Source organism: Vibrio sp. G-C-1 (assembly GCF_021728015.1).
In the GTDB taxonomy this organism is placed as follows: Bacteria; Pseudomonadota; Gammaproteobacteria; order Enterobacterales; family Vibrionaceae; genus Vibrio; species Vibrio splendidus.
Genome location: NZ_JAKKCR010000005.1, coordinates 1 through 56,667, shown reverse-complemented (window position 1 = coordinate 56,667; position 56,667 = coordinate 1). Strand labels below are relative to the sequence as shown.

Below are 56,667 nucleotides of genomic sequence, written 5' to 3'. Positions count from 1 at the left end.
ATGCGTGTAAAGCGTTTTGCTGCTTTTAACTGCTCTTTAGTGATAAACCTACGTTCACTAATTGCGATAAGTTCATCGCCCATAAATGTCAGGTTATCTCGACGTACAGAAGCGATGAAACCTTTCTGCTCTCGATAGCGATAAGTCATACTTGGATCGATCGCTTCACCTGTACCAGCACAATGCAAAAAGTCGACGCCATACCCCAAAGCAGAAAGTAGAGCCAATTCAAAACGACGTAGCGCTGGCTCAGGGTTCTCATTATGAGCGAGTTCTGTTAAAGCATGAAGATAGTCGTGAAAAAATGCGGGCATGGCTACTTCGGCCATCAACACACGGCCAACTAGCTCATTGACATACATAGCGGAATACAGATTAATACCGGCAAGAGGAAGCCCCAAGCTGATGGGTTCAGCTTGGCGTAACGTTTTCATTGAACCATTGCCAGACCACTTAAGCAGCAGAGGCGTAAAAGGTTGCAATGCACCTTTCAAATTAGAACGCTTACTCCTTGCACCTTTAGACATCAACGTCACCCTTCCGTACTCTTCACTGAAGACGTCCAGAATTAGGCTCGACTCACTGTATGGTCGACGGTGCAACACAAAGCATCGCTGTAACCCTTCGCTCAATCACTTACCCTTCTTACAGATACAAAAAGAGAGAGTTCGCACTCTCTCTTGAAATTATATTCAGTTCAACTTTCTTAATCTCAGAAAGTGACGTTCAATATATTATAAATCGTCGATGTAGCCTAACGAGCGAAGTGCACGCTCATCATCAGCCCAACCAGACTTAACTTTAACCCAAGTCTCTAGGTAAACCTTACGACCGAACAGTTCTTCCATGTCGATACGAGCTTCACGACCAATCGTTTTGATCTTCTCGCCCGCTTTACCAATCACCATCTTCTTCTGACCAGTACGTTCAACAAGAATCAAAGCATTGATGTGGAAGCCATCGTTATCAGGGTTGTAATCGAAACGCTCGATTTCAACCGTTACTGAATAAGGTAGCTCTTCGCCTGTGAATCGCATCAGTTTTTCACGGATGATTTCAGAGGCCATAAAGCGCTGTGAACGATCCGTTACGTACTCTTCAGGGAAGTGATGCGTCGCTTTAGGTAAAGAGTTACGAACGTGCTTACGCAGTACATCGATATTCTTACCTTGCTTTGCCGAGATTGGTACAACATCAAGGAAGTCCATCTTCTTAGACACTTCCATCATATGTTGCATCACGTCTGTACGGTCTTGAACGTTGTCTACTTTGTTAATACAAAGGACGACTGGGAAATCTGTTTTTCTCAGCTTGTTCAGTACCATTTCATCGTCGTCAGTCCAGTGAGTACCGTCAACAAGGAAGAATACTAGGTTCACATCGCTCAGTGAGCTGTTCGCCGCACGGTTCATCAAACGGTTGATTGCACGCTTTTCTTCGATGTGAAGTCCAGGAGTATCAACGTAGATCGCTTGGTAATCACCTTCAGTTTCTACGCCCATAATACGGTGGCGTGTCGTCTGAGGTTTACGTGATGTGATCGAGATTTTCTGACCCAAAATATGGTTCAGAAGCGTCGATTTACCTACGTTTGGTCGACCCACGATAGCGATGAAGCCACAATGTTGGTTTTCCGGTAGGCCCGTTTTTTTGCTATCAGATGAAAAGAATGCATCGATATCGAAATCTTGATTGTTATCAGACATTGCTTAGTTGCTCTAATGCTGTTTCAGCAGCCGCTTGTTCTGCCTTGCGGCGGCTAGTGCCTTTACCGATAACAGGTTTATCCACACCTGCCACTTCACACTCAACCGTAAACTCTTGGTTGTGTGCTTCACCTTTAATATTAGTCACTGTGTAGACAGGTAGGGGATTTCTTCGACCTTGTAAAAACTCTTGTAAGCGAGTTTTCGGATCTTTTTGAGATACACCAGGCTGAATAGACTCTAGGCGAGATTGGTACCAGCTTAAAATAATGCGGCGAACAACCTCGGTATCACTATCTAAATAGACAGCACCGATGATCGCTTCTACTGCATCCGCTAGAATAGAATCACGACGGAAACCGCCACTCTTCAACTCACCTGGACCTAATTTTAAGTAATCTCCTAGTTCGAATTCACGACCTAGTTCTGCCAATGTATGACCACGTACTAATGTTGCGCGCATGCGGCTCATATCACCTTCGTTTACCTTAGGGAAACGGTGGTAAAGATCATCAGCGATAACAAAACTTAAAATTGAATCGCCCAGAAACTCAAGACGTTCGTTGTGTTTACCTGCGGCGCTACGGTGAGTCAGCGCCAAATGGATAAGATCGGCATCATTAAACTGATAGCCAATCTTTCTCTCTAGTTTATCAATTGGAGAATTCATGCTCTCTCGATGTGTTATGTGATCGATTAGTGAATCCCACCGATGCGATTAAAACGCACACCAGTAGGAATCCATGTTGGAAGTACACTGTCTGAACCGCGTTCGAATTCGAAGCTGATCCAAATAGCAACGGCCTTACCAACAAGGTTTGCTTCAGGGACAAAGCCCCAGTAACGGCTGTCAGCACTGTTGTCACGGTTATCACCCATCACAAAGTATTGGCCTTCTGGAACGATCCACTCGTTAACACCATTGCGAGGTTGATATGCTTGCACACGATCACGGCGTAATGGGTTAACTAAAATTTGGTGCTCCACATCACCCAGCTGTTCATTCAGCTGAATCAGAGGCACACCATCTTGAATAAATTGGCTTTCTTCAACGTTACTTAACTTCACTGGTTTACAGCTACTGCCACCCTTCGCTTGAATGCAGACTTCTTTATTGCTGCTGTAGCGAATGGTATCACCCGGCATACCAACAACACGCTTAATGTAGTCGATATTCGGCTGAGGTGGGTATTTGAATACGATTGAATCACCACGTTCTGGTTTGCCCGTTTCGACTAGTTGAGTGCGCCATACCGGGTCTTTTAGACCGTACGCGTACTTCTCTACTAAGATGAAATCACCAACCAAAAGGGTTGGCATCATCGAACCAGATGGGATTTGAAACGGTTCATAAATAAATGAACGCAAAACCAAAACAAATGCAATTACAGGGAAAATGGACACACTGTTCTCAACCCACCAAGGCTGAGCCGTAACTTTTGCGCTGGTTGCAGCGTCTAGGCCATTCGATTGTGCTTCAACGTCAGCCAGTTTTTGTTGGCGTTTCTTCGCCCACACAAACTTTTCCAACGCCCATACAATGCCGGTCACTAGAGTTACGATCACTAAAATAAGCGAAAATGTATTAGCCATTGATATCCCTTAAATTTCATTTCTTTAAAAATAACGAAAGTGAAAGAGTATAACCCTTTCACTCTGCTTAATATTTCTAATCTGTATCAATCATGCTGACTAAATGCTGGGGAGATTACGCAGGAAAAATCGTTGAGTTCGAGGCGCAAAGTGCAGTGACTAGTGGGCCTAATTGCAATCTTTGCAACAAAGAAATAAACGATTTTAACCAGTAATGTTCAGCAGATAGTTAGTGCGATTGATACCTAGTCTTTACCAACATGAAGAATCGCTAAGAATGCTTCTTGAGGCAGTTCAACGTTACCGATCTGCTTCATACGCTTCTTACCTTCTTTTTGTTTCTTAAGAAGTTTCTTCTTACGACTGATATCACCACCGTAACATTTTGCGATTACGTTCTTACGCAGTTGTTTCACTGTAGAACGAGCAATGATGTGGTTACCAATCGCTGCTTGAATCGCGATATCAAACATTTGACGAGGGATGAATTCTTTCATCTTCTCAACCAGTAGACGACCGCGAGACTGTGCAATGTCTTTGTGCGTAATGATTGCTAGTGCATCAACCGTTTCGCCATTAAGCAATACGTCTACACGAACCATGTTCGACATTTCAAAACGTTGGAAGTTGTAATCCAGTGACGCATAGCCACGAGATGTTGATTTCAAACGGTCGAAGAAATCTAGAACCACTTCAGCCATTGGCAAGTCGTACGTCACAGCAACTTGCTTACCGTGATAAACCATATCCACTTGAACACCACGTTTTTCTACACATAAGGTAATTACGTTACCTAGGTAGTCTGACGGTACAAGGATATTACAACGAGCGATAGGCTCACGAATTTCTTCTACATCATTAGTCGCAGGCAATTTAGCCGGGCTATCAACGTAAAGAATGCTGCCATCCGTTTTTACAACTTCGTACACTACGGTTGGTGCCGTTGTGATTAGGTCTAGGTCGTATTCACGCTCTAAACGCTCTTGAATGATCTCCATGTGAAGCATTCCTAAGAAGCCACAACGGAAACCAAAGCCAAGTGCTGCTGAACTTTCTGGTTCGTAGAACAGTGATGCATCGTTCAGGCTTAATTTGCCTAGTGCGTCACGGAAGTTTTCGTAGTCATCAGACGATACTGGGAATAGACCTGCGTATACCTGAGGCTTCACTTTTTGGAAACCAGGTAGACGTTCTGTGCTACCGCCTTTTGCAAGCGTCAACGTATCACCAACAGGTGCGCCAAGGATGTCTTTAATACCACAAACAACCCAACCAACTTCGCCAGTATTTAGCTCTGTTGTGTCGATTTGCTTAGGTGTGAAGATACCTAGACGGTCAACACCCCAAACTTGGTCTGTCGACATTACTTTAATCTTGTCGTTCTTCTTCAGCTTACCGTTCTTGATACGAACCAAAGAAACAACGCCTAAATAGTTATCGAACCAAGAGTCAATGATCAACGCTTGTAGTGGCGCGTCTGGATCACCTTCCGGTGGTGGGATAGCTGTTACGATGTTTTCAAGAACGTCATCAACACCGATACCGGTTTTTGCAGAACAACGAGTCGCTTCCATCGCATCGATACCAACGATCTCTTCGATTTCTTCAGCAACACGCTCAGGTTCAGCAGCAGGTAAGTCAATCTTGTTCAAGATTGGCACTACTTCCAGTTCCATTTCGATCGCGGTGTAACAGTTTGCTAGAGTTTGCGCTTCAACACCTTGGCCAGCATCCACTACAAGAAGCGCGCCTTCACAAGCGGCTAGAGAGCGAGATACTTCGTAAGAGAAATCTACGTGTCCAGGGGTATCGATAAAGTTTAGTTGGTAAGTTTCACCATCTTTCGCTGTATAATCTAAAGTCACACTTTGCGCTTTAATTGTAATACCACGCTCGCGTTCTATATCCATAGAATCGAGGACTTGAGCTGCCATCTCACGTTCACTTAACCCTCCACAAACTTGGATTAAGCGGTCAGAAAGGGTCGACTTACCGTGGTCGATGTGGGCGATAATCGAAAAATTACGAATGTGCTTCATAGGCTTGGTGTGACTAAACTCTTTGAATAGGGATAATAAGAAAGCCGCGACGCGTCCAATCTACAGTCAGCATTGGTGGCGGCATTTCAATCAAGTTGGCAGATTCTACCCAATTTAAGGGCAAGAAGCATCATAAATTAGACGAGAGGCTCACCTAGGATTCGAATCAAGACGACTTCTTGCTTGGATTTGTCTTCCATTGGTTTGGCTAACCGCTTCGCTAAGGCAATACCACCAGCAGTAAACAGCGCTGCACTTAAGATAACAATGCCCTCGCCCCCTTGGAGCAAGGGTTGCAACAAGAGTTGTCCAAAACCAGCACCAATCATCAACATGAAAAGTGGAATGAGGTAAACAATAGCCGCAGACTGCAGTAAGCTTTTTTCTGGAAAGCCAATTTCCACGACCTGTCCGGCTTTAACTAAACTTTTGGTTTTAAGCTGCCAAAACAAGGATTTATTGCCAACGGCCTTGGTAACAATACCCGTTCCGCAGCTTTTTTGAGAAGAACAACTGCTGCAACTGGTTTGTTGTTCGCAGCTCAGTTGAACAAAGTATTGTTGACCGCTTTGCTCAACCGAGCTAACGGTTGCCAGCGCCGTCATCATTGCGCTGGTACCGGTTTATTGAACGTAACTGATTGCGCAATACGTTTGGCGGTTGCTGGCGGAATATCACCCACCACAGAGATCTCTTTGTCACCAATCACTAAGCTGTGTAATGTTCTGCGTCCTTGGCGTACCAACTGCCCTTTCAATGAATGTTCGTCTTTATCGGCGATATAAACTGAAAAGCTAAACAACCCATCACTGAAAAGTTGGCTTTCAACCATTTTATCGGTCGCAGCCATTGGATAACGACTAAGCTCTTTTGACTTAAATCCTTCAGGAATCCAAGAGGCTTGCCAGTTAGTTTCACTCACTAAGCCTTCCGGCAGCGATAAGACTTTCGGCAGTTGAGCGCTATTCAAGCCCCCCATTGCCTCAGCAATCTTATCGTTCACCACGTAAGAGATAGTGCGATACTGTTCAAGCACTTCGCCGTCACGATCCAACAGATCGGCACGCAAAGGAAGACTCGTTTTTTCATCTACCCAAACGACGTAAGAGTAACGAAGGCCATCTTTCGGCACCACGCGCAATACTTGCGTAGTACTTCCAGCTTCACGAGCACGACCAACTTTAACGAAATCGTAATAGTCGTTGAGCGCGTCAATATCTCGATTAATCATCGGAATAACAGGGGCAACCATACTGCCAGATTGAATGGTAAACGGCTCTGTGCCCGGTTCAATATAACTGACTTCATCACCACGTCGAATAACTTCACGGATAGGCCCGCTCAAGTAAACAAGGTGTGCAAGTTGTTGGTCGTCGTTAACCGCATGGCGATAAACAAGAGGTTCAATACTGCTCTTCTTGATCAAAATGTAGGAGAGTTCGTAATTTAGATGCTGACTGGCCTCGTTCATTTGATGTAACAACGCCTTTGCAGTGGGCTCCTCTGCAAAGGCTGTTGGAGACATCAAGCTGAACAGTGTCAGTGCACTGACCAGGATTTTCTTCATTCAATGTCCGATTCTAGATGTGCATCTTGCATTGGCGATGCATCACTGTTTAATCTTAGCTGCAGCTCATAATCTTCTAGCATTGCATGAACGCGTTTGCGCTGCTCTTGCAAGTTAGCTTCAGATGCTGGCTTCTCAACAGAGTCACGCGTTAAGCTTACTGGTTCCGCAGAACCCGCAAATGGAATCGTCTGGAGTACAGGCAACTGCTCTGGCGCAGCAGGGTCGCTGCCACCATATTGTTGAACACCTAGTACAACGACTAGTGAGACACACGCTGCCACGGCAACTTGTCCAAACTGTTGTAACCACGCCGGAAGCTGACGCTTCGCTTGTTGAGGTTTAGGCTGCTCTTCAATTGGAGCAACAGTTGGTTCAACATGCACTTGGTGCAGGTTCGGCATTGCACTATGTGCAGGCTCATTATCAAGCGCTGCCGCAACACTGTTAGCAATGTTCCACTCTGGAGTTTCTGGCGCATCCCCACGCATAACATCACCAATTAGATGGTAACTCTGCCAGGTATCCATGCTTTCTTGATCAGATTCGAGATCTACAATGAGAGCTTTATCGATCGTTTCACCATCCATGAGTGCCGAAAGCTTTTCTTTATCAGCCATTATTTTCACCATAATTATTACAAGTTCTAGCGTTGCAAAAGAGGCTTAATTTTCTTTTCCACCGCTTCACGAGCTCGGAAAATACGCGAACGTACGGTTCCTACAGGGCAATCCATTACTTCTGCAATCTCTTCGTAGCTCAAACCTTCGAGCTCACGCAACGTCATTGCAGTTTTTAAGTCTTCTGGTAGCGCTTCAATCGCTCCAAAAACAACTTGTTTCAATTCGTTTGACAGCGTTAAGTTCTCAGGGTTCGATATTTCTTTTAACGCGCTGCCTGTTTCGTAATATTCTGCATCTTCTGCATCTACATCTGTTGCTGGCGGCCTACGGCTCTGGGCAACGATATGATTTTTAGCGGTGTTCACGGCAATTCGGTACAACCATGTATAGAAGGCACTCTCGCCACGAAAGTTAGGTATCGCGCGGTAAGCTTTAATAAAAGCTTCTTGTGCTACATCAGGTACATCACCGGAATTATTCACGTATCGAGAGATAAGATTACAAACTTTATTTTGGTACTTAACCACTAGTAAGTTAAAAGCCTGCTTATCTCCACTCTGAACTCGCTCAATCAACACTTGATCGGTTAGCTGCTCGTTCATTCGAGCGGGTACTCCTATTGTTATAACCCTTACCTTCACAGATATGGGTACTAATTATGCGAAATGTAGTATTGACACCACCGTCTACAAGAGCACTATTGTGACTAAGCCAAATACCGAAAGTTCCAACTTTCTTAAAATTATTTGCCATTATTGTTTCACAATGTGATGTAATAAAAATAGCTATCCCTATCAATTTGGGGAAACTTGAGCAAAAGCAATGGTATTGAGCAATTAAATATTTCTAGATAGCTGTCTGTACATTGATTTTGTGTAGCGTTTTAGGATGACTCTGGAGAGATTATAACAGTCTTAGCCAAACTCCTAAAACAAGACAACGTCAATTGAGAGTGGACAACTCGACTATAGCCCGGGATTTAATAAGTTTTATGAACGCAAACCGTGAACATCAGTGTGATGTATTAGTGGTAGGAAGTGGTGCGGCAGGCTTGTCATTAGCCTTACGTGTAGCAGAACATGCAAAAGTAATTGTATTAAGCAAAGGACCACGCAGCGAAGGATCGACGTATTACGCACAAGGTGGTATCGCCGCGGTGTTCGATGAGTCGGACAGTATTGAGTCTCATGTAGAAGATACTCAAATTGCTGGGGCTGGGTTATGCGAAGAAGATACAGTTCAATTCATTGCTGAAAATGCTAAAGAGTGTGTGCAATGGCTGATTGATGGTGGTGTTCCATTTGATAAAGATGAGAACAGCACGGAAGGCCAACCAAAATATCACCTCACTCGTGAGGGTGGCCACAGCCACCGCCGAATTCTGCACGCTGCCGATGCAACTGGCATGGCAATGCAAACCTCACTGCAAGATAACGTCAACAATCACCCAAACATCGAGATCTTCGAGCGCCACAACGCACTAGATTTGATCACAGAAGATAAGGTCGGTGGTTCGAAAGACAAAGTTATCGGTGCCTACATTTGGAACCGTAACCAAGAACACGTTGAAACCGTGCGCGCTAAATTTGTTGTGTTAGCAACAGGCGGCGCTTCCAAGGTTTACCAATACACCTCTAACCCAGATGTCTCTTCAGGTGATGGTATTGCTATCGCTTGGCGTGCGGGTTGCCGTGTAGCCAACCTTGAGTTCAACCAGTTCCACCCGACTTGCTTATTCCATCCAGAAGCGCGTAACTTCCTACTGACGGAAGCACTACGTGGTGAAGGTGCCTACCTGCGTCGTCCTGACGGTTCTCGCTTCATGAAGGACTTCGATGAGCGCGGTGAATTGGCTCCACGAGATGTGGTTGCTCGTGCGATTGACTTCGAAATGAAGCGCCTAGGTGCCGACTGCATGTATGTTGATATCAGTCACAAGCCTGAAGAATTCATCACAACGCATTTCCCAATGATCCACACGCGTTTGATGGATTTAGGGATTGATATGACCAAAGAGCCTATCCCGATAGTACCTGCAGCGCACTACACCTGCGGTGGTGTCATGGTGAATAAGCAAGGTCAAACCGACTTAACTAACTTATATGCGATTGGTGAAGTGAGTTACACCGGCTTACACGGTGCAAACCGTATGGCGTCAAACTCACTGCTTGAATGTGTTGTTTATGCTTGGGCAGCAGCAAAAGATATCGTTGAAAACATCGACCAATCTCAACTGTGCGCTGAACTGCCTGCGTGGGACGAAAGCCAAGTCACCAACAGTGATGAAGAAGTGATCATTCAGCACAACTGGCACGAGCTAAGACTGTTCATGTGGGATTACATGGGTATTGTTCGAACGGATAAACGTCTAGAACGTGCAATGCGCCGTATTCAGATGCTGCAGCAAGAAACTCATGAGTACTACAGCTACTTTAAGGTTTCGAACAACCTATTAGAACTGCGTAACTTGCTACAAGTAGCTGAGCTAATGGTTCGCTGTGCGATGCAACGTAAAGAGAGCCGCGGCTTACACTACACGTTGGATTACCCAGAACTTGCAAAAGACAGTGGCCCAACGATTCTGACGCCAGAGAGAAACCAGTCGTAATCATTATTTGAAAGCTATTAGCTAATCAACTAAACGCAATCAAACGAAAAGGAGCCTAGTGCTCCTTTTTCTTTTATCTCGCGTTCTCATTTGCCTCGTGCGATCGTTGTAAGTTCACCAGAAAGTGGCGATATTCACGCTCACGACAACTATCACGCCAAAGCATTACCGAATGCCCACATTCGAATTTTAGTTTGACGAAAAACTGTGCCCAGATCTTATCAACAGACTTAAGTGTGTAGGATTGGTCATTGAGTCGAATCTCGCCATCTTCTTTATAATCAAAGCATCCATGTGCTGTATTCAAGATTACCTGATTGGCTTTAAACAAACTGAACATTAAAGCTAAACAATAGAGGGCAACAACGAGCGGGATAGAAGAAAAGACGATGAAAAACAAAAGGCACCCAGAAACAGTGCCTTTTGCAAATAATGCGGAATATGAAGGTTTAAGCTGAAGCTTAACGAACCTTGCTGAGGTTATGCGCGACAATTTTATCAACCATTGAAGCATGGCCTAGATTTTCACTGCGCCCATGTCCCATAACCCAAGTAAACAAATCTGGGTCATCACACTCAAGTAGAGAAACAAACTCACGCTGTTCCTGCTCTTGCAATGAATCAAAACACTCTTCAAAAAATGGCATGATGACTACATCAAGTTCTAACATGCCACGACGGCAACCCCATTTAATTCGTGCTTTCTGCTCTGCAGTGTACATTGGCTATCCTCACCTATAATTTTTCTTTCTCGGAGTGTAACAAGTCATACGCTCTGCAACTACTATGTGAGTCACAGTCCCTATCTAAGCTCACAAAAAAACCTAGGCTGACAAAAAAACAGAACCGGATTAACATAGAGCCAAATAAAATTCTTAGGAAAGATAAAATGGATTGGAAAAACACATTTCAGCCGCTCGCTCATACGCAAAATGAATCGCTTCCAGAACTGATGATCACACACGTGTCAGACTGGAGCGCAATCACCATGATAGGCGATGACAAAAAGTCGTACCTACAAGGTCAAGTAACGTGCGATGTCGTCACTCTTCCTAATGATGAATCTACATTAGGCGCGCATTGTGATGCGAAAGGAAAGGTTTGGAGTATCTTTCGTTTGTTCCACCACAATGGTGGTTACGCACTTATGCAGCCGAAATCGGCAATTGAAGTCGAGTTAGTTGAAATCAAGAAATACGCCGTGTTCTCTAAAATTGATATCGAGCAGACGTCTGACGTTGTTATCGGAATCATGGGCACTTCAGCGAACCAATACGTTGATTCGATTGCAGAGGGTCAAGGTAAAGTGCGTACTATCTCTGGTGGTACAGCCGTTCAAGTCTCAGACAATCGTTGGGCCCTACTTGTTACTCAAAAAGCAGCCGAAGCCCTGGTATCAGGCAGCTCAGCTGAAAAAGTATCGGAAGCGCTTTGGCAGTATCATGAAATTCTTGATGCTCAGCCTAACCTATCAAAAGCAGAACAAAACGAGCACATCCCTCAAGCTCTTAACCTACAAGCCATTGGCGGTATCAGCTTTTCAAAGGGCTGCTACACAGGTCAAGAAACGGTTGCTCGTGCTAAGTACCGTGGCATGAACAAGCGTGAGATGCGCATTGTTTCTGGAACAACTTCAGACGTGCTGTCTCTAGAGAATACGATTGAACTTGAACGTAGCGTGGGTGAGAACTGGCGTGGTGCAGGCCGACTATTAAACGTCTATCAATTTGCTAATAACCAAGCGATGGGTTTGATGGTACTGCCAAACAACCTTGATGACGATGTTCAGCTTCGACTGACCGCGCAGCCTGATCAAACATGGAATATCCTGCCACTGCCTTACAGCCTTGACGACGAGTAACCACGTGGAAACACTGATTACACAATGGCTGGATCAACAGCAGGTGAACTATCGCCTGCTGATGCAAAGTAAACCAACCACCAGCATCGAAGAAACAGCTCAAGAGCGAGGCATCGACGCCTCTCAAATGGTGAAGTGTATTTTGCTCAAGGATATGGGCAACCAATATGCGTTGGCCTGTACTGCTGGTGATCGCTCTGTCGACCCCAAGAAAGTACGCTCGGTACTGAATTGCCGTCGAATGACCTGTGTATCACTCGCTGATGTTGAAACGATCACAGGCTTTAAGGCTGGATGTGTTGGCCCTCTTGCTCTAAAGAGATACATGCCGATCATTTTTGATCCTTCAATTCAAAAAAACTCGACGGTTACTATTAGCTCGGGTGATCGAATGGCTGGTGTTGCGCTGGATCCCAATGATCTTATGGCCCTTTGCGCACCAATCGTTGCTGACATCAGTCGATGATCTTTTCGATCGCGTCATCGTTCGCAAATTTCAGTACAACTTTTCATTGAATACATTTTTAGTGTGAAGTTCGTCATAAGAAGAATACGCCAATAATAAATAGTTACTCAAAATAAAAGCATAAGTAGTCACAAAGGCAAATTTACGTTATTGTGAATTTACTGACTAGCTTTTAAGCAAATCAGTACAAGTGAATCCACTGAGTAACATCAGTATCCACTTTTGTGTAATGCATCTGTGACTATTCGCCCGTTTTAGACGGGCTTTTTTTTGTCAAAAATTTACAATTTGATTACACAAACAAAAAAATCCCGCCTATTCTTATACTTGTAACATTATCACTGCTTAATACCGGACAGGAAAGTTCACAGCAGTTCACTACTCAGTATTATTTTGGGGAGGAGCTCACGTAAAAATAGATATTTACTGAAGAAAGTGCTTAGAACAGCACAAATATCTAATTCACGTCAACTCTACTGCATATTACTCCATGCTTATCACAATTATTATCTCGGAGTTTTTCTATAATATGCAGGCTAGGTAAATATAAGGATAATTAAAATGAGACTGTTTAAGCGCTATACACCGAGTATGATTGCTAAACATGTAAGTCGACTTTTCAAAGGACGAATCTACATTTACGGCGTAGGAAAATTTGAGTTTGATAACGGTAAACTCGTGCTGCCAGACCGAGCAGAAAGGCGTCACTTTCAAACGGTAAAAGAAATAAATAGTGAAATCATGAAACTGCGCTGCGCATACGCATGACCTGATTATCTACAGAATTAAAAACAAAAAGGGTTGGCATAATGCCAACCCTTTTTTCGTGTTCAGATTGAGTCAATGGCAATCAGCTCCAGCTGCTGACCATCAACAACGCCTCACCCGTGCGCGACTATTGATTTGCGATTGTTGATTCACGATTATTGGTGCGTAACTGGACGCTTGGCTAGATCAGGAAGATTGCCTGACAAACCCAGAGCTCGCTTCATGATCTCATCTTTCGCACCCGGTAATTGACCTGCGAGCTTCATACCGATACCACGAATCAGCTTCTTGGCTGGGTTATCGCCTTCAAACAGATCTTTAAAACCCTGCATTGAAGCAATCATCTTCGCCGCCTCAGCTTTTCTCCAGCGTTCATAGCCACGAAGGTTACGTTTAGTACCAATGTCCTCGCCAGCAGCCCATAGCGTTAACAGCTCTTGCGCTAAGCTTGCTGCGTCTAATAGGCCAAGGTTCACGCCTTGCCCTGCTAACGGATGAATCGTATGAGCAGCATCACCAACCAAAGCGACACGCTCTACAACAAAGTCACGTGCATAGCGCATACGTAATGGGAAGGCAAAACGCTCACCAACCACTTCACATAAACCAAGTTTTGAGTCGAACTCTGCCGTTAGCTGCTTATTAAAATCAGCATCCGACATGGATACAAGCTTCTCGGCACGATTAGGCTCCGTAGACCAAACTATCGAACTCATGTGGCTTGGCTGCATTGGTAGGAATGCCAATGGCCCTTGTGGTGTGAATATCTGACGAGCAACGCTGTGATGCGGCTCTGTGGTCTTGATATTCGCGACAATCGCGCTGTGTCCGTAATCCCAATGTGTTAATGGGATATCTTGTTGTTTGCGAACCCAAGAGTTTGCGCCGTCCGCTCCAACAACCAACTTAGCGGTCAGTGCTTGGCCATTATCTAGCGTTAGCCATGCTTCGCTTTCACCAATCGCCATCGTTTTGCACGTCGCGGGCATGTACAGGCTGACATTATCTTGCTTCTTCACCTGATCAAGCAGTGCGAGTTGAATCACACGGTTCTCAACAATATGACCGAGATTCGGCTGAGCCAAACGTGTCGAGTCAAATTCAATACGAGCAAAGCTATCTTGTTCCCACACCTCCATCGCTTGGTAAGGTGCAGCACGTCTTTGTTCAATGCCTTGCCATGCGCCTAGGTTACGAAGAATCACTTCACTAGAGCGGCTCAATGCCGACACACGCACATCAGGCAATTCGCTAAGCCCTTCACTGGGTGCCCTGCCTTCAATGACGGCGATTCTTAGGTCACTGTCTTTCAACGCAGCAGCAAGCGCTAGGCCAACCATGCCTCCACCAACAATCGCGATATCAACACTTTGCATCATTATTTTTCTACCTTATCTTTCTACTAGGCCAAGCGTATGACGCAAAAGTGGACCTTTAAGTGGTGGAAGGTTATCAATTACGGCTAACCCAAGATTACGCCCAATGCGAGCAGTCAAAAAATCGTTTGAGAATAAATGGACTAGGCTTGATGTCAGCGTAATCGTCGTGTCTCTATCTTGTTCTCTACGCTTTCTAAAGTTAACAAGACCATTGTAACGCCCAACATCATCGAGTTGGGTACACAACTCTTCCGCCAAGGAAGCCACATCACGAATGCCAAGATTAAAGCCTTGTCCCGCAATGGGGTGAAGCGTTTGAGCGGCATTACCAATAATCGCAAATCGATGAGAGATATTTTGCTGACGATGACGAAGAATCAGTGGGTAACTGGCACGCTTGCCTACCTTCTCGAGTCGGCCAAGTCGCCAACCAAAGTCATTCTGCAACTGCTCAAGAAATTCATTGTCGTTTAGGGTCATCACTTTTTGCGCTTGCTCCGGTGACAAACACCAAACTAGCGACAAACGGTTGTCACTCATCGGTAATAGAGCGACAGGCCCATGATGAGTAAAACGCTCAAATGCGCGACCTTGGTGAGGTTCGCTAGCCACGATATTGGCAATCACAGCAACTTGTTCAAAGTCATGCTCATTCAATGAGATATTGAGTTGCTGACAACAGATTGAGATAGCACCGTCAGCTGCAACCAGTAACTTAGTCGTTATGGTTTGCCCACTTGTCAGCTCAATCGTCGTTAGCGAGTCTTCACGTTCGACTTTACTGACAGACTCAGGGCAAAGCATCGTAATTGCAGCTTCGGACTCAAGCTTCTGCTGATAGATTCGCCCCACACCCGCCAACTCCACCACATAGCCAAGCGCATCAACAGCAAGCTCTTCACTGTAGATGTCCGTCATTCCGGCATGCCCTCGATCCGAAACATGGATATCTTTAATTGGGGTCGCTACCGGAGCGATAGATTGCCAAAGGTGCAAAGAATCGAGGATCTGCACCGTGCCATAGGACAAAGCGATCGAACGAGAATCAAAACCAGGGTGAGCTTGATGATCAACCTGATAAGGCTCTACTACCGCGATCGACAGTGAACCTTGACTGAGGTGATTCAGAGCAATGGCTAAGGTCGCCCCTGCCATTGCGCCACCAGCAATTACAACATCATACTGAGCCATTATAACCTCAAACCGACAAACGGATTAATGAATGGTTGGAGCCGCATCTTCAGATGGGCGAGCACCGAATTCAGCATGAATCGTTAGCGCACACGCTTTTACGTGTTCAATAACGTGCTCTAGAAGCTGCGCCTGCTCTTCCATATCATCTTCTTCATCGATACCCAGCTTTGCCATCTCTTCAAGATCAGCCAAAGCTTCTTTGGTACCGTCAGACGCTTTATTCAATTGAGCGCCAACCAAGCCTAAGCCAGAAATGAAGTGGTTAATCCAATCAGACACACCGTCCGCAAGATCAAACAGGCTTGCGCTTGCGTCTTCGTCCGGCAACAACATAGACAGCTCCATACCTGAACCTGTGATTTCGCTGGTCGTTACTTTTAGCGTTGCTTCCGCAAGCGTTAATGCGCGATCTGGCCAGCCCATACCTTCATTGGTGTAATCAAAGATCAGTGGTTGCCAGCTTTTATCTGCCAGGTTTAAGCCTCCGCTCAACATACCCGTTAATAAACCATGCATCTCAGCAGGGTTTACGGCTAGGCTTGCCGATTGAAGTTCAGTCGCAACCGTTAGGTAGTCAGGTAAAGTAGTTTCGCTCATCAGATAGCTCGCTCAGTTATTCTTTATATCGATAGTATAATCGTACCACTTCACCCCAATTCTGATAAGCATCGATCCTGAGCAATTGAAGGATGACTGACTACCAATTGTTCAATTTGCTGAATTACTGTGTGCTCAAGCTCTCATTTACAAACAGTCACTCTGAAAAGCTTGAATCTTAATAGCGGTTTACCTATAGTTTCTCCCTCAGAGGAGATTGCTTCCTCATCGGTACTTGCACTTTTTCTTTGTAAAAATATGATAAAGGGCAACAGCCTTAAATAGTGCGTTAAAGAGTTCATCCATCATGAGTAATCAAGCGGTAGACGTTGAAATATTAGGAAAACTGACTCGAGTGAATTGTCCCCCAGGGCAAGAAGAGTCATTGATTGCAGCGGCGGCCGATCTTGATAATCGATTGAAAGAGATGGCTGAACGTACTAAGGTAACCAATGAAGTGAAGCTGCTAACGATCGCAGCTCTGAACATTTGCTATGAATTACAAACGAAGAAGTTTGAAGCAAATGATGAACAAAACGCACTGACCGAGCGAATGGAACAGCTCACGACATCACTTTCAGATGTCCTCAGTAAAGTTAAGCACGGACAGCAATAGCGTACACAAAATTTACCCTGGAGTGTTTGTCAGAGGATTCACGTCCCCGAGCCGATAAGCAATCCCTAAGGGTTAGTACTTGAGTGCTATTGAGCATGCTCGGTCCGCCGAGAAGCCTACGGTAATCATTGCTGATCCGCCTTGAACTCGCTGGTTCAAGGGCCATCTATTCTCAACGGCACTTTGGGGTATCCCTTCTTATGAAGACGCTCACACGCAGCGAATTTCGCAAACAGATCCGTATCAAACGTAATGCCTTATCTGGCGACCAACAAACTCAATCCGGTATAGACTTAGTTAAGCAGTGTTCTCAGCTTGATGAGATTCAGTCTGCTCAACATATTGCCCTCTATATTTCTATTGATGGCGAACTCGATACCCAGCCTTTAATTGAATGGTTATGGGCGCAGGGTAAGCAAACTTATTTACCAGTATTGCACCCCTTCTCTGCCGGACACCTGTTATTTCTTCATTATTCTCCAGACACACCGACCGTCCTTAATAAATACGGTATCGTTGAACCTCAGCTGAATCAATTGCTCGTCAAACCATGCCAACAACTCGATCTTATTCTCACACCATTGGTGGGCTTTGACTCTCAGGGGCATCGCTTAGGCATGGGCGGTGGATATTACGATCGTACCTTGGCTCGATGGTTTGAGACTGGCGAAGGCGCAACGCCAATTGGTTTGGCGCATGATTGCCAACATGTCGATCGCTTACCTATTGAAGATTGGGACATTCCGTTACCTAAAATCGTGACTCCGAGTAAAACTTGGCAATGGGAAAACAGCCATTAAAGCGCTATAATCGCGCCGCAAACGTTAACCTCGATATCCAAACGTTAACCCAATACCCAAACGTTAACTTCAATACGCGAACGATTAATTCACAGCGCAAGACCTTATTCAGGAGAATGGCATGACTCAAGATGAAATGAAAAAAGCAGCCGGCTGGGCAGCACTTCAATATGTTGAAGAAGGCAGCATTGTAGGTGTAGGTACTGGCTCTACAGTAAATCACTTCATCGACGCACTAGGCACAATGAAAGAAAAAATCAAAGGTGCGGTTTCAAGCTCTGTAGCCTCTACTGAAAAACTAGAAGCGCTAGAAATCAAAGTATTTGAGTGTAATGACGTATTCAAGTTAGACATCTATGTTGATGGCGCAGATGAGATCAACGGTTCACGCGACATGATCAAAGGCGGCGGTGCAGCTTTGACTCGTGAAAAAATCGTAGCGGCTATCTCTGATAAGTTTATTTGCATTGTTGACGGTACTAAAGCCGTTGATGTGTTGGGTAAATTCCCACTGCCTGTTGAAGTTATCCCAATGGCACGTTCATATGTTGCACGTGAACTAGTAAAGCTTGGTGGTGACCCAGTTTACCGCGAAGGTTGCACAACCGATAATGGCAACATGATCCTAGATGTATACGGCATGGCGATCGAAAACCCGAAACAATTAGAAGATATCATCAACGGTATCGCTGGTGTGGTTACGGTTGGTCTATTTGCTCACCGTGGTGCTGATGTGGTTATCACAGGCACACCTGAAGGTGCAAAAATTGAAGAATAAATAATAGAAGATTGAGTTTTTCTGTTACTTCATTACATACGGTGCCCAAGGGCGCCGTTTTTTTTGCTTTTCGGCTGTAAAATTATGTCTTATTCCGTAATTTTCTTACCCAAAACATTTTTTTTTTGTTACTTTATTGTTCAGAAGACGCACAGGGAAAACGTTTGTCTCCTGACAAAATGGTGAATAAGTTCCTCTTTTAGCCGTTTTGTAGCACGTGCGCCGCATTTGCCCAACCTTTCCATTTTAAGGACGAGAACAATGGCCAAAGTTTCACTGGAAAAAGAAAAAATTAAAATTCTACTTCTAGAGGGTCTTCACCCTTCTTCTGTAGAAGTACTGCAAGCCGCTGGTTACACAAACATTGAGTACCATAAAGGCTCACTACCTGAAGATGAACTTCTTGAAGCAGTGAAAGATGCTCATTTCATTGGTATCCGTTCTCGCACCAACATCTCCCAAGAAGTTATTGATGCAGCTGAAAAGCTAGTTGCAGTCGGTTGTTTCTGTATTGGTACTAACCAAGTTAACCTTCAAGCGGCAGCAAAACGCGGTATCCCTGTTTTCAATGCACCGTTCTCAAATACTCGAAGCGTTGCTGAGTTAGTTCTTGGTCAAGTTCTATTGCTACTACGCGGTATCCCAGAGAAGAATGCTCTTGCTCACCGTGGTATCTGGAAAAAGAGTGCTGACAACTCTTACGAGGCTCGTGGTAAGCGTTTAGGTATTATTGGCTACGGTCACATTGGTACTCAGCTAGGTATTATTGCTGAAAACCTTGGTATGCGTGTTTACTTTTACGATATCGAAAACAAGCTGTCTTTGGGTAACGCAACTCAAGTTCATACTATGACTGACTTGCTGAACAAGTGTGACGTGATCTCTTTGCACGTACCTGAAACCAATGAAACGAAGAACATGATGGGTAAAGAAGAGTTCGAGCGCATGAAGCCTGGTTCTATCTTTATCAATGCAGCACGTGGCACGGTAGTAGATATCCCAGCTCTGTGCGGCGCCCTAGATTCAGGTCACCTTTCAGGTGCAGCAATCGATGTATTCCCAACGGAACCAAAAACCAATGCTGACCCATTTGAGTCACCATTGATGCAGTTCGATAACGTGATCCTAACGCCTCACGTGGGTGGTTCAACTCAAGAAGCACAAGAGAACATCGGTGTTGAAGTAGCAGGTAAGCTTGCAAAATACTCTGATAATGGCTCAACGCTATCAAGCGTTAACTTCCCTGAAGTATCATTACCACTGCATACAGGTGCTTCTCGCCTGCTGCACATTCACGAAAACCGTCCGGGTATCCTAACTCAAATTAACACCATCTTCGCAGAGGAAGGGATTAACATCGCAGGTCAGTACTTACAAACTGCAGCAGATATGGGTTATGTGGTTATCGACGTGGAAGCGAATCGTTCAGAAGAAGCTCTGCTTAAACTGAAAGAGATCGAAGGCACAATTCGTGCTCGTCTACTTCACTAATCATCGAATTAGATCATAAGTAAAAATAGAAAAGGCTCTCGTAATGAGAGCCTTTTTAGTATTTGGCCTACTGTAGGTAAATAGATCATGATGATCTAATCCCTCCCTGAGGTATGTTCACTACTCTTCTAGTTGGTAGATCACATTCACTCGATCACGAATGGTGATCGTCGAATCTTCATAAGAATTCGACTCGGTTCTCGCATCCATCGCCATTGAACGCATCAATACAGGCTGAGAAGATTGTGCGTTGTAATCTACGCGCCATACATCACCTAGCTCGCGCTCAAAACCACTCGCCAATGATTTAGCTTTTGATGTCGCATCTTTAATGGCCTCCAAGCGCGCTTGCTCCTGATACTTAGCTTGGTCACGAACCTGAAGTTGGATATTATCGATCTGGTTAATACCCTGCCCGATGGCAATATCCATGTAGTCATTTAAGTTGGCTAGCTCATTCACTTGAACAGTCACATTACGTGATGCACGGTAACCAACCAGTTCAGGTTTACCATTTTTCGGGTAATGATATTGAGGAGATAAATACAGGTTAGAGCTGTGTACATTCGCCTCATCAACACCCGCTTGATGTAGCTTATTTAGAAAGCCAGTCACCACTTTATCAACTGTGTTTTTAGCCTGCTCAGCAGTCATCGTCGATTCCACGACTCTAACAGAAAATGTCGCCATATCTGGTGTCGCGATCACTTCACCATAGCCTGTCGTTGAAATATGCGGAAAAGATGGCGAGTCAGCCAATGATGGAAAACTCACAGCACTCAATGCTGCAGTAAGAGTAAGAGACGTTGCTAACATCTTTGGTACAAACTTCATTAGGTAGACCTATGCTGAACAAATGTTCTTTTATCATAGAGCAATTTGTCACATAACCAATCCCGCGACAGGACTTCTAACACAACTTTGACGCTGCAAAAACCAACAGCTTACTGAGGTAAGTGGTTGTGGGCATAATTTAATATCGCTTGAGATATCTCTTTTAATACCCCGCTCTCTAATTGCCAATGGTGCCAATAGATTCGATAAGACAACAAAAAGCCGGGCGTAATATCAATCAAAGCACCAGACTCTAGCTCCTCGATAATCTGCAATCGAGGAATCAAACAATAGGCAACGCCCGACAATGCCAAGCGTACAAATGCTTCTGAGCTGCCGACAGTATGATTGATCACACTATCTCTCGGGACGTTAAAATGATCATGCAAAAACTTCTTATGCAGATCATCGTATTGGTCGTACGAAACCGCTGGGGCTTTGGTTAGTGTCGAATAGTTCACTCCATCAGAGAAGTAACGTTGATGGAAGCTAGGGTTCGCCACACACACATAATCCATTCTTCCAAGATAGTCCGCACTGCAACCCGGAATAGGTTGAGGTTCGAGGCTGATTGCCCCGGCAACCTCACCACTTTTAATCTTCTCAATGGTTCTTGATTCACCATGAATCGCGAGGTTCAACTCAACTTGACGTGAATTCATCACATCAGATAACGCAGGAAGTAACCATGTCGCCAAGCTATCAGCATTGGTCGCAATAGACAGAGAAAGAGGCTGAGTTCCCTCTTCGTTCATCAACTCTGGGACAAGCTCGTGCTCTAACAAGCGAACACGACGATACAAACCCAACAGTTTTTTTCCTGCTGGTGTTGGCCTTGGTGGGCTCTCTCTTACCAGAGCAGGCTGTGCTAACCATTTTTCCAGTTGTTTGATGCGTTGAGACACCGCAGACTGGGAGATATATAACTGCTCGGCTGCCCTTTCAAAACTGCGTTGTTTCACCACAGCATCCAGTGCTTCTATCCATTTATAATCCAATCCACGCATCAACTTGCTTCCTTTTTGACCTGATCACCGCTCACATTAGCAACTCTTATAATAGATTAAAATCATTAATTATACTTATTTAAGGGGTCGGAGTATCTTCGCCATATAGCACGTAAATATCGTTAATTAAGTGGAGGTTAAAATGAATTTTTGGGTTTTATTACAAGGTTTTGGTCTAGGGGCAAGCATGATCATCCCTATTGGCGCTCAGAATGCGTACGTCTTAAATCAAGGGATAAAACGCAATCACCACCTAACCACAGCGACGATTTGTAGCCTACTCGATACCTTGTTCATTTCATTGGGTATCTTTGGTGGCGGAGCGATCCTGTCGCAAAATGAATTACTGCTCACCTCAGTGACACTGGGTGGTATCGCATTCCTAACCGTTTATGGTTTATTGTCATTGCGCAGTGCGTTCAGAACACGTACTAGTGATGAATCAAAGGGTGAGATACTGGCTCGTGGCAAGCGCACCGTTGTTTTAGGTGCATTGGCAGTAACCGTATTAAACCCGCATCTTTATTTAGACACTGTAGTGATTCTTGGATCCATAGGCGGGCAGTTTGAAGGCAACGATAGAATAGCTTTTGCTATGGGGACTATCTTAGCTTCATTCGTGTGGTTTTACTCTTTGTCATTAGGCGCTGCAAAGCTAGGCCCAACGCTATCGAAACCCAAAGTTAAGAAAGGCATCGATATCGCGGTAGCAACCATGATGTTCGCTATTGCCCTTGTGCTCGCCAATGGACTCATTGAGCAGTACGGCTAAATCCGTTCATATTGAGTCATCCACAAACTTAACCCATCAAAAAAAAGGCGGATAACCTAAGTTATCCGCCTTTCCTTATAAAAGCTTATAGCTAGAAAAACTAACTAGAAATTAAGCTTCTACTTTATTCATGTGTACATCCACTTGCGGGAATGGGATTTCGATACCTTCATTATCCAAGCCTTCTTTGATTGCTTGCATCAGGTCGAAGTAAACATTCCAGTACTCTGCAGTGCTAACCCATGGACGAACGACAAAGTTAACTGAAGAATCCGCTAGTGTGTGAACACCAACTTGAACGCCAGGCTCTTTCAGTACACGCTCATCAGATTCACAGATCTTAGTCAGTAGCGCTTTTGTCTTTTGAAGATCGGCGTTGTAAGAAACACCAATCATTAGATCAATACGGCGCGTATCATGACGAGAGTAGTTAGTAATTGGGCTACCGATAACACTACCGTTAGGTACTACAACCATTTTGTTATCTGGTGTTGTTAGAACGGTTTGGAAGATCTGAATTGAATCAACTGAACCTGCTACACCACCAATTTCCACGTAGTCACCAGACTTGAATGGACGGAATGCAACGATAAGTACACCCGCAGCGAAGTTAGATAGTGAGCCTTGTAGTGCAAGACCAACAGCCAAACCAGCCGCACCAATAACAGCGACTACAGATGCAGTTTGAACGCCTAAACGACCAAGTGCAGCAATTAAAACAATAACAAACAACAAGTAACGAACTAAACCATGGACGAATTCCACAACTGCTCGGTCCATTTTCTTCTTCTGAAGAACCTTAGACACGCTATTCGCTACTGCTTTAACAATAAGATTACCAATAAATAGAATTATCAGTGCTGAGATAATGTTTACACCGTATTGAATAAACAGATCTGAGTTATTTGTTAACCACTGCTCTGCGTGAGACAAACCATCCACAATTGGAGTCTCAAGCGCTGTCGAACTATCAGCCATAATGTGCATCCTCTATATAATATGCTATGAGCTAAACTGTCTTAAGCCAAAATTACTTAACAATAAGAAACAGTTCAAATCCTGTTAAGTCATTGTGTTAAAAGTAAATTAAAGCTAAGTCCTTTTTATAAACTGAACCAAGTCCAATTTTTCGGCACGATATCCTATCTTTGACAGATTGCAAAGTCATATTTATGTAAGCTTTTGAATTAATAAAACTTACTAATAAACACAAATACCGATAACTAAAAGACTACGAAATTTATTCACCGCACGCTAGGTTTTTCACATATTTAGTACAAGTTTTTATCAGACATAAAAAAAACCGCTCAATGAGCGGTTTTTTAAAACTTAAAGAGTACTTAATTCAAAGAATTACAGTACGTCTACAGCGTTAAGGTCAGCGAATGCTTTCTCAAGACGAGTAACCATTGAAGACTGACCAGCACGTAGCCATACGCGTGGATCGTAGAACTTCTTGTTTGGAGCAGCTTCGCCAGTTGGGTTACCGATTTGACCTTGTAGGAAATCACGGTTCTCAGCTTCGTAAGTACGAACGCCATCCCATGAAGCCCACTGAGTATCAGTATCGATGTTCATTTTGATAACGCCGTAACCGATAGACTCTTGGATTTCTGCTTCAGAAGAACCAGAACCACCGTGGAATACGAAGTTAAGAGCGTCAGCTGCAATGCCAAACTTCTCAGCACAGTATGCTTGAGAGTCACGCAGGATAGTTGGAGTAAGTACAACGTTACCAGCTTGGTAAACACCGTGTACGTTACCGAAAGAAGCTGCGATAGTGAAACGTGGGCTAACTGCGTTTAGTTTCTCGTATGCGTATGCAACATCTTCAGGAGAAGTGTAAAGCTCAGATGCGTCCATATCAGAGTTATCAACGCCGTCTTCTTCACCACCAGTACAACCAAGTTCGATCTCGATTGTCATGTTTAGTTTAGCCATGCGAGCTAAGTAAGCTGCACATGTTTCGATGTTCTCTTCTAGAGACTCTTCAGAAAGGTCTAGCATGTGAGAAGAGAATAGTGGCTTACCAGTTTGTGCGAAGAACTCTTCACCAGCGTCTAGTAGACCGTCGATCCATGGAAGAAGTTTCTTAGCAGCGTGGTCAGTATGAAGAATAACTGGAACACCGTAAGATTCTGCTACTGCGTGAACGTATTTTGCACCAGCTACAGCGCCAAGAATTTGTGCGCCTTGACCTTCAAGTTTAACGCCTTTACCAGCGAAGAAACCAGCACCGCCGTTAGAGAACTGAACAACAACTGGAGCTTTTGCTTTAGCAGCAGCTTCAAGAACAGCGTTGATAGTATCAGTGTTGATTACGTTTACTGCAGGAAGAGCAAATTTGTTTGCTTTTGCTACTTCAAATACTTTCTGTACGTCATCGCCAGAAATCACACCAGGTTTTACAAAATCGAAGATCTTAGACATGGAAATAGTCCTATTTATTCTATCGTTTTAAGATTAAAAAACTTAAGTTTAAAAATTTGCAATCGTTTGCTCACAACTTATGCCATTCTAGCAAAAAAGTGTGATATGCAGCAAACGTTAAAAGGCGAGATTCACATCTCGCCTTTCTAAATCAATTACGCTTTAGCACGCTCTTCAAGCATTGCTACTGCAGGAAGTACTTTACCTTCAACAAACTCAAGGAAAGCGCCGCCGCCAGTAGAGATGTAAGAAACATCTGCTTTGATACCGAACTTGTCGATAGCTGCTAGTGTGTCACCACCGCCTGCTACTGAGAAACCTTCAGAGTCAGCGATTGCTTTAGAAATACCCGCAGTACCCGCTTCGAAGTTTTTGAACTCGAATACGCCTACAGGGCCGTTCCAAAGGATAGTTTTTGCGTTACCGATGATTTCAGCTAGAGCTGCAGTTGAATCTGGGCCAAGGTCGAAGATCATGTCGTCGTCTTGAACTTCAGAAACGTGCTTGATTTCAGCTTCTGCGTTTTCGTCGAATGCTTTAGCACATGCAACGTCAGTCGCTACTGGGATAGCACACTCTTTCATTAGCTTCTTAGCTGTTTCCACTAGATCAGCTTCGTATAGAGACTTACCTACGTTGTGGCCTTCAGCAGCAATGAACGTGTTCGCGATACCACCACCAACAACAAGTTGGTCAGCGATTTTAGAAAGAGATTCTAGAACGGTTAGTTTAGTAGAAACTTTAGAACCACCAACGATAGCCACTAGTGGGCGAGCTGGGTTGTCCATTGCTTTACCAAGAGCTTCAAGCTCAGCAGCTAGAAGAGGACCAGCACATGCTACAGGAGCGTAAGTACCAACGCCGTGTGTAGAAGCTTGAGCACGGTGAGCTGTACCGAATGCGTCCATCACGAAGATGTCACATAGTGCAGCGTACTGCTTAGAAAGTGCTTCTTCGTTCTTCTTCTCGCCTTTGTTAAAGCGAACGTTTTCAAGAACAGTTAGCTCACCAGCGTTTAGCTCAAGACCATTTACGTAATCTTTCGCTAGTTTAACGTCGCAGTCTAGTGCGTCGTTTAGGTAGTTAACTACAGGAGCTAGAGAGAACTCTTCGTTGTATTCGCCTTCAGTAGGACGACCAAGGTGAGAAGTAACCATAACTTTTGCGCCAGCTTCTAGGCAAAGTTTGATAGTTGGTAGAGATGCAAGGATACGTGCATCTGAAGTTACTTTACCGTCTTTTACTGGTACGTTTAGGTCAGCACGGATGAATACGCGTTTACCTGCAAGTTCCAGGTCAGTCATCTTGATCACAGACATGATTTGTCCTCTCAAATTTAAATAAAAATAAAGTTTTGGAAACTCAGCAACCCTGCTAAGCCTATAAATTATTCAACTGGTAATTCTTTAACTACTCATAATATGTGGACACTTAGTATTTATTTCAAGCTAAAAAATAAATAATCCACACATTTGCTTCTAGGTCTTACTTCTTGCCTTCAGAAGCTTGCATTGCAAGAACCGTATCCAGCATCCGGTTCGCAAAGCCCCATTCGTTGTCACACCACACAAGCATTTTTACTAAGTGGCCGTTGCTCACTCGAGTTTGTGAACCATCAACAATTGCGCTATGGGGATCGTGATTAAAGTCGATGGAAACGAGCGGCGCTTCAGTATAGTCAACTATATTGTGTAATGTACACTGGGATGCATTAACAATGGTTTGATTTACGTCATTAACTTTCACATTTGCATTAATTGTGACACTTAAATCCATCGCAGTGACGTTTACCGTCGGCACACGCACAGATATAGCTTCAAATTTGTTAGAAAATTTCGGGAAGATTCTTTCAATACCTTTATGCAGTTTGGTATCGACAGGAATGATAGATTGGCTTGCAGCTCGAGTACGACGCAAATCGCTGTGGTATGCATCAATAACTTGTTGATCATTCATTGAAGAGTGAATGGTCGTGATGGTACCAGACTCAATACCAAAGGCATCATCAAGCACCTTAATGATAGGGACAATACAGTTGGTGGTACATGAACCATTGGAAACGATTCGATGATCGGCTTCGATAGTCTCGTGATTCACACCATAGATAATGGTGTTATCAAGGTCATTAGCACCAGGATGCGAGAACAGCACCTTTTTCGCCCCAGCAGCGATGTGTGCTAGGCCGTCATCTCGGCAACCGTAAACGCCGGTACAATCGAGAACAATATCGACTTCAAGGTCACGCCAAGGCAACAACTCAATATCAGCAAGATGTAAGATACGAATCGTATCGAACTCTCCTTTATCTTCAGCACCAATACCATGATGAACATAGATGTGCTCTTGATCGTTTGAGATTTTCTTGCCGAAGCGGCCGTGACTGGTGTCGTACTGCAATAGGTGAGCCATAGCGTCAGGCTGAGCAAGCTCATTGACCGCTACTACTTTGATTTGTTGGCTTTTGCCACTTTCATAGACAGCGCGCAATACATTGCGCCCTATTCGTCCAAATCCATTTATCGCGACTTTTAGCATAGTTCCGTACATCTAACCAAAATTTCGTGCAACAGATGATAACTGAATCCTACCTAAAAGGCATTACTTGAATAACTCAGCTTACTTATGACAGATTGATCTATTGCTTGTAAGCCTTAGTCTAAGTGATAACAAACCCCAGATACAAAAAAACCGAGCTTAAAGCTCGGTTTTTTCATTCATTTCATTGTTCACACAAGGCTAGTAATCAATGATTAAGCAAGAAGTTCTTTCGCTGTGTTTACTACGTTTTCAGTAGTGAAACCGAACATCTTGAATAGCTCGCCTGCTGGTGCAGATTCGCCGAACGTTGTCATACCGATGATCTTGCCACCGAAACCAACGTACTTGTACCAGAAGTCAGCGATGCCAGCTTCTACAGCAATACGTACTGTTACGTCAGCTGGAAGTACAGACTCACGGTATTCCGCGTTTTGCTTATCAAACGCATCAGTTGCAGGCATAGAGACTACGCGTACCGCTTTACCTTCAGCGGTTAGTTCAGCAGCAGCGCTAACCGCTAGCTCAACTTCAGAACCCGTTGCAATGATGATTAGCTCTGGCTTGCCAGCACAATCTTTCAGGATGTAACCACCCTTCGCGATGTTTGCTACTTGCTCAGCGTCACGATCTTGTTGTGCAAGGTTTTGACGAGAGAAGATAAGTGCAGAAGGACCATCTTTACGCTCGATTGCCAGTTTCCAAGCAACAGCAGACTCAACTTGGTCACATGGGCGCCATGTGCTCATGTTTGGAGTCAGACGTAGAGATGCGATCTGCTCAACCGGTTGGTGAGTAGGACCATCTTCGCCTAGGCCGATAGAATCGTGCGTGTAAACTTGAATGTTCTGAATTTTCATCAGAGCCGCCATACGCATTGCGTTACGCGCGTATTCCATGAACATTAGGAACGTTGCGCCGTATGGTACGAAACCACCGTGCAGAGCGATACCGTTCATAATAGCCGTCATACCGAATTCACGTACACCGTAGTGGATGTAGTTACCTGAGAAATCGTTAGCTTCAAGAGACTTAGAACCAGACCACATAGTCAGGTTAGAAGGCGCAAGGTCAGCAGAGCCGCCCATGAATTCAGGTAGCATAGCACCAAACGCTTCTAGTGCATTTTGAGATGCTTTACGTGATGCGATGTTTGCTGGGTTAGCTTGAAGGTCAGCGATGATTGCTGATGCTTTCTCTTCCCATTCAGCTGGAAGCTCGCCGTTAGTACGACGTTTGAATTCTGCTGCTAGCTCTGGGTGAGCGGCTGCGTATGCGTCAAACTTAGCATTCCAAGCCGCTTCTTTCGCTGCGCCCGCTTCTTTCGCATTCCACTCAGCTGCGATATCAGCCGGGATTTCGAAAGGACCGTGTTCCCAACCAAGCGCCGCTTTAGTTGCTGTGATTTCATCAGCACCTAGTGGAGCACCGTGACAGTCGTGCGTACCCGCTTTGTTTGGAGAACCAAAACCGATGATAGTTTTAGTACAGATAAGCGTTGGACGAGGATCCGCTTTAGCCGCTTCAATAGCCGCGTTGATAGCGTCAGCATCGTGACCATCAACGGCTGGGATTACGTGCCAGCCGTAAGCTTCAAAACGCTTAGGTGTATCGTCAGAGAACCAACCTTCAACTTCGCCATCAATAGAAATACCGTTGTCATCCCAGAAAGCAACCAACTTACCAAGACCTAACGTACCTGCTAGAGAACATGCTTCGTGAGAAATACCTTCCATCAGACAGCCATCACCCATGAACGCATAAGTGAAGTGATCGACGATGTCGTGACCTTCTTTGTTGAACTGTGCAGCCAATGATTTTTCAGCCATCGCCATACCAACAGCGTTGGTGATGCCTTGACCTAGAGGACCCGTCGTTGTTTCGATACCAGGAGCGTAACCGTACTCTGGGTGACCTGGAGTCTTAGAGTGCAGTTGACGGAAGTTTTTCAGGTCTTCAATTGAAAGCTCGTAACCTGCAAGATGAAGCAGAGAGTAAATCAACATTGAACCATGGCCGTTAGACAGAATAAAACGGTCTCGGTCAGCCCACTCTGGGTTTGCTGGGTTGTGGTTCAAGTGACCACGCCAAAGAACTTCAGCGATGTCAGCCATACCCATAGGTGCGCCAGGGTGGCCTGAATTTGCTTGTTGAACGCCATCCATGCTAAGTGCGCGAATTGCATTGGCTAGATCTTTACGAGAAGGCATGTCTGCTCCTGAGTACATAAGCGATTTAAAAAAGAGATTGATGCTAAAATTTTCATTTTTATTAGCGCGGGTATTCTCTCAAACGACTTTAGCGACTGCAAACGTTTTACTGGCATTTTAACGGTCATTTTTCGCAATTTTCGAACATTTACATCACTTAGCAATGCCTTATCTCGACCGATACGCAAACGTTTAGTTATGACATATCATAAAAAAGAGCTTGTAATTCGACCGCTGGAATTTAGAATAGCCGTCTAGATGTAGAAACACCTACAAAATATACTGTATTTAATGGCGGCGCTTCCTAGCTTGCGACGCCTGAAATTATTTGCATTTAACTATTTGCAACTAAAAACTAAACTAAAAGTGGAGCTCTCATGGCTAAGCACCTATTCACTTCTGAATCTGTTTCAGAAGGCCATCCAGATAAAATTGCAGACCAAATCTCTGATGCTGTTCTTGATGCCATCTTGGAACAAGATCCAAAAGCACGTGTTGCTTGTGAGACTTACGTAAAAACCGGCATGGTTATGGTTGGCGGTGAAGTAACAACGTCTGCATGGGTTGATATCGAAGAAATCACTCGTGAAACAGTTCGTGAAATTGGTTACGTTCATTCTGATATGGGCTTTGACGCTGACTCTTGTGCAGTACTAAACACAATTGGTAAGCAGTCTCCAGACATCAACCAAGGTGTTGATAAAGCCGACCCTAAAGATCAAGGCGCAGGCGACCAAGGTATCATGTTTGGTTACGCGACTAACGAAACACCAATCCTAATGCCAGCTCCAATTACTTACTCTCACCTTCTTGTTAAGAAGCAAGCTGAAGTACGTAAGAGCGGCAAGCTTGATTTCCTTCGCCCAGATGCGAAATCTCAAGTTACGTTCCAATACGACCAAGGTAAGATTGTTGGTATCGACGCAGTTGTTCTTTCAACTCAACACTGTGATTCAGTAACAACACCTGACCTACGTGAAGCGGTAATGGAAGAGATCATCAAGCCAGTACTTCCTGCTGAATGGATCAACAAAGACACTAACTTCTTCATCAACCCAACAGGCCGTTTCGTAATCGGTGGCCCAATGGGTGACTGTGGTCTAACAGGTCGTAAGATCATCGTTGATACGTACGGCGGTGCAGCTCGTCACGGTGGCGGTGCATTCTCTGGTAAAGATCCATCAAAAGTTGACCGTTCTGCAGCTTACGCAGCGCGTTACGTTGCGAAAAACATCGTTGCTGCTGGCATGGCTGACCGTTGTGAGATTCAACTGTCTTACGCTATCGGTGTTGCAGATCCAACATCTATCATGGTTGAAACGTTTGGTACTGAGAAAGTAGCTCACGAGATCATCATTGAAGCTGTTCGTCAAAACTTCGACCTACGTCCATACGGTCTTCAAGAAATGCTGAACCTTCTTCAGCCTATCTACAAAAAGACGGCTGCATACGGTCACTTCGGTCGCGAAGAGTTCCCTTGGGAAGCGACGGACAAATCAGCAATCCTTGCGGACTTCGCTGGCCTAAAATAATTTAGCCACTGCGATTTGTTTCTTTAAAGCCCTTACTTCTTAGTAAGGGCTTTATTTTTATGTACTTACCAAACCTTTCCCTACTAGAACACCCTGTCCAAGTCTTCTTTACCGTTAACCACTTAGTATAAAAATCCGCTGATAATTTGTGTTTTCTAACACTACTGACAATAGTTAAGGTAACTCCTAGGCGATCAAGCTCACATTTAACTTAAATTAATTCAGTCTGATAACGCTCGTTAAATGTACGCAAGAACAATAACTGGGATGACAAAGAGCAGTTTAGCTCAACACCATAACGCTCTCGTAAGCGACACCTCAGAGCCTTGTGGAATTATAACTAGGACGTTATTCAACTAGGGGGATCTATGCCTCGTACCGTGCACCCATCCGAACTAAACGATAAGAAACACAAGGTCAGCGATCAGGATTACGCTCGCACCATTCCTTGTAACCAAGTAAGCATATCAGCCCCATTCCACTGGTTATCGCTTGCACTGCATGACTTAGTGAAGATGCCAATAATCAGCGCATTTTACGGATTGTGTTTCATGGCTGCGGCCATCGCCATCGTGCAATTAGTCCAATGGCAAGGAACACACCTAGTCGTCATGCCAAGCTTGATAGTCTATATGTTGATAGGACCCTTTCTTGCTCTAGGCCTATATGACGCAAGCTGGGAAAGAGAGAAAGGACATTCACCAAGTTTGTTCCACTCAATGAAAGCAATTACTCGCAACTCCACCCACCAATGGGCCTTTGCGATTGTGTTAATGGTTGCAATGATCTTTTGGATGCGGATTGCTGCGTTATTGCATGCGCTCTACCCTTCCGTACAAGGAGCACCATTAAGCGAGTTTGCACCATTCCTGATTACGGGTTCGGTGATTGGATTGGTTATCGCTAGCATGATATTTAGCATCTCAGCATTTTCGATTCCATTGATGATGGAAAGACGTGTAGATGTAATGAGTGCCATTTTTACTAGCTTCAACGCTGTTAAATCAAACATCCCTGCGATGGTCGTTTGGGCTGGTATCATTGGTACAGGTATCTTAGTCGGCTTCGCGACCTACGGTGTCGGTATGATTGTAACGATGCCATTGCTCGGTTACGGAACATGGCATGCTTACCACGAAATCATCAAAAAGAAACATCACGTTTAAATCGTTTCACGATCGATGAGCAATGTTATGATGAGGCCTTAGCTTAAACGCTAAGGCTTTTTTTGGAGTTAACAACGCTTGTCTTACACCCCGCAACAACATCGAGTAAATAAAAAACTGGGCGAATGCCTAGCTATCGCTAATCAACATTTTTCTCGTGAATTTCCATGCCCAACCGTCACTTACAAGTTAAGAGGAAAGGCAGCGGGAAAAGCCTACCTCCAGTTAAACGAGATAAAACTCAACCAAGTGCTATTCAGCGAAAATGAAGATGCCTTTATTAACGAAGTCGTGCCTCATGAACTCGCACATCTGATCACACATCAGGTCTTCGGACGAGTTAGGCCTCACGGCAATGAGTGGAAATACGTGATGGAAAAGGTATTCAATGTACCGGCCAGAACCACCCACAGCTTAGAGATAACCTCAGTTCAGGGAAAAACCTTTGAGTACCGCTGTGATTGCACTACTTATCCCCTGTCGATTAGAAGACACAACAAAGTCATCCGTAACCAATCAACTTATCGTTGCCAACAATGTCAGCAAACCTTAGCTTTTACCGGCCTTCAATTGAGCTAAGTCTTAATCTCACAAGTTAACGCGAATAAATGTAATAGAGAGAACTAACATTTGAGTGCTAGACTGTTGTTTATCATACTTTCATCAGTCTTTTTCCATGCAAAAAACCACTCAAAAAGCATTTGGCCTATCGGTGTCTTTCTACCTATCAATAGTATTTGGCCTACTAGTAACCCAAAGCGTTTTCGCCGCTCCACCAAGCTCATTCTCTAAAGCAAAAAAAGAAGCAGTGAAGATTTATCTCGATCACCCGACTTCATTTTATTGTGGTTGTGACATCACTTGGAAAGACAAAAAGAAAGGTATCCCCGACCTCGACGGCTGTGGTTATCAAGTGAGAAAACAGCAAAAACGCGCTTCCCGTATTGAGTGGGAACACGTGGTACCAGCTTGGCAATTTGGCCACCAGCGTCAGTGCTGGCAAGATGGCGGACGTAAGAACTGCACTCGCAATGACAGAGTATTTAAATCGATGGAAGCCGACCTTCATAACCTGACTCCGGCAATTGGCGAGGTTAACGGTGATCGCTCCAATTACAATTTCAGTCAATGGAATGGAATGGATGGTGTGAGTTACGGTCAGTGTGAAATGCAGGTCAACTTCAAACAGCGTAAAGTTATGCCACCAGACAGAGCAAAAGGTTCTATCGCGCGTACTTATCTTTACATGAGCCAAGAGTATGGTTTCAAACTCTCTAAGCAGCAAACTAACCTGATGATGGCGTGGAACAAGCAATTCCCTGTCGATAAGTGGGAATGTACCCGTGATGAGCGAATCCATACCATCCAGGGGAATCACAACCCATTTGTATTTGAAAGCTGTAAATAATAGCCAGCAAGATAAAAAGGCCCTTGTTACACAGGGCCACAATCACTTTTATTGCTCTATTATTAAGTTTAGTTTTCTAAGTCTTCTAGATAACGAGTATTTTCACTAAAACCTGTCATTGAAGCCGCCGAAATAACGGAGCGCGCCTCCGGGTTTACATCCATAAATTTCTGACTTGAACACCAACCTTGCCCAACACTTAACACTTCAGGAGCGGCAGGAAGAGAAGACAATTCAGCTCTAATCGTCAACTCTGACTTACCCAATATACCACTAGCAACAAACACGGCTCGATCTTGAACATCGTTATCAGATAAACGAGAACGTTGACCCCACTGCACTTTCCAGTCGTTACATGAATAATCTTCTATTTGTGGAATACTAAGAAAAGCGACATCAGACAAAGCGCGGTACTTTTTGTACATCATGTAAGCTTCAAAGAGCATAGCCACATCTTCAGCAGGACTTGAGTAAGAGTAGAATGCAGCTGCTTTATCGGCTTCAAATGCATCCCCGGCAACCTCTCCTGTAAGTCGTCTAATTTCGTTTGTCATTGATTCACCTTGAAAGGCAATTTGAGCCGCTTTATTAAGCAGGTTTGAAGTTAAAGGATCCCTTTCAATAAGCTCGTGATTTAATTTTTTTAACGGATGAATATAGTTAGTGATATACCCATAAGAAGGGATTTGAGTCAGGTCGTGCTCTTGCAAGAAATCATTCGCGTGTGCAAGTTCATGAGAAAGGAGCCTAAATAAACCAGGAGCAATATGATTCGCTTCTCTCGATTCATTCCTTAATGGGGTATAGGTATTTGAATAAGAGATATAGTCATTTGTTGCTTCATGAACATAGCGCTGAGCTTTATCGAATTTAAACTCTGTTTGAAAACCGTTTCGATAATCTTCCTGCTTATGAATGGAATCCCACTCGCTTTTATTGCGCCATACATACTTAGGGTCTATATACATAGATGCTGTAGACGTTGTGTAAAATGATGGGCGGATATCATAACTGATCACAATGCTGTTTAATGGCTTGAAAAGATTCAGTAAATCTTGGTCATTAATTTCTTTTAATGCTTCGATAAAACTGTCGGCCATCCACTGATGGGACACTACTAACCTTTCTTGAATCTGCTCAATTGTCACATTTACTTGGTTAACCCCAAGAGGCTTTATTACCGATAAATCACAAGAGCTATTCACTAAAAATGCTTTTGAACACTCTTCAATATCCTTCGACATACTCGAAGTTTGGTAAGTCGAAACAGACGCTAAACTTGGCGTTCCGTTCACATTAGGTGACACGATACTAGCAGGAACATCGGAAGATGAATCCGATCCACCACCACAACCCGCCAAAAGTAAGCTACTGACTGTACACGTTAAAATAGAACGTCTTTTCATACAAAACATAGATAAAGCCTTTATTAATTATATTTATATTCAATCGGTTGAATTGTATTTATTGGCTTTATAAATTTCAAACTCTAAATCATAAGGATAAGATCTCTCGCCTATTTTTGTTCGCTACTTGTTTTTTCTTTACTTAGCATCCATGTTAGGCAGAGACAAAATACCCAAATGACACTATTTATAGGTTTACCAGCATGAGAATCCCTCGTATCCATCACCCAGAACGCATTCATCAGTTAGGTTCACTCGCTTTAGGCGAAGATGCCGCGGGTCATGTTGGTCGAGTCCTTCGTATGAAAGAAGGTCAAGATGTTCTTCTATTTGATGGCAGTGGCGCTGAATTCCCTGCGACAATTGCTGAAGTATCAAAAAAGAACGTCACAGTTAATGTTACTGAACGTATCGAGCGCAGCAGCGAATCTCCGTTAGACTTACATTTAGGCCAAGTGATTTCACGTGGCGACAAAATGGAATTCACGATACAGAAATCGGTTGAGCTTGGTGTGAACACCATTACCCCGCTGATTTCAGAGCGCTGTGGCGTTAAGCTTGATACTAAACGCTTCGAGAAAAAGCTCGCGCAGTGGCAAAAGATTGCTATCGCAGCATGTGAACAATCTGGCCGTAATACGGTTCCAGTTATTCGCCCAATAATGCAACTTGAAGAGTGGTGCAGCGAACCGAGCGAAGCATTAAAACTAAACCTGCATCCTCGTGCAAAATACTCAATCAATACCCTTCCAGAACCCATTAGTAAGGTGCGCCTATTGATCGGTCCCGAAGGCGGACTGTCAGCTGAAGAAATCGGCATGACAGAACAATACAAATTTGAAGAGACGCTACTCGGCCCACGTGTACTTCGTACCGAGACAGCAGCTCTAACCGCAATTACTGCCTTACAAGTCCGTTTTGGCGATCTAGGCTAGGAGAAAAAAATGATCAAACTTGGCATCGTAATGGATCCAATTTCATCCATTAACATCAAAAAAGACTCTAGCTTTGCCATGATGCTTGAAGCTCAGCGTCGTGGTTACGAAATCCATTACATGGAAATGGATGATCTACATTTAGATCAAGGCGTAGCCATTGCTGACACTAAGGTTGTTGAACTAAAAGAAGATCCAAACGGTTGGTACAAATTCAAATCAGAACAGACTATCGCGCTATCCGATTTAGATGCGGTACTGATGCGTAAAGATCCTCCGTTTGATACTGAGTACATCTACGCAACTTACATTCTTGAGCGTGCTGAAGAGAACGGCGCACTGATCGTCAACAAACCACAAAGCCTACGTGACTGTAACGAGAAGTTGTTCACGGCATGGTTCCCTGAACTGACACCGACCACCATCGTGACTCGTAAAGCTGAAAAAATTAAAGCGTTCCGAGAAGAACACGGTGACGTGATTCTAAAACCACTTGATGGCATGGGCGGCGCGTCTATCTTCCGTGTGAAAGAAGGCGATCCAAACGTATCAGTTATTATTGAAACCTTGACCAACCACGGTCAGAACTACGCAATGGCACAAACTTTTGTTCCAGACATCAGCAATGGTGATAAGCGTATTCTTGTGGTTGACGGTGAGCCAATGCCTTACTGTCTAGCGCGTATTCCTGCAAAAGGGGAAACTCGAGGTAACCTTGCTGCTGGCGGTACAGGTGAAGCTCGTCCTCTAAGTGAAACAGACTGGGCTATCGCAAGAGCAGTTGCTCCTGCACTGAAAGAGAAAGGCTTAATCTTTGTTGGGCTTGATGTTATCGGTGACAAGCTGACTGAAATTAACGTGACTAGCCCTACTTGTATCCGTGAAATTGAAGCCGCTTTTGATATTTCAGTTACAGGTAAATTAATGGATGCAATTGAGCGTCGCGTTAACGCTAAATAGCCTAAACTAAAGAAAGCCTTAGCTATTCGAAAACACAGAAATATCTAGGCAAAGAACAATGAGCGGCTTTACGCCGCTCTTTTTCCTTTACTGGGAACACACTGGCAGGAGGCTCTATGAATTTAACGAACCACTTTCTGGTTGCTATGCCCGGAATGAAAGACCCATACTTTCAAAATTCGGTGATTTACCTTTGTGAGCACAATGACGAAGGCGCAATGGGTTTGATGATCAACGCCCCTATCGATGTCACTGTCGGTAGCATGCTTAAGCAAGTTGAGGTTGATTCTGACCAGCCAAAATCCAACCAAGCAAGTCTTGATAAGCCTGTATTGAATGGTGGGCCGGTCGCAGAAGACCGTGGGTTTATTTTGCACAAACCTAAAGGTAGCTATCAATCCAGTATCAGCATGACGGATCAAATCTCGGTGACAACCTCAAAAGATATCTTGATGGTGTTAGGTACAGAAGATGAACCGATGAATTATCTAGTCGCACTTGGTTATGCAGGGTGGGAACCCGGGCAACTGGAAACCGAACTGACCGAGAACTCATGGTTAACTGTAGAAGCTGATCCAAAGGTCATCTTCGATACACCGATTTCTGACCGCTGGAAAGTCGCCGTGCAGATGTTAGGCATTAATGCGGCTCAGCTTTCAGCAGACGCTGGTCACGCCTAACTCAGACTCAGACTCAGACTCAGACTCAGTATATAAACTCTCAAACACAGATTAATTTGGAAACCCCATGTCACGAACAATTATGGCATTTGACTACGGTACAAAAAGTATCGGCAGTGCGATAGGACAAGAGATCACAGGTACAGCTAGCCCTTTAAAAGCCTTTAAGGCGAAAGATGGCATCCCGAACTGGGATGACATCGAAAAGCAAATCAAGGAGTGGCAGCCGAATCTTATCGTGGTTGGTCTTCCTACCGACCTTCATGGTAAAGATCTAGCCGCGATTACACCAAGGGCGAAGAAGTTTGCCAATCGCCTAAAAGGGCGCTTTGGTGTCGATGTTGAACTGCATGATGAAAGACTTTCTACGACAGAAGCAAGGGCCGACCTTTTTGAAATGGGCGGCTATAAAGCACTAAGCAAAGGTAATGTCGATAACCAATCCGCAGTTGTGATTCTAGAAAGTTGGTTTGAAGCACAATATTCTTAGTTAAAACTAAGTGATTAACATTTGAGCTAATTTATGATCCCACACGAATTTCACGCCGTAGTGTCAGTGCAATTCATAATAAGGACGTGGGAGTTCATATGAAAATTTTTCTAGTCATCTTCGCTTCTCTAGCAATCACAGCATGTAGCTCTATGAGCGGAGGCTCAGCAGGTTATACCGGTGAACAATATCCGACAAAAATCAAATTAGAGAAGGAACGAGGATATTCTGGTAACAACAATAGTTACGGCAACCACTAATATATCCAGACCAAAAAAAACCGCCTTCACAGCGGTTTTTTTAGCATTCAGCATCAATCTAACCCATATCAATCTTCACGCCAGCCAAAGCACCGGTTCCGTAGTCATCATCACCACGTCTGGTTTTTAGCATTAAGCGTAAGTCATTCGCGGAATCGGCACTGTGGAATGCGTCTTCTTCACTGATCTTGCCTGCAAGCACCAAGTCATACAACGCTTGGTCAAAGGTCTGCATACCAATCTCTTTCGATTTAGCCATAGTCGCTTTTAGTTCATGCAACTCACCACGACGAATCAAATCAGACACTCGCGGGCTGTTAAGTAGAATCTCAAACACGCCATGGCGACCGCTGCCATTCTTATCTCGGATTAATTGCTGAGCGACCACACCACGCAGGTTCATCGACAGATCAAACAAGAACTGCTCTTTCTGTTCTTTCGGCACCAAGTGAAGAATACGTTCTAACGCTTGGTTGGCATTATTCGCGTGCAGTGTTGCCATACACAAGTGGCCCGTTTCAGCAAAGGTCATCGCGTATTCCATGGTTTCACGGCTACGGATTTCGCCAATCAAGATCATATCCGGTGCTTGGCGTAAAGAGTTCTTAAGCGCAACTTCATAGCTCTCGGTGTCTAGCCCAACCTCACGTTGAGTTACGATACATTTTTTATGTTCGTGAACGAATTCAATTGGATCTTCAACCGTCAAAATATGCCCTGAACGATTGGTATTACGATAGCCCGTCATCGCAGCCATTGAGGTTGATTTACCAGAGCCCGTAGCACCAACCACCAGCACCAATCCACGCTTTGCGATTGACAGGTCTTGCAGTACATCAGGAAGCTTTAATTGCTCAAAGGTTGGGATGTTAGTTTCGATACGTCGAATGACCGCTCCTGGTAGCTCTCGCTGAAAAAACGCACTCACACGAAAACGACCAAAATCACGCACGATGGCAAAATTAGCCTCACGCGTTTGCTGATATTCATCGCGTCGGTCTTGATCCATCATCGCATCAAGTAACTGAGCAACCTGAGCCGAATTCAATTTCTCGCCTTGAGGTCGCAGTTCACCATCGACACGAAACAGAATTGGCGCATCGACCGTGATGTAAAGATCCGACGCTTTTTGAGATAGCATCCCCTCAAGAATTTGATTCAGTTCCATTTTGTTCACCTTGATTAAAACATTGAGGTTTCAATTTCGATCTTTTTCTCGACCTCTTCTGAATCAACCAAGCCTTGAGCCATCAGCTGCTTCGCATTTTGCTCCATGGTCTGCATACCATGTGCCGCCCCCGTTTGAATGATCGAATACATCTGCGCGACCTTGTCTTCACGGATCAAGTTTCTAATCGCAGGTGTCGCCATCATGATTTCATGACAAGCCACACGACCGCCACCAACACGCTTTAACAGCTTCTGGGCAATCACCGAACGTAACGATTCAGACAACATTGAACGCACCATGTCTTTGTCGCTACCCGGGAATACATCGATAATACGATCTATGGTTTTTGCCGCAGAGCTAGTATGCAAGGTACCAAAAACTAAGTGACCCGTTTCTGCTGCGGTTAGCGCTAAGCTGATCGTCTCTTGGTCACGAAGTTCGCCGACAAGGATTACGTCTGGATCTTCACGCAACGCACTGCGCAATGCCGCTTTGAAGCTGTGAGTATCGCGATGCACTTCTCGTTGGTTGATTAGGCATTTGTTGTTGGTATGAACAAATTCGATCGGGTCTTCAATCGTCAATATATGCTTATTATGGTTACGGTTAACGTAATCCACCATCGCTGCCAAAGTTGTCGACTTACCTGAACCCGTCGGCCCAGTGACCAATACTAGCCCTTTTTCGTAATTAGATATTCTTTCAAAGATCTCAGGAGCCCCTAGCTGTTCAAGGGTGGGAATCTCTACTGGAATGGTACGGAACACAGCAGAGCAGCCACGAGATTGGTTAAAAGCATTAACACGGAAACGACCAACGTTGGGTAATTCAAAAGAGAAGTCGACTTCCAGTTTTTCTTCAAATTCACCGCGTTGTGAATCACTCATGATCTCAAAAACCAAACGATGCACATCAGCATGACTCAAAGCTGGTATTCCAAGCTTCCTTACTTCACCATCTATACGTACCATTGGAGATACACCCGCAGAAAGATGTAGATCTGACGCGTTATGCTTTACACTAAAATCTAGTAACTCAGTGATATCCATTTATTTTCCCTTAAGTAAAGTCAGCTATGAGTAGTATTCAACAAAATATCGAACAAATCACCTCACAGATACGTAGTGCTGAGCAAAAGTGCGGACGAGCTCCAGAGTCCGTGCAACTTTTAGCCGTCAGCAAAACTAAACCTATTGATGCGATTCTAGAAGCCGCACTCGGAGGCCAAGTTGCCTTTGGTGAAAACTATGTTCAAGAAGGTGTTGATAAAGTAAAACACTTTTCAGAACAACATTCTAACCTAAATTTAGAGTGGCATTTTATTGGCCCAATTCAATCCAATAAAACCCGCCCAATCGCAGAAAGCTTCCAATGGGTACATTCCGTTGAACGCGACAAGATCGCACAAAGACTTAATGACCAACGACCAAGCGAACTTCCACCTTTGCAAGTTTTGATTCAGGTAAACACCAGTGGTGAAGAATCCAAGTCTGGAACGTCAGAAGAAACAGTTTTTGCACTAGCGGAGTTGATTTCATCGCTCCCTAACCTCACTTTAAGAGGATTGATGTCGATTCCTGCAAACGTATCTGACTATCAATCTCAGCTTAATGCATTTTCTCAGCTGGCGGATCTTAAAGGCAAGCTAGCCGCGAAGTACCCAAACATCGATACCCTCTCGATGGGTATGAGTGGTGATATGGATGCAGCAGTTGAGGCTGGTAGCACTATGGTTCGCATTGGAACGGCTATCTTCGGTGCTCGTGATTACGCGAAATAGCACAGCACGTAACAAGAAATAGCTACAACAAGTGGCAACGAAAAATACAGTATTGATACCGCTTCGCTTTAACCGCGCAGCGACACGCTCAGGATTTTATATATGGAACATAAGAACATCGCCTTTATTGGGGCGGGAAATATGGTTCGCTCGATTGTAGCGGGCTTAGTGGCGAGTGGTTACCCAGCGCAAAAGATTACTGCAACAGCGCCTTCAGACACCAGAAGGCTGCCGTTAGAGCAAGAGTACGGCATCAATACCACCAGCGATAATATTGCCGCAGCAGAACAAGCAGACGTTGTTGTGTTATCCGTGAAGCCACAAATGATGGTTGATGTATGTAAACCCTTACAAGGTATCGACTTCAGCAACAAACTGGTTATCTCAATTGCCGCGGGTATTAATGCGAATCGACTCAATGAGATGTTAAACTGCCAGCTGAACCTTGTGCGTGTGATGCCAAACACGCCATCACTACTTGGTAAAGGGATGAGCGGCCTTTATGCTGACTCAACGGTTAGTCAGGGCGATAAAGAGTTCGCTTCTCAGCTAATGCAAGCCGTAGGTGAGGTAAGCTGGGTTGAACAAGAGTCTGGTATCAACAACATCATTGCAGCGGCGGGGAGTGCTCCGGCTTACTTCTTCCTGTTTATGGAAGCGATGCAAGCTGAAGCAATTAACCAAGGTTTTGACCAAGAAACCGCTCGTAAATTAGTGCAGCAATCTGCATTAGGCGCGGCAGAGATGGTGGTAGCGAATCCAAATACTGAATTATCAACACTGCGTGAGCAAGTGACTTCAAAAGGCGGAACGACCGCAGAAGCATTGCGCACGTTTAACGACCATCAACTATCAGACATCGTAGCGAAAGCCATGCAAGCGGCGGTTGCTCGAGCTGAAGAGATGGAAAAACTGTTTTAATACTCGTTACAGTACAAAAGCATTGTGCCGTTCGGGTGATACCTAGCGGCAAGTAAATCCGAAAAAGGAAACAATATGAATTCGATGAGCTTTCTGATCTCGACCGTTTTTGATCTTTACATCATGGTTGTGATCTTGCGTATCTGGCTACAAGCATCACGTGCAGATTTCTACAACCCATTCTCACAATTTATCGTAAAAGCGACACAACCGGTTGTTGCCCCGCTACGCCGAGTGATTCCATCAATAGGAAGCCTTGACCTTGCGACGGTTGTCTTCGCTTATGTGCTGTGTGTACTTAAGTTCGTCGCTCTAAACTTGATTATCTCTGGCGGTGCGGCTGTATTTGATATCAGCTTCCTGATCTTTGGCGCACTATCTCTGCTCAAAGCGGCTGGTGGGTTAATTTTCTGGGTTCTACTGATCCGTGCAATCCTGAGTTGGGTTAGCCAAGGCCGTAGCCCAATCGAATACGTATTCCATCAGTTAACAGAACCAATGCTAACGCCAGTTCGCCGTATCCTTCCTGATATGGGTGGCTTCGACCTAAGTGTGCTGGTTCTGTTCATTGTTCTTCAATTTGCGAACTTCCTAATGGGCGACATGATCGGTCCTATTTGGTATCAGCTATAATTCAAGTACGAACCTCAGGTACTTTGACGATGCCAAAAGCAGTTTGGGCCGAAGAAGACGATATTCTTCTTCGGCTCTATATCCAACCCAAAGCAAGCCGAGACAAGATTGTCGGCTTGCACGGAGAGGAACTGAAAATTGCCATTACTGCACCACCGGTTGATGGCAAAGCAAATGCTCACTTAGCGAAATACCTTGCGAAACAATTTAAGGTCGCGAAAGGGCAAATTAAGATAGAAAAGGGAGAGCTCGGTCGGCATAAGCAAGTTCGAATATGCTCACCAAGTCAGATCCCAACTGAAGTCAAAGCCATCCTATGATGGCTTTTTGCTATTTATTGGAGTCATTATGCGTCTATGGATAACAGCACTACTCACCGCTCTAATTGCCCTACCAAGCTCGGCAGGACAGTTTAAAAGTATCAAGGATGTCGAGGTTCATTACTCGGCTTTCAATTCCACGTTTTTAACTGCGCAGGTCGCTAAGCAATATAAGCTGAAACGAAACGGATACTCAGCGATTCTAAACATCAGCGTTCTAGACAACGCTTCCCTAGGCAAGCCTGCAACAACGGCTAAAATTACGGGAACAGCACGAAACCTAGTAGGTAACACTCGCACGCTTAACTTCCGTGAAATAAAGGAAGGCGATGCGATTTATTACCTTGCAGAGTTCCCTATCACTCACGAAGAAAACATCACTTTTAATATTGATGTTAACGCTGGTTTGAAAGGCACAGGTCCACTGCGTTTTACACAAAAATTCTATATAGAAGAGTAGCTTCAACGCTCACTTTTCTAGTCATTAACTTATTAGAGCCACATTCCCATGAGTAAGATTGTTTTAGCAACAGGCAACCAAGGCAAAGTTCGCGAGATGGCAGATATTCTGTCTGAGTTTGGTTTCGACGTTGTCGCGCAAAGTGAATTTAACGTTTCAGAAGTCGCAGAAACGGGAACAACTTTCATTGAAAATGCCATCATCAAAGCTCGCCACGCTGCGAAAGAGACAGGGCTACCAGCCATTGCTGACGATTCTGGCTTAGAAGTTGATTACCTTAATGGTGCACCCGGTATCTACTCAGCGCGTTACTCCGGTGAAGGGGCGACTGATCAGCAGAACATCGAAAAGCTGTTAGATGCCATGCAAGGTGTGGCTACTGAAAAGCGTACCGCTCGTTTTCACTGTGTATTGGTGCTAATGCGTCACGAAAACGATCCAACACCATTGGTGTGTCACGGTAAATGGGAAGGTCGTATTCTGACTGAAGAACACGGTGAGAATGGCTTTGGCTACGATCCTGTATTCTTTGTACCAGAAGATAACTGCGCCTCAGCAGAGCTTGAATCGTCACGTAAGAAGCAACTGTCACACCGTGGTAAAGCCCTAGCGTCATTATTCAAGACTCTCAAGGAGCAAGCTCTGTAATGCACAATGCAGCGCTTATACCACCCGCACTTAGCCTTTATGTCCACATCCCATGGTGTGTACAAAAGTGTCCGTATTGTGATTTTAACTCTCACGCTCTAAAAGCCGAGATTCCAGAAAAAGAGTACATCGACGCTCTGCTTGAGGATCTCGATACCGATATCGAAAAATACCAACTCAATGGCGCACCTCGCCCATTGCATTCGATCTTTATTGGTGGCGGCACGCCGAGTCTATTTTCTCCAGAAGGAATAGGTCGATTGCTGCAAGGCATTGAACAACGCATCCCGTTCAAACCTGAAATAGAAATTACCATGGAAGCCAACCCGGGAACTATCGAAGCTGAGCGTTTTGCTGGTTATCAAAAAGCAGGGGTTAGTCGAATCTCGGTGGGCGTGCAAAGTTTTGAGCAAGAGAAACTGGAAAGACTTGGCCGTATTCACGGTCAAGACGAAGCAGTGAATGCTGCTCACTTAGCGCATAAAATCGGATTAAATAGCTTCAACCTAGATCTAATGCACGGCTTACCCGATCAAAGCATTGATCAGGCCTTGGCTGATTTAGACAAAGCGATCGAACTCGATCCTCCGCATTTATCTTGGTATCAGCTAACAATAGAACCTAACACCATGTTCTATTACAAAACACCAAAGCTGCCTGACGATGATGACCTTTGGGATATCTTCGACTTAGGCCATAAGAAGCTCGCAGACGCAGGTTATGTACAGTACGAAATTTCAGGTTACAGCAAGCCGGGATATCAGTGTCAGCATAATCTCAACTACTGGCGCTTTGGTGACTACCTAGGTATTGGCTGTGGCTCTCATGGCAAGCTGAGCTTTGCAGATGGACGTATTGTTCGCACTACTAAGGTTAAACACCCTAGAGGCTACCTAGCCGCGTATCAGAATCTGGTGAAGCCCTATCTGTCGGATGAACTTGAAGTACCTAATGAGGACCGCCCTTTCGAGTTCTTCATGAACCGCTTCAGGCTAATGGAAGCGTGTCCAAAACAAGACTTTATTGATACGACTGGGTTAGAGTTTGATTCGATTCAGCCAACGATAGAGTGGGCCAAAGAGCTCGGTTATCTTAATGAAACCGACAGCCATTGGCAGATCACTGAAAAAGGAAAACTTTTCCTCAACGATTTGCTGGAAGCCTTCATGGCAGAAGAAGACGAATAGATTCGAGAAGTATTGTGTAAGGGTTGGCTTTAGGGTCAACCCTTTCTAGTTTGCGCGCAAACAAATAATAGATTCCCGATTACACTCCTTCGTCGCTATCGGGAATGACGGGCATAAAACAAGTCTTATCTCCCAAAAGTTAGGAGCCAGTGCGTCGAAAGTTAAAAACAACACCGTCATCCTCAAGAACGAGGGACGAGTGAGTTGGGGATCTCTTGCAAATGTAGCCCCCAACTTAAAGCGCTTTTAGAAAATAGAACGACCAATACGCTCAGAGAGCAATTCTAAAGCCTGAGTTCCCGCCAGTGAATTACCCGACGCGTCCAGTTCTGGAGACCACACCGCGATCGTCATTTCGCCAGGAACAATCGCAATAATCCCGCCACCGACACCCGATTTTCCGGGCATACCAACACGATAAGCAAACTCTCCCGCCCCATCGTACAAACCACATGTCGCAAGCAAAGCATTCAGCTGTTTGGTTTGAACTGGAGTGATGATCTCTTTCTTGGTCTGTACTGACACACCTTTGTTCGCCAAGTAGCTAAAGGTTTTCGCCAGATCGACACAGGTCATTTTAAGTGCACAAGCATGGAAGTAATTGTTGAGTACGGGAATAACATCGTTCTCAAAGTTACCAAATGAACGCATCAAATAAGCGATGGCAGCATTGCGATCGCTGTGCATCATTTCAGAAGCCGCCACAACCTTGTCATACACAATATGAGTATCACCTGATAGCTGACGTACAAATTCTAATAAACGGTGTCTTGGTGCTGATAGACGGCTTTGTAATAAGTCAGCAACGATAATCGCACCTGCGTTAATAAACGGGTTACGAGGGATGCCGTGTTCCATCTCAAGCTGAATCATCGAGTTAAAGGCTTGTCCTGAAGGCTCCTTCCCTACTCGTTGCCAAATCTCTTCCGGCTTATACAACACCATCGCTAACGTCAGGCTTAAAGCTTTAGAGATTGATTGCACAGAAAAAGCCTCATCAGCATCGCCAGCTTGAATAACTTCACCTTCATTGGTGTATACCGCAATCGCCAGTTTTTGGTTCGATACGCGAGCCAATGCAGGAATATAATCAGCGACCTTTCCCTGACCAATTAAAGGGCGAACTTCATCTAAAATCTCGGCCAAAATAGCTTGAGTTGGTTTCATGTGTGCTTACTTCTTTATTGTTATTTTTGTAGGGGGTGTGACATTACTTTCTGTCCTTAAACCTTTATCGCAATAAAAGCCTAAGGACAAAAAAGCCAACATTACAATAATGTTGGCTTTAATCAATCCCATAAAGTGTAGGGTTTAATCCTAAGTCGGATTCACCTTCACTTAATTTGATTCAGAACTACTTAGTACGCTTAAACTTAATGTCCCAAACACCATGACCTAAACGGTGGCCACGCGCTTCAAACTTAGTTAGCGGCCGCTCGTCTGGACGAGGAATGTAATCACCATCTTCAGCGATATTCTCGAAACCTGGAGCTACGTTCATCACTTCAATCATATGTTCTGCGTAGTTTTCCCAGTCTGTTGCCATGTGGAAAATACCAGTATCAAGTTGCAGCTTACCGCGAACCATCTCTGCAAACTCAGCCTTAACGATACGACGCTTATGATGACGAGCTTTATGCCATGGGTCAGGGAAGAACAGTTGCAATGTATGCAGGCTGCTGTCTGGGATCATGTGTTCAAATACTTCTACTGCATCGTGACACATTACGCGCAGGTTAGTTACGCCAGCATCGCGAGCTGTACCTAAACACGCACCAACACCTGGGCTGTGAACTTCAATACCTAAGAAGTTTTTCTCAGGCGCATTCTTTGCCATTTCAACCAGTGATGCACCCATACCGAAGCCAATTTCTAGTACAACTGGGTTATCGTTGCCAAACACTTCTTTCCAATTAAGAAGTTCTGGGGTGTAGTCGATACCCATTGTTGGCCAACATTCATTCATCGCGTTTTCTTGGCCTTTTGTTAAGCGGCCTTCGCGGCGAACAAAACTACGGATCTTACGAACCAGTTTGCCGTCTTCAGTATATTCGTTAGTGGTCACTTCACTCATTGATTTTTGCCTGCACATTGATTAATCAAAGCGGGGATTATCCAAAGAATTGCCTCCGGTGCAAGTCTTTCCGTGGATAAATTCCCACACAATTTGTCTGTTTTACATCCAACCGTAAGTGTGGTGCAATTTCACTCCTAATAATAGCAAAGCATAGAGCATGTCGTGACTCCTTTCGCAACCGCCATATTAAAGTGGTATGACGCCTTTGGGCGTAAAGAATTACCTTGGCAACAAAACAAAACCGCCTACACCGTTTGGCTATCTGAAATCATGCTTCAGCAGACTCAAGTCGCCACGGTGATTCCATACTACCAGCGCTTCTTAGAACGCTTTCCAACGGTTATTGACCTAGCGAACGCCGAACAAGATGAGGTGCTGCACTTATGGACGGGGCTTGGCTATTACGCGCGAGCTCGTAACTTGCACAAGGCTGCCAAGATTGTTGCCGAGCAATACGGTGGTGAATTTCCGCTTTCTATCGAAGAAATGAACGCGCTACCGGGTATTGGACGCTCTACTGCCGCTGCAGTGCTATCCTCTGTGCATAAACTTCCTCATGCAATTCTTGATGGCAACGTCAAGCGTACCTTGGCGAGAAGCTTCGCTGTAGAGGGTTGGCCGGGGCAAAAGAAAGTCGAGAACCAGTTGTGGGAACACGCAGAAACACACACTCCGCAACAAGATGTCGATAAGTACAATCAAGCCATGATGGATATGGGTGCGATGGTTTGTACTCGTAGCAAGCCCAAATGTACGTTGTGCCCGATTGAAAGCATGTGCGAAGCTAAGAAGCTCGATCGACAGCTCGATTTCCCAGGCAAGAAACCGAAGAAAGAAAAGCCAATAAAAGAAACATGGTTTGTGATTCTGTACCACGATAATCAAGTATGGCTCGAACAACGCCCTCAGTCTGGTATCTGGGGAGGACTGTTCTGTTTCCCTCAAAATGAAAACGCAGAGATCGAACATCAATTAGATCTTCGTTCGATCAAAGATAGTGAAACCGATTCGATCAAGACCATGATTGCGTTTCGACATACTTTCAGCCACTACCACTTAGATATCACACCTGTATTAGTAAAATTAGATAAACAACCAGATTTGATAATGGAAGGGACTAAAGGTCTCTGGTATAACTTATCAAAACCGGAAGAAATTGGCCTAGCCGCTCCTGTAAAGCAGCTTATTGAGAGCCTACCCTTTGAACTGAACGACGACGTTTGAATCAACGAACGCGATAAGAGGAACCACTATGAGCCGCACTGTATTTTGTGCTCGCCTTCAAAAAGATGCTGAAGGCCTAGATTTTCAACTTTACCCAGGTGACTTAGGTAAGCGTATCTTTGACAACATCTCTAAAGAAGCTTGGGGACAATGGCAAAGTAAGCAAACCATGCTTATCAATGAGAAGAAGCTAAACATGATGGATCCTGAACATCGTAAACTTCTTGAAACTGAGATGGTTAACTTCCTTTTTGAAGGTAAAGATGTCGTTATTGATGGCTACACTCCACCAAGCGAATAAGACATTTATTTAAGCAAATTTTAATGACATCATGGTTAACGCTGCGATGTCATTTTTGTATGAGGAACTATGAAAAAGCTAAGTTACTTCCTAACAGCCATGTTGTTAACTGGATGCAGTCGTGAATTTGTCGAAAGCATTTATGATGTTAATTACGAACCAACCAACCGATTTGTCAGTAATTTAGCGGAGCTACCCGGTCAATTTGAAAAAGACACTGGGGCGTTAGATTCTTTAATTAATAGCTTTTCTGGCAATATCCAAAAACGTTGGGGCAGCAGTGAAGTAAAGATGGCGGGCAAGAGTAACTATGTGAAATACATAGATAATTACTTGAGCCGTTCAGAAGTAAACTTTAGCCAAGGCCTGATCACAGTTGAAACCGTATCCTCAACGGATCCTAAAAAGCACCTCAAAAATGCAATAATGACGACACTTTTGACGCCAGATGATCCTGCGAATGTCGATCTATTCTCTTCCAAAAGCATCAAGTTAGAAGGTCAACCTTTCCTTTATAACCAAGTCGTTGATCAAGATAAGAAGCCAATCCAATGGACATGGCGCGCGAACAAGTTTGCCGATTACTTGATCGCTAATAACTTAAAAACCAAGGAAGTCGACTTTAAAAAAGCGTATTACGTCGAAATCCCAATGGTGGCCGATCACGCCAGCAAACGAAGCTATAAGTACGCGGATATCGTTCGTCGCGCATCCCAACGTTATGACATCCCTGAAGACTTGATTTACGCGATCATCAAAACAGAGAGTAGTTTTAACCCATACGCTGTGAGTTGGGCGAACGCTTATGGTCTTATGCAGGTAGTCCCAAAAACCGCAGGTCGAGATGTGTTTAAGCTCGTCAAAAAGAAACCTGGAGAACCAAGTCCTGAGTACTTATTCAATCCAGAAAACAACATTGATGCTGGCACTGCGTACTTTTACATCCTTAAAAATCGTTATTTGAAGGACGTGCAGCACCCAACAACGCTTGAGTACAGCATGATCTCAGCATACAACGGTGGCACTGGTGGGGTACTAAATACCTTCAGCAAAGACCGAAAGCGAGCAATGCGTGACTTAAATTCGTTGCAACCTAGTCAAGCTTACTGGGCACTGACAAAGAAACACCCAAACAAAGAGTCGCGTCGATACTTAGAAAAAGTAACAAAATTCAAGAAAGATTTTAACCAAGGTAAAACGTAAGCCTCACTTTTGAATAAAAAAACAACTAACGAACGTTTTTTTTAATTATTTTCAAAAAAGGTATTGACGGTTATGCAGAAAATCCGTTTAATAGCGCTCCGTTGCCCGGATAGCTCAGTCGGTAGAGCAGAGGATTGAAAATCCTCGTGTCGGTGGTTCGATTCCGCCTCCGGGCACCACAATTTGATTTGTTGGTGTCATTACTCTTTAACAGGGAGTAGCAACACGAACAAAAGCATAAAGAATTTAGTGTGCCGACTTAGCTCAGTAGGTAGAGCAACTGACTTGTAATCAGTAGGTCACCAGTTCGACTCCGGTAGTCGGCACCATTCTTTTGCCTCGATAGCTCAGTCGGTAGAGCAGCGGATTGAAAATCCGCGTGTCGGTGGTTCGATTCCGCCTCGAGGCACCATTATTTGGTACTTAACAAATAATGGTCTTTATAGACCTGATGTTGAGACAAGTAATTCCCCTTTAGTTCAGTTGGTAGAACGGCGGACTGTTAATCCGTATGTCGCAAGTTCAAGTCTTGCAAGGGGAGCCATTTTCAAGAACTTCATTTTATATGAAGTTTTAATTAGAGAGTTTACTCTCTAAAGCAAAGAATTTAGTGTGCCGACTTAGCTCAGTAGGTAGAGCAACTGACTTGTAATCAGTAGGTCACCAGTTCGACTCCGGTAGTCGGCACCATTCTTTTGCCTCGATAGCTCAGTCGGTAGAGCAGCGGATTGAAAATCCGCGTGTCGGTGGTTCGATTCCGCCTCGAGGCACCATTATTTGGTACTTAACAAATAATGGTCTTTAATAGACCTGATGTTGAGACAAGTAATTCCCCTTTAGTTCAGTTGGTAGAACGGCGGACTGTTAATCCGTATGTCGCAAGTTCAAGTCTTGCAAGGGGAGCCACATTCAAGAAAGTCAAGTCGAAAGACTTGGCTTTTTTTCGTTTGAGCAAAAGCTAACTCTATTCAGTATTGCCGCCAGCCCAACATCAAGCCTTAATCATCCCCTTAAAGTTAAAGACATCCCCTTTCCTATCTCGACAATACCAATCTTTGAATTCATTCACACCCTCTCGATACAAACTAAACCACCTCTGAAATTAAGCACCTTTAGCCGCTTATCGTCACTTAAAAATAAACAACACATCAATCTGTTACTTTTTTTTCTTCGAAAATTTAATCTCTATCATATTTTGATATCTTTCTAATATCTGCCTTACAACACTTAGATTAAGATTCGATGAATTATATCTAATACTGATTATTGAATCGCTACGCAGGAAAATATGAAATTAAAAACGCAAGCTTACTTACTATCGGGCATCATATTGGTTGCTCTACTAGCGTTAACTGCTACAGGCTTATGGACCTTAAGAGTCGCGAGTAACATGGACAACAAAGCTCGCGTAACAGAGCTGTTTAAGAGCGCATACAGCATTCTTACTGAAGTCGAAAAAATGGCGATTGATGGCACACTAGAAGAACAGCAAGCTAAACAACTTGCTACTCGCCTACTACGTAACAACATCTATAAAGACAATGAATACGTTTATGTTGCGGATGAAAACATGACGTTTGTTGCGACACCTCTGGATCCACAACTACACGGAACCAGCTTTAATGACTTTAAAGACGGTGATGGAAATAGCGTTGGCCAACTCATTCAACGAGTACTTGGCAATCGTACTGGCCAGATCATTGAGTACACCTGGACACAAAAGCTTCCAGACGGAACGATTGAAGAAAAACTGTCTATTGCAGAGAAGACTCCGCATTGGGGTTGGGTTGTAGGCACCGGTATCGGCTTCAATGAAGTCAATGCGCGTTTCTGGTCGACTGCTCAATGGCAATTGTTTCTATGTGTCGTGATTGCTGGCCTTATTTTATCAAGCCTAATTGTATCTATTAAGCGAATGCTGGCACTTCTTGGCGGCGAGCCTAAAGATGTAAGAGAAGCTGTACAAGCAGTAGCACAAGGTCGCATTCAAACCTATTTCGAAACTCAGGCAACAGACGGTAGTATCTACCACGCCGTACAACAAATGAGTAAGTCATTGGCTGAGTTGGTATCAAACCTTGACGCTTCAATGCTGGCATTAAGGGGCGAACTGCAGCGCGTAGAAGATCGTGCTGGGGCAATTGCTCAGCTAACAGAGACACAACAGCAATCAACAGAGATGATCGCAACAGCAATGACCGAGATGGCCTCTTCAGCCAACAATGTTGCTGATTCAGCGGGTGATACTGCGCGTAATACTGACGAAGCTGATAAACAGAGCCAACATACTCAGCAGTTAATTCACAACACGGTAGATAACATTCAAGGTCTAGCAGGCCAACTAGGAACGGCCAGTGAAGCCGTCGCTAACCTAGATAGCGATGTACATAACATCGTTAAGGTCTTAGACGTCATCGGTGATATTGCAGAACAAACTAACCTTCTAGCGCTAAATGCGGCAATTGAAGCTGCGCGCGCTGGTGAACAAGGCCGCGGATTTGCGGTTGTGGCTGATGAGGTTCGTAACCTTGCAGGTCGAACACAATCAAGCACGAAAGAAATCCAGCTAATGATCAATAACCTTCAAGAAGGCTCTCGTAACGCAATAAAAACTATGGAAGTGTGTGCGACGACCAGTGAAAGCACCGTAACAGAGTCCCAGAATGCCTCTGAAGCTCTACAACAGATTGTTATCGCATTAGAGTCTATTTCATCGATGAGTCATCAAATCGCGACAGCCGCCGCTGAGCAAACTCAGGTGAGTGACGATATTTCGAAGCGTATCAATATGATCGAAGAAAGTGGCAACCAACTGAGTAATGTGGTGACAGAAAGTCATAACAGCACTCAAACTCTCGCCTCCCTTTCTAACGAATTAGAAGCTTGGGTTAATAGGTTTGAAGTAAAACACTAAACTCTCGTGTAAATTCTTAAATATAAAAGCACGTTTTCATACGTGCTTTTTTTGTTTCGGTGCCTATTCCGTCCAGTTAACCGTAGTTTCAGTATTTTTTAGAGCATGCTAGACCTAGGTTTTTAGCCCTAAACGAACAAAAACAATCCACTAAGTATAGAAAAACATCAAACGATACTTTTTTTGCAATTTAATGTTGACCCAGAACGCGAAAACACGTTTAATACACCTCGTCGCCCGGATAGCTCAGTCGGTAGAGCAGAGGATTGAAAATCCTCGTGTCGGTGGTTCGATTCCGCCTCCGGGCACCACAATTTATTTGTTGGTGTCCTAGACAACAACAGTAAAGCACAAAGAAATATTATGTGCCGACTTAGCTCAGTAGGTAGAGCAACTGACTTGTAATCAGTAGGTCACCAGTTCGACTCCGGTAGTCGGCACCATTTCTTTAAAGCTTTAAGAATAATTCCCCTTTAGTTCAGTTGGTAGAACGGCGGACTGTTAATCCGTATGTCGCAAGTTCAAGTCTTGCAAGGGGAGCCAAGTTAATCATCAAGCATAAGCTTTTTGATTCATGATGCCGACTTAGCTCAGTAGGTAGAGCAACTGACTTGTAATCAGTAGGTCACCAGTTCGATTCCGGTAGTCGGCACCATTCTCTTGATTAGAGACTAAACAATCAATTCCCCTTTAGTTCAGTTGGTAGAACGGCGGACTGTTAATCCGTATGTCGCAAGTTCAAGTCTTGCAAGGGGAGCCAATTAGAAAAGGCCGCATCATTGATGCGGCCTTTTTGCATTTAAAGATCCGAACTCATCCATACCAGTCTACTCACCTTTTACTACCTCATTTAATTCGAAAACCAACACTTTTAATGCTCTTCTAAAGCAATCAGACTTTTCTCTTTAATTCCGCTCAAACTATCACAAGAACAAACTTGTCACTCTTGCAAGAAGCCAGTCATCACGAAGGGCTACTTTCGTTATCTATAGAAGTGCTCTGCTGAGAAGTTCTAGTCGTAATGGGGCGGGAATTAAAAGCTAAATAATGAATTCAAATAAGCTCTAGAAAGGCTCTGTTGGTTGCTTAAATTGAAATGACATACAACTCACTCTTTATCGAAACTATCCACTACAATCGCTCCCATAGACGCTGGCATAGAAATAACAATTACCCTTTTGATAGATACAATTGGATCGCTTAATAAAGGAAGCTTATCCAAACAAGTCAGCACCAAAGCAACAACCAATGCAGTCATCACATAAGCAATAACAATTCTGAAAATAAACACTGGCAACCGAGCGACAATATCTTTCTGAAATACACTCTCATACGTGTAAAAGCCCAGGAATACAGCAGACAATAGAAACAACAACAGCAAGTTAGCTGTAGGCAAAGTCTCCCCTAACTTCCAGGCTTCCTCAGAAAAAGAAATCGGCACGGCCAAAGCAAAAGATCCAACAAAGATCTGACTGGCATCTTCAAAGTTAAAGCTTAATTTCATAGTTCGACCCATTAGGTTTTAAGGCTTTATCTATTTTTTAAAATAATCACAAAATTATCCGCCGATGATTTGGGGAATTTTCTATTCTTACCAAGCAACAGAAATGACACTTCTTAGCTTAATATTAGTCGTAATAACCTAAACATAGCTTGAACTAACTAGCAAGAAATCAATATGTTCAGAGTAAAAGCTGTCAAAACAACTAATTCATATCGAGTCGACAAGCACATCAGAATCGAAGAGAGACCGGTAAACATCCTAAGATACCAGTGCCTAGAACCAGAAAATCTCAATCAGTTGGGTGATAAACATCACTGCACGGATCGAGGGATACTCTATTTCTTAGCTTATATATCCTTCCGGCATCACTTGGGGAGCTCAGCCTAGCGACTCTCACCTTCAAACTGAATCTAGTCCGCTTTCACCCTTTGAAATGCTTCGAACAAAGTGCTTAATGCCATCGAGAGTGGTTTAAGCTCAATGCATAACAAGAGCTATTAAGTCGACTCATTAAGGACTCTAGCGTTCTTAGCAAAATCCTCTCCATGATGGAGTCCTAATTACACATTAGGCTATCCTCTAGATTCACTGATAGGCCAGAAGTCAGGTTTCCTAGACGAAGATCTATTAACTAATACTTGAGGAAGGCTCCAAGCACTGAGCAAGCGGGGTGAGTTGTAATGCTTGTATGGTTTCAGGTATTGAATAGGTTAATGAGTCAGAACAGTCTCATTAACCTAACTTACAACGTCGTATGGCTAGAGTATTTGATCAGTAAGCTTAAAGAGCTGCATGCGTTTGAAGCCTTTCTTGTGTCAACCACAATTGGAATCAGAAATGATGTGATTCTAGTCGTAGGATTGGGATTTCTGATAAATGACGGAATAATGGGGACGCGTTGGCTAAGAGTTATGGGGTACGGGAAGCCTTATGTGGAAGTCATTAGATGGAAGGGCGAAGCACTATAATTTAGATGTAAAAAAGCCCCGCTATTTCTAGCGAGGCTTCTAAATAAATGGCGGAGTGGACGGGACTCGAACCCGCGACCCCCGGCGTGACAGGCCGGTATTCTAACCAACTGAACTACCACTCCGCAGTGTCTATTCAGCATAATGCAATTTAAGCCTGACGATGTCCTACTCTCACATGGGGAAACCCCACACTACCATCGGCGCTATTGTGTTTCACTTCTGAGTTCGGCATGGAATCAGGTGGGTCCACAATGCTATGGTCGTCAAACAAATTCTTTTGTTAACTTGATGAATCAAATCAACTAAATAATGGTGCTGATACCCAGACTCGAACTGGGGACCTCACCCTTACCAAGGGTGCGCTCTACCGGGCTGAGCTATATCAGCAATTCAGGAATCGTTTAAAGACGATTCTGAAAACTTTTTGTCTTCACTTTTTAAAAGTGAAAATAAATTTGGTGCCTGGCGATGTCCTACTCTCACATGGGGAAGCCCCACACTACCATCGGCGCTATTGTGTTTCACTTCTGAGTTCGGCATGGAATCAGGTGGGTCCACAATGCTATGGTCGCCAAGCAAATTTTAAAATTCGGAAAGCTGCTTCTCTATTTAATAGAGCTTTAAAAGTATTTCTCTTCAAAC

The 56,667-nt window shown here is 44.2% G+C and carries 56 protein-coding genes, 14 tRNA genes, 2 rRNA genes and 1 other RNA gene (1 of these 73 only partly in view); 42 read left to right on the top strand and 31 right to left on the bottom strand.

The window, feature by feature from the left end:
• The 9 genes from recO to rpoE all read right to left on the bottom strand — a co-directional run.
• Positions 1-632 carry the 5' portion of a DNA repair protein RecO gene (gene recO / locus L3V36_RS09285; protein WP_102448373.1) on the bottom strand. It extends 97 nt beyond the left edge of the window, so the window shows 632 of its 729 coding nt (coding positions 1-632); it begins with the start codon at positions 630-632; its stop codon lies beyond the left edge, outside the window.
• Between the two features lie 102 nt (positions 633-734).
• The gene (gene era / locus L3V36_RS09280) at positions 735-1,706 is read right to left on the bottom strand and encodes a GTPase Era (RefSeq protein WP_004735384.1); all 972 of its coding nucleotides are present in this window, start codon (positions 1,704-1,706) and stop codon (positions 735-737) included.
• Positions 1,699-2,376: a ribonuclease III gene (gene rnc / locus L3V36_RS09275; protein WP_004735383.1), complete on the bottom strand. Its 678-nt coding sequence runs from the start codon at positions 2,374-2,376 to the stop codon at positions 1,699-1,701. The genes era and rnc overlap by 8 nt, the downstream gene beginning before the upstream one ends.
• Before the next feature lie 26 nt (positions 2,377-2,402).
• A complete protein-coding gene (lepB, locus tag L3V36_RS09270; protein ID WP_017077797.1) occupies positions 2,403-3,299 on the bottom strand; it encodes a signal peptidase I in 897 nt (298 codons plus the stop codon).
• A 245-nt stretch (positions 3,300-3,544) separates the two neighbouring features.
• On the bottom strand, positions 3,545-5,338 hold the full coding sequence (gene lepA, locus L3V36_RS09265; protein WP_004735381.1) for a translation elongation factor 4: 1,794 nt from the start codon (positions 5,336-5,338) through the stop codon (positions 3,545-3,547).
• Between the two features lie 137 nt (positions 5,339-5,475).
• Positions 5,476-5,946 (bottom strand): SoxR reducing system RseC family protein, encoded by a 471-nt coding sequence (locus tag L3V36_RS09260; RefSeq protein ID WP_102448372.1) that lies wholly within the window; start codon positions 5,944-5,946, stop codon positions 5,476-5,478.
• Positions 5,943-6,905, bottom strand: coding sequence for a sigma-E factor regulatory protein RseB (gene rseB / locus L3V36_RS09255; protein WP_004735379.1), 963 nt, complete (start codon positions 6,903-6,905; stop codon positions 5,943-5,945). Before rseB ends, L3V36_RS09260 begins: the two co-directional genes overlap by 4 nt.
• The gene (locus L3V36_RS09250) at positions 6,902-7,525 is read right to left on the bottom strand and encodes a sigma-E factor negative regulatory protein (protein WP_004735378.1); all 624 of its coding nucleotides are present in this window, start codon (positions 7,523-7,525) and stop codon (positions 6,902-6,904) included. Before L3V36_RS09250 ends, rseB begins: the two co-directional genes overlap by 4 nt.
• A gap of 26 nt (positions 7,526-7,551) precedes the next feature.
• Complete coding sequence (rpoE, locus tag L3V36_RS09245) at positions 7,552-8,130, bottom strand: RNA polymerase sigma factor RpoE (protein ID WP_004735377.1); 579 nt, start codon at positions 8,128-8,130, stop codon at positions 7,552-7,554.
• A 389-nt stretch (positions 8,131-8,519) separates the two neighbouring features.
• On the opposite strand from rpoE, the gene nadB reads away from it, so the two are divergent.
• A complete protein-coding gene (gene nadB / locus L3V36_RS09240; RefSeq protein ID WP_017084322.1) occupies positions 8,520-10,136 on the top strand; it encodes an L-aspartate oxidase in 1,617 nt (538 codons plus the stop codon).
• 73 nt (positions 10,137-10,209) lie between these two features.
• Here the strand turns inward: nadB and L3V36_RS23930 are convergent, their stop codons facing one another.
• Together L3V36_RS23930 and L3V36_RS09235 are read right to left on the bottom strand one after the other, a co-directional pair.
• Entirely contained in the window at positions 10,210-10,650 is a 441-nt protein-coding gene (locus tag L3V36_RS23930; protein WP_338417879.1) for a protein YgfX, read from the bottom strand.
• The gene (locus L3V36_RS09235) at positions 10,598-10,858 is read right to left on the bottom strand and encodes a succinate dehydrogenase assembly factor 2 (protein ID WP_004735374.1); all 261 of its coding nucleotides are present in this window, start codon (positions 10,856-10,858) and stop codon (positions 10,598-10,600) included. Before L3V36_RS09235 ends, L3V36_RS23930 begins: the two co-directional genes overlap by 53 nt.
• Before the next feature lie 167 nt (positions 10,859-11,025).
• Between L3V36_RS09235 and ygfZ the strand changes: the two genes are divergently transcribed.
• From ygfZ to L3V36_RS09220, 3 genes are all read left to right on the top strand, one after another.
• The gene (ygfZ, locus tag L3V36_RS09230; RefSeq protein WP_102448370.1) at positions 11,026-11,997 is read left to right on the top strand and encodes a tRNA-modifying protein YgfZ; all 972 of its coding nucleotides are present in this window, start codon (positions 11,026-11,028) and stop codon (positions 11,995-11,997) included.
• A 4-nt stretch (positions 11,998-12,001) separates the two neighbouring features.
• Positions 12,002-12,463, top strand: a complete 462-nt coding sequence (locus L3V36_RS09225) for a YbaK/EbsC family protein (protein WP_017077792.1) — start codon at positions 12,002-12,004, stop codon at positions 12,461-12,463.
• A gap of 561 nt (positions 12,464-13,024) precedes the next feature.
• Positions 13,025-13,231: a DUF1107 domain-containing protein gene (locus tag L3V36_RS09220; protein WP_004735370.1), complete on the top strand. Its 207-nt coding sequence runs from the start codon at positions 13,025-13,027 to the stop codon at positions 13,229-13,231.
• Between the two features lie 155 nt (positions 13,232-13,386).
• Here the strand turns inward: L3V36_RS09220 and L3V36_RS09215 are convergent, their stop codons facing one another.
• The 3 genes from L3V36_RS09215 to L3V36_RS09205 are packed head-to-tail and all read right to left on the bottom strand — an operon-like array spanning position 13,387 to position 16,401.
• The gene (locus L3V36_RS09215; protein WP_102448369.1) at positions 13,387-14,610 is read right to left on the bottom strand and encodes an FAD-dependent 2-octaprenylphenol hydroxylase; all 1,224 of its coding nucleotides are present in this window, start codon (positions 14,608-14,610) and stop codon (positions 13,387-13,389) included.
• A gap of 12 nt (positions 14,611-14,622) precedes the next feature.
• Positions 14,623-15,801, bottom strand: a complete 1,179-nt coding sequence (gene ubiH, locus L3V36_RS09210; protein WP_102448368.1) for a 2-octaprenyl-6-methoxyphenyl hydroxylase — start codon at positions 15,799-15,801, stop codon at positions 14,623-14,625.
• A 24-nt stretch (positions 15,802-15,825) separates the two neighbouring features.
• The gene (locus L3V36_RS09205; RefSeq protein WP_017075399.1) at positions 15,826-16,401 is read right to left on the bottom strand and encodes a YecA family protein; all 576 of its coding nucleotides are present in this window, start codon (positions 16,399-16,401) and stop codon (positions 15,826-15,828) included.
• 307 nt (positions 16,402-16,708) lie between these two features.
• On the opposite strand from L3V36_RS09205, the gene zapA reads away from it, so the two are divergent.
• From zapA to serA, 5 genes are all read left to right on the top strand, one after another.
• Positions 16,709-17,017 (top strand): cell division protein ZapA, encoded by a 309-nt coding sequence (gene zapA, locus L3V36_RS09200; RefSeq protein WP_004735366.1) that lies wholly within the window; start codon positions 16,709-16,711, stop codon positions 17,015-17,017.
• A gap of 11 nt (positions 17,018-17,028) precedes the next feature.
• A non-coding RNA gene (ssrS, locus tag L3V36_RS09195) (6S RNA) lies at positions 17,029-17,211 on the top strand.
• Positions 17,212-17,217: 6 nt separating this feature from the next.
• Positions 17,218-17,817 (top strand): 5-formyltetrahydrofolate cyclo-ligase, encoded by a 600-nt coding sequence (locus tag L3V36_RS09190; RefSeq protein ID WP_102448367.1) that lies wholly within the window; start codon positions 17,218-17,220, stop codon positions 17,815-17,817.
• A 121-nt stretch (positions 17,818-17,938) separates the two neighbouring features.
• On the top strand, positions 17,939-18,595 hold the full coding sequence (gene rpiA / locus L3V36_RS09185; RefSeq protein WP_017077789.1) for a ribose-5-phosphate isomerase RpiA: 657 nt from the start codon (positions 17,939-17,941) through the stop codon (positions 18,593-18,595).
• Positions 18,596-18,856: 261 nt separating this feature from the next.
• On the top strand, positions 18,857-20,086 hold the full coding sequence (serA, locus tag L3V36_RS09180; RefSeq protein ID WP_017077788.1) for a phosphoglycerate dehydrogenase: 1,230 nt from the start codon (positions 18,857-18,859) through the stop codon (positions 20,084-20,086).
• Positions 20,087-20,206: 120 nt separating this feature from the next.
• Here the strand turns inward: serA and L3V36_RS09175 are convergent, their stop codons facing one another.
• Positions 20,207-20,920, bottom strand: a complete 714-nt coding sequence (locus tag L3V36_RS09175) for an oxidative stress defense protein (RefSeq protein ID WP_004735362.1) — start codon at positions 20,918-20,920, stop codon at positions 20,207-20,209.
• Between the two features lie 110 nt (positions 20,921-21,030).
• Complete coding sequence (locus L3V36_RS09170; RefSeq protein ID WP_029222260.1) at positions 21,031-21,927, bottom strand: LysR family transcriptional regulator ArgP; 897 nt, start codon at positions 21,925-21,927, stop codon at positions 21,031-21,033.
• A 142-nt stretch (positions 21,928-22,069) separates the two neighbouring features.
• On the opposite strand from L3V36_RS09170, the gene L3V36_RS09165 reads away from it, so the two are divergent.
• Positions 22,070-22,699 (top strand): LysE/ArgO family amino acid transporter, encoded by a 630-nt coding sequence (locus L3V36_RS09165; protein ID WP_004735360.1) that lies wholly within the window; start codon positions 22,070-22,072, stop codon positions 22,697-22,699.
• A 111-nt stretch (positions 22,700-22,810) separates the two neighbouring features.
• Here L3V36_RS09165 and mscS read toward each other — a convergent pair whose 3' ends face one another.
• The 5 genes from mscS to tkt all read right to left on the bottom strand — a co-directional run bounded on the left by mscS (position 22,811) and on the right by tkt (position 29,874).
• On the bottom strand, positions 22,811-23,677 hold the full coding sequence (gene mscS, locus L3V36_RS09160; protein WP_029224644.1) for a small-conductance mechanosensitive channel MscS: 867 nt from the start codon (positions 23,675-23,677) through the stop codon (positions 22,811-22,813).
• Between the two features lie 375 nt (positions 23,678-24,052).
• Positions 24,053-25,129, bottom strand: coding sequence for a class II fructose-bisphosphate aldolase (fbaA, locus tag L3V36_RS09155; RefSeq protein ID WP_004735492.1), 1,077 nt, complete (start codon positions 25,127-25,129; stop codon positions 24,053-24,055).
• A 155-nt stretch (positions 25,130-25,284) separates the two neighbouring features.
• The gene (locus tag L3V36_RS09150; protein ID WP_004735491.1) at positions 25,285-26,448 is read right to left on the bottom strand and encodes a phosphoglycerate kinase; all 1,164 of its coding nucleotides are present in this window, start codon (positions 26,446-26,448) and stop codon (positions 25,285-25,287) included.
• A 166-nt stretch (positions 26,449-26,614) separates the two neighbouring features.
• Positions 26,615-27,664: an erythrose-4-phosphate dehydrogenase gene (epd, locus tag L3V36_RS09145; protein WP_032545991.1), complete on the bottom strand. Its 1,050-nt coding sequence runs from the start codon at positions 27,662-27,664 to the stop codon at positions 26,615-26,617.
• 215 nt (positions 27,665-27,879) lie between these two features.
• Positions 27,880-29,874 (bottom strand): transketolase, encoded by a 1,995-nt coding sequence (gene tkt / locus L3V36_RS09140; RefSeq protein WP_102448365.1) that lies wholly within the window; start codon positions 29,872-29,874, stop codon positions 27,880-27,882.
• Between the two features lie 377 nt (positions 29,875-30,251).
• Here tkt and metK point away from each other — a divergent pair, with 377 nt between their 5' ends.
• From metK to L3V36_RS09120, 4 genes are all read left to right on the top strand, one after another.
• A complete protein-coding gene (gene metK, locus L3V36_RS09135) occupies positions 30,252-31,406 on the top strand; it encodes a methionine adenosyltransferase (RefSeq protein ID WP_102448364.1) in 1,155 nt (384 codons plus the stop codon).
• Between the two features lie 368 nt (positions 31,407-31,774).
• Complete coding sequence (locus L3V36_RS09130) at positions 31,775-32,572, top strand: DUF2189 domain-containing protein (RefSeq protein WP_102448363.1); 798 nt, start codon at positions 31,775-31,777, stop codon at positions 32,570-32,572.
• Positions 32,573-32,650: 78 nt separating this feature from the next.
• Entirely contained in the window at positions 32,651-33,151 is a 501-nt protein-coding gene (locus tag L3V36_RS09125; RefSeq protein WP_012604825.1) for a SprT family zinc-dependent metalloprotease, read from the top strand.
• Positions 33,152-33,248: 97 nt separating this feature from the next.
• Positions 33,249-33,980 (top strand): endonuclease, encoded by a 732-nt coding sequence (locus tag L3V36_RS09120; RefSeq protein ID WP_102448362.1) that lies wholly within the window; start codon positions 33,249-33,251, stop codon positions 33,978-33,980.
• 68 nt (positions 33,981-34,048) lie between these two features.
• On the opposite strand, the gene L3V36_RS09115 is transcribed toward L3V36_RS09120, so the two are convergent.
• Positions 34,049-35,395, bottom strand: coding sequence for a hypothetical protein (locus L3V36_RS09115; protein ID WP_017095265.1), 1,347 nt, complete (start codon positions 35,393-35,395; stop codon positions 34,049-34,051).
• 194 nt (positions 35,396-35,589) lie between these two features.
• On the opposite strand from L3V36_RS09115, the gene rsmE reads away from it, so the two are divergent.
• The 5 genes from rsmE to L3V36_RS09090 all read left to right on the top strand — a co-directional run bounded on the left by rsmE (position 35,590) and on the right by L3V36_RS09090 (position 38,711).
• On the top strand, positions 35,590-36,321 hold the full coding sequence (rsmE, locus tag L3V36_RS09110) for a 16S rRNA (uracil(1498)-N(3))-methyltransferase (RefSeq protein ID WP_017077778.1): 732 nt from the start codon (positions 35,590-35,592) through the stop codon (positions 36,319-36,321).
• Between the two features lie 9 nt (positions 36,322-36,330).
• Positions 36,331-37,281 carry a glutathione synthase gene (gene gshB / locus L3V36_RS09105; protein WP_102394124.1) on the top strand — a complete coding sequence of 317 codons (951 nt, stop codon included), beginning with the start codon at positions 36,331-36,333 and terminating at the stop codon, positions 37,279-37,281.
• A gap of 116 nt (positions 37,282-37,397) precedes the next feature.
• A complete protein-coding gene (locus L3V36_RS09100) occupies positions 37,398-37,961 on the top strand; it encodes a YqgE/AlgH family protein (RefSeq protein ID WP_004735481.1) in 564 nt (187 codons plus the stop codon).
• A gap of 67 nt (positions 37,962-38,028) precedes the next feature.
• Positions 38,029-38,451, top strand: coding sequence for a Holliday junction resolvase RuvX (gene ruvX, locus L3V36_RS09095; RefSeq protein ID WP_004735480.1), 423 nt, complete (start codon positions 38,029-38,031; stop codon positions 38,449-38,451).
• Positions 38,452-38,549: 98 nt separating this feature from the next.
• A complete protein-coding gene (locus tag L3V36_RS09090; protein WP_017090793.1) occupies positions 38,550-38,711 on the top strand; it encodes a hypothetical protein in 162 nt (53 codons plus the stop codon).
• A gap of 58 nt (positions 38,712-38,769) precedes the next feature.
• On the opposite strand, the gene L3V36_RS09085 is transcribed toward L3V36_RS09090, so the two are convergent.
• Together L3V36_RS09085 and L3V36_RS09080 are read right to left on the bottom strand one after the other, a co-directional pair.
• Positions 38,770-39,879, bottom strand: a complete 1,110-nt coding sequence (locus tag L3V36_RS09085; protein ID WP_102448361.1) for a PilT/PilU family type 4a pilus ATPase — start codon at positions 39,877-39,879, stop codon at positions 38,770-38,772.
• Between the two features lie 14 nt (positions 39,880-39,893).
• Complete coding sequence (locus tag L3V36_RS09080) at positions 39,894-40,931, bottom strand: type IV pilus twitching motility protein PilT (RefSeq protein WP_004735478.1); 1,038 nt, start codon at positions 40,929-40,931, stop codon at positions 39,894-39,896.
• A 26-nt stretch (positions 40,932-40,957) separates the two neighbouring features.
• On the opposite strand from L3V36_RS09080, the gene L3V36_RS09075 reads away from it, so the two are divergent.
• From L3V36_RS09075 to hemW, 7 genes are all read left to right on the top strand, one after another.
• A complete protein-coding gene (locus L3V36_RS09075) occupies positions 40,958-41,662 on the top strand; it encodes a YggS family pyridoxal phosphate-dependent enzyme (RefSeq protein WP_102448360.1) in 705 nt (234 codons plus the stop codon).
• A 102-nt stretch (positions 41,663-41,764) separates the two neighbouring features.
• A complete protein-coding gene (proC, locus tag L3V36_RS09070; protein ID WP_065682910.1) occupies positions 41,765-42,583 on the top strand; it encodes a pyrroline-5-carboxylate reductase in 819 nt (272 codons plus the stop codon).
• A gap of 75 nt (positions 42,584-42,658) precedes the next feature.
• Positions 42,659-43,216, top strand: a complete 558-nt coding sequence (locus L3V36_RS09065) for a YggT family protein (RefSeq protein ID WP_065682911.1) — start codon at positions 42,659-42,661, stop codon at positions 43,214-43,216.
• A 29-nt stretch (positions 43,217-43,245) separates the two neighbouring features.
• Entirely contained in the window at positions 43,246-43,536 is a 291-nt protein-coding gene (gene yggU, locus L3V36_RS09060; RefSeq protein ID WP_009847703.1) for a DUF167 family protein YggU, read from the top strand.
• A 28-nt stretch (positions 43,537-43,564) separates the two neighbouring features.
• Positions 43,565-43,996, top strand: coding sequence for a DUF4426 domain-containing protein (locus L3V36_RS09055; RefSeq protein WP_004735472.1), 432 nt, complete (start codon positions 43,565-43,567; stop codon positions 43,994-43,996).
• 48 nt (positions 43,997-44,044) lie between these two features.
• Positions 44,045-44,644 (top strand): XTP/dITP diphosphatase, encoded by a 600-nt coding sequence (locus tag L3V36_RS09050; RefSeq protein WP_004735471.1) that lies wholly within the window; start codon positions 44,045-44,047, stop codon positions 44,642-44,644.
• Positions 44,644-45,831 (top strand): radical SAM family heme chaperone HemW, encoded by a 1,188-nt coding sequence (gene hemW, locus L3V36_RS09045; RefSeq protein WP_017095270.1) that lies wholly within the window; start codon positions 44,644-44,646, stop codon positions 45,829-45,831. Before L3V36_RS09050 ends, hemW begins: the two co-directional genes overlap by 1 nt.
• 246 nt (positions 45,832-46,077) lie before the next feature.
• On the opposite strand, the gene glsB is transcribed toward hemW, so the two are convergent.
• Both glsB and trmB read right to left on the bottom strand, forming a co-directional pair.
• Complete coding sequence (gene glsB / locus L3V36_RS09040; protein ID WP_004735469.1) at positions 46,078-46,998, bottom strand: glutaminase B; 921 nt, start codon at positions 46,996-46,998, stop codon at positions 46,078-46,080.
• A 187-nt stretch (positions 46,999-47,185) separates the two neighbouring features.
• A complete protein-coding gene (gene trmB, locus L3V36_RS09035; RefSeq protein WP_102448359.1) occupies positions 47,186-47,905 on the bottom strand; it encodes a tRNA (guanosine(46)-N7)-methyltransferase TrmB in 720 nt (239 codons plus the stop codon).
• 165 nt (positions 47,906-48,070) lie between these two features.
• Here trmB and mutY point away from each other — a divergent pair, with 165 nt between their 5' ends.
• The 16 genes from mutY (at position 48,071) to L3V36_RS08955 (ending at position 54,310) form a co-directional block, all read left to right on the top strand.
• A complete protein-coding gene (gene mutY, locus L3V36_RS09030; RefSeq protein WP_017077771.1) occupies positions 48,071-49,132 on the top strand; it encodes an A/G-specific adenine glycosylase in 1,062 nt (353 codons plus the stop codon).
• Positions 49,133-49,160: 28 nt separating this feature from the next.
• Positions 49,161-49,433 (top strand): oxidative damage protection protein, encoded by a 273-nt coding sequence (locus tag L3V36_RS09025; protein ID WP_004735465.1) that lies wholly within the window; start codon positions 49,161-49,163, stop codon positions 49,431-49,433.
• 69 nt (positions 49,434-49,502) lie between these two features.
• Entirely contained in the window at positions 49,503-50,636 is a 1,134-nt protein-coding gene (gene mltC, locus L3V36_RS09020; protein WP_017084369.1) for a membrane-bound lytic murein transglycosylase MltC, read from the top strand.
• A gap of 103 nt (positions 50,637-50,739) precedes the next feature.
• A tRNA-Phe gene (locus L3V36_RS09015) sits at positions 50,740-50,815 on the top strand.
• Between the two features lie 74 nt (positions 50,816-50,889).
• Positions 50,890-50,965: transfer RNA gene (locus L3V36_RS09010), tRNA-Thr, on the top strand.
• Positions 50,966-50,972: 7 nt separating this feature from the next.
• Positions 50,973-51,048: transfer RNA gene (locus L3V36_RS09005), tRNA-Phe, on the top strand.
• Positions 51,049-51,104: 56 nt separating this feature from the next.
• Positions 51,105-51,180 (top strand) — tRNA-Asn (locus L3V36_RS09000).
• Positions 51,181-51,250: 70 nt separating this feature from the next.
• A tRNA-Thr gene (locus tag L3V36_RS08995) sits at positions 51,251-51,326 on the top strand.
• A gap of 7 nt (positions 51,327-51,333) precedes the next feature.
• Positions 51,334-51,409, top strand: a tRNA-Phe gene (locus L3V36_RS08990).
• A 57-nt stretch (positions 51,410-51,466) separates the two neighbouring features.
• Positions 51,467-51,542, top strand: a tRNA-Asn gene (locus L3V36_RS08985).
• Positions 51,543-51,924: 382 nt separating this feature from the next.
• On the top strand, positions 51,925-53,550 hold the full coding sequence (locus L3V36_RS08980) for a methyl-accepting chemotaxis protein (protein ID WP_102448341.1): 1,626 nt from the start codon (positions 51,925-51,927) through the stop codon (positions 53,548-53,550).
• 235 nt (positions 53,551-53,785) lie between these two features.
• Positions 53,786-53,861 (top strand) — tRNA-Phe (locus L3V36_RS08975).
• A gap of 56 nt (positions 53,862-53,917) precedes the next feature.
• A tRNA-Thr gene (locus L3V36_RS08970) sits at positions 53,918-53,993 on the top strand.
• A gap of 24 nt (positions 53,994-54,017) precedes the next feature.
• A tRNA-Asn gene (locus tag L3V36_RS08965) sits at positions 54,018-54,093 on the top strand.
• 36 nt (positions 54,094-54,129) lie between these two features.
• A tRNA-Thr gene (locus L3V36_RS08960) sits at positions 54,130-54,205 on the top strand.
• A gap of 29 nt (positions 54,206-54,234) precedes the next feature.
• Positions 54,235-54,310: transfer RNA gene (locus L3V36_RS08955), tRNA-Asn, on the top strand.
• Between the two features lie 348 nt (positions 54,311-54,658).
• Here L3V36_RS08955 and L3V36_RS08950 read toward each other — a convergent pair.
• The 5 genes from L3V36_RS08950 to rrf (L3V36_RS08930) form a co-directional block, all read right to left on the bottom strand.
• Entirely contained in the window at positions 54,659-55,054 is a 396-nt protein-coding gene (locus L3V36_RS08950; protein WP_017079303.1) for a DUF2391 family protein, read from the bottom strand.
• A 1,016-nt stretch (positions 55,055-56,070) separates the two neighbouring features.
• Positions 56,071-56,147: transfer RNA gene (locus L3V36_RS08945), tRNA-Asp, on the bottom strand.
• A 30-nt stretch (positions 56,148-56,177) separates the two neighbouring features.
• Positions 56,178-56,293: ribosomal RNA gene (gene rrf, locus L3V36_RS08940) — 5S ribosomal RNA — on the bottom strand.
• A 42-nt stretch (positions 56,294-56,335) separates the two neighbouring features.
• Positions 56,336-56,412, bottom strand: a tRNA-Thr gene (locus L3V36_RS08935).
• A 73-nt stretch (positions 56,413-56,485) separates the two neighbouring features.
• Positions 56,486-56,601 (bottom strand): 5S ribosomal RNA (rrf, locus tag L3V36_RS08930).
• Positions 56,602-56,667 lie beyond the last annotated feature (66 nt).

Coding starts and splice junctions, on each gene's coding strand:
- era (WP_004735384.1), bottom strand. CDS start 1,706: ATGTCTGATAACAATCAAGATTTCGATATCGATGCATTCTTTTCATCT.
- rnc (WP_004735383.1), bottom strand. CDS start 2,376: ATGAATTCTCCAATTGATAAACTAGAGAGAAAGATTGGCTATCAGTTT.
- lepB (WP_017077797.1), bottom strand. CDS start 3,299: ATGGCTAATACATTTTCGCTTATTTTAGTGATCGTAACTCTAGTGACC.
- lepA (WP_004735381.1), bottom strand. CDS start 5,338: ATGAAGCACATTCGTAATTTTTCGATTATCGCCCACATCGACCACGGT.
- L3V36_RS09260 (WP_102448372.1), bottom strand. CDS start 5,946: ATGATGACGGCGCTGGCAACCGTTAGCTCGGTTGAGCAAAGCGGTCAA.
- rseB (WP_004735379.1), bottom strand. CDS start 6,905: ATGAAGAAAATCCTGGTCAGTGCACTGACACTGTTCAGCTTGATGTCT.
- L3V36_RS09250 (WP_004735378.1), bottom strand. CDS start 7,525: ATGGCTGATAAAGAAAAGCTTTCGGCACTCATGGATGGTGAAACGATC.
- rpoE (WP_004735377.1), bottom strand. CDS start 8,130: ATGAACGAGCAGCTAACCGATCAAGTGTTGATTGAGCGAGTTCAGAGT.
- nadB (WP_017084322.1), top strand. CDS start 8,520: ATGAACGCAAACCGTGAACATCAGTGTGATGTATTAGTGGTAGGAAGT.
- L3V36_RS23930 (WP_338417879.1), bottom strand. CDS start 10,650: ATGCTTCAATGGTTGATAAAATTGTCGCGCATAACCTCAGCAAGGTTC.
- L3V36_RS09235 (WP_004735374.1), bottom strand. CDS start 10,858: ATGTACACTGCAGAGCAGAAAGCACGAATTAAATGGGGTTGCCGTCGT.
- ygfZ (WP_102448370.1), top strand. CDS start 11,026: ATGGATTGGAAAAACACATTTCAGCCGCTCGCTCATACGCAAAATGAA.
- L3V36_RS09220 (WP_004735370.1), top strand. CDS start 13,025: ATGAGACTGTTTAAGCGCTATACACCGAGTATGATTGCTAAACATGTA.
- L3V36_RS09215 (WP_102448369.1), bottom strand. CDS start 14,610: ATGATGCAAAGTGTTGATATCGCGATTGTTGGTGGAGGCATGGTTGGC.
- ubiH (WP_102448368.1), bottom strand. CDS start 15,801: ATGGCTCAGTATGATGTTGTAATTGCTGGTGGCGCAATGGCAGGGGCG.
- L3V36_RS09205 (WP_017075399.1), bottom strand. CDS start 16,401: ATGAGCGAAACTACTTTACCTGACTACCTAACGGTTGCGACTGAACTT.
- zapA (WP_004735366.1), top strand. CDS start 16,709: ATGAGTAATCAAGCGGTAGACGTTGAAATATTAGGAAAACTGACTCGA.
- L3V36_RS09190 (WP_102448367.1), top strand. CDS start 17,218: ATGAAGACGCTCACACGCAGCGAATTTCGCAAACAGATCCGTATCAAA.
- rpiA (WP_017077789.1), top strand. CDS start 17,939: ATGACTCAAGATGAAATGAAAAAAGCAGCCGGCTGGGCAGCACTTCAA.
- serA (WP_017077788.1), top strand. CDS start 18,857: ATGGCCAAAGTTTCACTGGAAAAAGAAAAAATTAAAATTCTACTTCTA.
- L3V36_RS09175 (WP_004735362.1), bottom strand. CDS start 20,920: ATGAAGTTTGTACCAAAGATGTTAGCAACGTCTCTTACTCTTACTGCA.
- L3V36_RS09170 (WP_029222260.1), bottom strand. CDS start 21,927: ATGCGTGGATTGGATTATAAATGGATAGAAGCACTGGATGCTGTGGTG.
- L3V36_RS09165 (WP_004735360.1), top strand. CDS start 22,070: ATGAATTTTTGGGTTTTATTACAAGGTTTTGGTCTAGGGGCAAGCATG.
- mscS (WP_029224644.1), bottom strand. CDS start 23,677: ATGGCTGATAGTTCGACAGCGCTTGAGACTCCAATTGTGGATGGTTTG.
- fbaA (WP_004735492.1), bottom strand. CDS start 25,129: ATGTCTAAGATCTTCGATTTTGTAAAACCTGGTGTGATTTCTGGCGAT.
- L3V36_RS09150 (WP_004735491.1), bottom strand. CDS start 26,448: ATGTCTGTGATCAAGATGACTGACCTGGAACTTGCAGGTAAACGCGTA.
- epd (WP_032545991.1), bottom strand. CDS start 27,664: ATGCTAAAAGTCGCGATAAATGGATTTGGACGAATAGGGCGCAATGTA.
- tkt (WP_102448365.1), bottom strand. CDS start 29,874: ATGCCTTCTCGTAAAGATCTAGCCAATGCAATTCGCGCACTTAGCATG.
- metK (WP_102448364.1), top strand. CDS start 30,252: ATGGCTAAGCACCTATTCACTTCTGAATCTGTTTCAGAAGGCCATCCA.
- L3V36_RS09130 (WP_102448363.1), top strand. CDS start 31,775: ATGCCTCGTACCGTGCACCCATCCGAACTAAACGATAAGAAACACAAG.
- L3V36_RS09120 (WP_102448362.1), top strand. CDS start 33,249: ATGCAAAAAACCACTCAAAAAGCATTTGGCCTATCGGTGTCTTTCTAC.
- L3V36_RS09115 (WP_017095265.1), bottom strand. CDS start 35,395: ATGTTTTGTATGAAAAGACGTTCTATTTTAACGTGTACAGTCAGTAGC.
- rsmE (WP_017077778.1), top strand. CDS start 35,590: ATGAGAATCCCTCGTATCCATCACCCAGAACGCATTCATCAGTTAGGT.
- gshB (WP_102394124.1), top strand. CDS start 36,331: ATGATCAAACTTGGCATCGTAATGGATCCAATTTCATCCATTAACATC.
- L3V36_RS09100 (WP_004735481.1), top strand. CDS start 37,398: ATGAATTTAACGAACCACTTTCTGGTTGCTATGCCCGGAATGAAAGAC.
- ruvX (WP_004735480.1), top strand. CDS start 38,029: ATGTCACGAACAATTATGGCATTTGACTACGGTACAAAAAGTATCGGC.
- L3V36_RS09090 (WP_017090793.1), top strand. CDS start 38,550: ATGAAAATTTTTCTAGTCATCTTCGCTTCTCTAGCAATCACAGCATGT.
- L3V36_RS09085 (WP_102448361.1), bottom strand. CDS start 39,879: ATGGAACTGAATCAAATTCTTGAGGGGATGCTATCTCAAAAAGCGTCG.
- L3V36_RS09080 (WP_004735478.1), bottom strand. CDS start 40,931: ATGGATATCACTGAGTTACTAGATTTTAGTGTAAAGCATAACGCGTCA.
- L3V36_RS09075 (WP_102448360.1), top strand. CDS start 40,958: ATGAGTAGTATTCAACAAAATATCGAACAAATCACCTCACAGATACGT.
- proC (WP_065682910.1), top strand. CDS start 41,765: ATGGAACATAAGAACATCGCCTTTATTGGGGCGGGAAATATGGTTCGC.
- L3V36_RS09065 (WP_065682911.1), top strand. CDS start 42,659: ATGAATTCGATGAGCTTTCTGATCTCGACCGTTTTTGATCTTTACATC.
- yggU (WP_009847703.1), top strand. CDS start 43,246: ATGCCAAAAGCAGTTTGGGCCGAAGAAGACGATATTCTTCTTCGGCTC.
- L3V36_RS09055 (WP_004735472.1), top strand. CDS start 43,565: ATGCGTCTATGGATAACAGCACTACTCACCGCTCTAATTGCCCTACCA.
- L3V36_RS09050 (WP_004735471.1), top strand. CDS start 44,045: ATGAGTAAGATTGTTTTAGCAACAGGCAACCAAGGCAAAGTTCGCGAG.
- hemW (WP_017095270.1), top strand. CDS start 44,644: ATGCACAATGCAGCGCTTATACCACCCGCACTTAGCCTTTATGTCCAC.
- glsB (WP_004735469.1), bottom strand. CDS start 46,998: ATGAAACCAACTCAAGCTATTTTGGCCGAGATTTTAGATGAAGTTCGC.
- trmB (WP_102448359.1), bottom strand. CDS start 47,905: ATGAGTGAAGTGACCACTAACGAATATACTGAAGACGGCAAACTGGTT.
- L3V36_RS09025 (WP_004735465.1), top strand. CDS start 49,161: ATGAGCCGCACTGTATTTTGTGCTCGCCTTCAAAAAGATGCTGAAGGC.
- mltC (WP_017084369.1), top strand. CDS start 49,503: ATGAAAAAGCTAAGTTACTTCCTAACAGCCATGTTGTTAACTGGATGC.
- L3V36_RS08980 (WP_102448341.1), top strand. CDS start 51,925: ATGAAATTAAAAACGCAAGCTTACTTACTATCGGGCATCATATTGGTT.
- L3V36_RS08950 (WP_017079303.1), bottom strand. CDS start 55,054: ATGAAATTAAGCTTTAACTTTGAAGATGCCAGTCAGATCTTTGTTGGA.